Source organism: Streptomyces lycii, assembly GCF_009735685.1.
Lineage (GTDB): Bacteria > Actinomycetota > Actinomycetes > Streptomycetales > Streptomycetaceae > Streptomyces > Streptomyces lycii.
On record NZ_WHPN01000300.1, the window covers coordinates 1 to 55611 of the forward strand.

Consider the following 55611-nt stretch of genomic DNA (forward strand, 5'->3'; position numbering starts at 1 on the left):
CAGCTGCGTCCGGAGGATCTTCTCCGGGACCTCGCCCTTCTCCGGGTCCGCAGAGTTCGCCGAGTGGAACACGGCGAGCACCGGCCCGCTGCGGAAGACGGTGAAGCGGGACGGATACGGCTTCCCTTCCCGGTCCTTCGTCCACAGGGCGTACTCGACGGACCCGTCGCCGCCCTCGGGCGCCGGGAAGGACTCGACGGACTCCCACTTCCGCTTGATCCGCCGGTCCTCGAAGCCGCCGCCGCACGCCTCGACGGCGTCGCGCAGGCCCGTCAGCAGCTTCTTCGCGACCGGCTCGGGGTAGGAGAACAGCCCGACGTTGACGACCAGGCCGCGGTCCTCGGGGGAATCGGTGGTCGTCAGGCTCCGTACCTGGAGGGCGGACGGCTCGGGGACGGTCGAGAACCCGTGCAGGTCGGCGAGGGGTTCGCAGGCCGCCTCGGCCGCCGTCTTCTCCTCGACCCGGGCGCCCGCCCCGAGCGGGGATACCTTGTAGCCGCCGAATCCGTCCAGGTCGAAGGCGGCCGACCGGAGCTGGGTCTCGGTCGGCACCCCGCCCTGCCGGCCGTCCTCGCCGTCCTCCCCCTTCTGCCGGTCCGCGGACGCAGAGGCCGTCGGCTTGTCCGTACTCCCGTCGTCCCCGTCGCCGCAGGCACTCGTCGTCGCCAGCACCGACACGGCCACCGCTGAGGCCACCACCCATCGCGCGCGCTTCATGTCGCCGCTCCGTTCTCCGTAAGCCATCGGGGTCGACGGGAGTATTCACCGGGCTTGGCCGTCCCACAAGAAGATCGAGCGGCCGTCCCGCATGGCGGGCGCCCCCGCCGCCCGGCGCGCGCCGGAGGCGTACCCCGGGCGCCTTCGTTGCGCTGAGTTCTCCCCAACGCACGCCCTGTTGCACTAGCCTGCTGGATCGGCCTGCTATCTGACGGGTGATCATGTCCCGCCCGCCGGAAGCCCATGCCGTGGCGGGGGGACCGTGCTCGACGACTTCGGATTCGACAAGCTGCTCGACGACGACGGCTTGGTCGCGCGCCTGCTCGGAAAGACCCGTTCCGGGCGCAACCGCAAGCTCCTCTACGGCCCCGACCTGCCCGTCCTGCTGCTCGTCGGCGGCCCCGGCACCGGCAAGGGACGGCTGCTGCGCTGCGTACGCGGCGACTTCGGGCGGCATGTCCCGGTGGCCCGGCTCGACTGCGCGCTCACGGGCTTCCGGGAGGAGGCCGGGCAGCACCCGCGGAGCCGGTCGGAGCGGACCGAGGCGCTCCGCGAGATCGCCCTCCAACTGGGCGCCTGGCAGGGCGACGGCGGCGGGATCCCCGTCCCCCGGCTGTACGCGGGACTGGCCGCGGTGGCGGCGGGCGACCGCGGCGGCACGGTCGCCGATGTGGTGGACGAGGTGCGGCGGCACGACGATCTGCTGCCGCCCGGCCACTTCTGGCGCGGTGTCCTGAACCGCGCGGTCCGCGGCTATCTCGGCGCGCTCGCCGGGCTGGTGACGCACGCCATGGCCGTACCGCTGATCAACGGCGTGCTCGACGAACTGCTCGCCAGGACCTCGCGGGAGGGCGAGGCCGCGCTCCAGGAGTGCTACGGCGAATACCCCGGCGCGGGCGGGCACGCGAAGCTCGGACTGCACTCCCTCGCCGCGCACTTCCAGCAGGACCGGGAGGCCCGCGAGACCGCGGAGAACTTCCTCTTCCGGGCGCTCCGGGAGGACGTCGAGGCGGCCTACCGCTCGGTCCGGGGCCGGCTCTCCCGGGTCGGCCGCCCCGCGCTGCTGCTCGACCACGCGGACAACGCCCTGGGCCGCCGGCTGCTGGGACCGGTGCTGGAGGACCGCGAGAACGGCCACCACGACCGGCTGGTGATCTTCGCGACCGCCCGCCGCGACGACGGCGGGCGCTTTCTGTACCGGGCCGGCGACACCGACGACACCGGCCCCGCGGCGGGCCGCAAACCGCTCGACTGGCATCCGGCGGAAGGCGGGCTGCCGTCGTGGACCCGGCCGCCCGGCGGCGGATCCGGCCTCGCCTCGCCCTCGCGCGGCGTCGTACTCGTCCGGATGCCCCTGCTCACCCGGGAGCAGCAGAAGCACGGCACGGCCCGCTTCCAGTCCCCCCGGCCGCAGGCGGGCAACGCCTCCCGGCTCCGGGTCGAACAGGGCGTCCACCGGCTCAGCGGCGGCAGACCGCTGTTCGTGGCCCGGCTCGCGGAGGCCACCGCGGCGGCACGGCTGCCCGAGGACGGCAGCGACTGGGCGCTGCTGGAGTCCCCGCTGCGCACGGGCGACGAGGCGGAGACCCGGCCGGTGGCGGACGTGCTGCTGGAGGAGCTGGTCGGCTGCCAGCTGCCCGAGGAGCTGCCCGCCGAGCACCGGGCGCACTGGCTGGACCTGCTCAGCCATCTGTCGGCCGCGCACGACGCGGAGTGCGCCGAGGCGCTGATGCGGGAGCGGCAGAAGGACCGGGAGGAGCGGCTGTCCGCGTACCGGATCGCCGAACTGCTCCGGGACAGCGGCTGGCCGCACTGCCCGCGGCACTTCATCGGCGATCTGGGGCTGCGGCACCTGCTGATGCGCCGGCTGTACCGCCTCCGGCCCGGCGGCGAGGCGTGGCGGGAGGACCACCGGCTGCTGCGCGACCGGTACGGCGGGGCGGCCGAGGACGCCCCCGACGACCTCTTCGGGACGGCCGGCGCCCACCGGATGCACCACCATCTCGCCTTCGCCGACGCGGACACCGTCACGGACTATCTGGAACGCACCTTCCCGGCCCACGGCGGCCGGGCGGACACCCGCTCCATGCGGGAGTGGTGCGAGGAACTGCTCGCGATAGCGGAGGCCCCGCTGATCGGCGGCCCGGACGACCGGCGCGACCGGGCCCTCGGCGCGGTGGAGCTGCCCGGCGACGCCCGCAGACGCCGCATCGACCGGCTCCTCCACGCCGTACGGCTCTGCGAGGACCGGACGCGGGCGGTGGACGACGCCGTGGGCGGCACCCTGCGGAAGATCCTGGAGCGGATCGGTGACGAGTCGTCGCACGGCGCCGAGGTGCTGACCCGGGTGGCCGGCGACTGGAGCGACCGGGTCGCAGGCAGGCAGCCCCTGCGGCCCTGCGCCTGCACGAGGCACATCGGATGACCCGGGCGGGAGCGGGGCGGGCCGGCGGGGCACGGAGGGCCGGGACGGACAGGACTCGATCAGAAGGTGGCGGCGTGCTGAACTGGCTGTACAACACGTTCTGGGCCAACTGGACCAAGAAGGCCCTCACGACCCTCGTGACGGCGGCCGTGGTCACCGCGGCCGCCGTCCTCGCGGACCGGCTGATCGGCGCGCCCGACCTCTGCGCGAACGGAGTCGAACGGAGCGACGGCGAGTGCATCGGCGTCAACGGCTCCGGCTACGACTTCGGCACCGACGAGATCACCGAGGTCAGCCGGGCGATCGCCGGGGAGAACGCCCGGATATCCGGGAAACCGCACGTCACCGTGGCCGTGATGGTGCCGTTGCAGCCCAGGGGCGAGGCCGGGAAGCGGCAGCTCCGCAGCGATCTGCAAGGGGCGTACCTCGCGCAGTACCGGGCCAACCGGCAGGAGAAGTCCCCGCTGCTGCGCCTGGTGCTGGCCAATCCCGGCGCCGACTACCGGCAGCAGGAACGGGTCGTCGACCGCCTCGCCGCCATGGCCGAGTCCGGCAAGGACAACCTGCGGGCCGTGACGGGCTTCAACCTGAGCCTGGCCAGCACCGAGGAGGCCATCCGGCGCCTCACGAACGACCTGGGCATACCGGTGCTCGCCAGCCGCGTCAGCGCCGACGAACTCGCCAACCCCGAGAGCCGCACCGGCAAGCCGCGCTTCAACGGGCTGGCCCGCGTCATCCCGACCAACCGGCAGCAGGCCGACGCCCTCGCCGACTTCCACGGCGACCTGCGGAACGAGGACACCGTCCTCGTCCGCGACACCCGCCCGGGCGACATCTACGTCGACTCGCTCGCCAAGGCGTTCAGCCGGGAGGAGTCGGGCCCGGCGGGCGCCAAGGACCAGGAGTTCCGGTCGCCCGGGATCAACGAGCCCGGCGACACCGGCAACGACTTCTCGCTCATCGGCCACAACATCTGCCAGTCGGAGGCCGACGTCGTCTACTTCGCCGGCCGCCCCGTCCATCTGCGGCTGTTCGCCCTGAAGCTCGCCGAGGTGCCCTGCCGCGGCAAGCGCTACACGGTCGTCAGCGGATCCGGCGCCGCCACCCTCGACCGGTACATGAGCGAGCAGGACTGGGAGAAGCTGCGCGGCACCGGGGACGGCGAGCCGGTGGTCACCGTGCAGTACACCGCGCCCGCGCACCCCGACGCCTGGGACCACGCGCTCGCCGACTGGGAGAAGGAGCAGCGGGAGAAGACCGGCCGCATCCCCGACGTGAAGGAGCAGCCGGCCTATCTGACCGAGCCGCGCCGGGAACTGGTGAAACTGCGCGACCTGGTCGAGCAGCGGACCGCCGGGGACATCGGCCCCGTCGAGCTGGAGGACTCCCGGACGATGCTCGTCCACGACGGGGTGCGCACCATCGCCGAGGCGGTGTTCCTGGCGAACTCCCAGTCCTCGGGCACGATCCCCCCACTGGACCGGGTCGCCGCGCAGTGGCTGCGTCTGGAGTCCGCCCACCGGGTGACCGGCACGAGCGGCTGGATCTGCCTGACGAACGGCGGCAACCCGTACGACAAGCCGGTCGCGGTCGTGGAACTCGATCCCCGCACCCGGGGCCTGGCCTTCGTCGGCCTGGCCTGGCCGGAGGGCGAGCCGCAGCCCGAGGACTGCGTGGTGCCGAGCGACTGACCCCGCAGGGCCGCGGCACGGCCGGGTGACCGAAGGCGTCCCGTGTCGTCACCCGGGACGAGCGGGCCCGCGGCGTCCGAGCACATCCCGGGCCGGGCCGGGCCGGCCTGCCGCCGACGCCGCGGCCGGGCCCGTCCCACGACGGCGGCCGCCCCGGCACCGGGCACGGAGCGGCCGGTTCCGTCCCGGCACCGGCCCGCCTTCCGGACCCGGCCGGACCGGTCAGTCCGTAACGGCGCCCGCCCCCGGCAGGCTGCGCTTGTTGCGGGCCGCCAGGTTCCGGGCGGCCAGCTGGTCGTCAGCCGGGTAGCCGACCTCCTCCAGGGTGAGGCCGTGCGGCCGAACGACGTTCACCGCCGAGTGCCGGACCCGGCCCGCCAGCACCTCGGCCGGGAACCCCACCGGGCGGTGACCGTCGCCGACCAGCAGCATCGAGCCGACCAGGGCCCGCACCATGTTGTGGCAGAAGGCGTCGGCGCGCACCGTCGCGACCGCCAGCCCGGCGTCCTCCCGCCCCGGCCCGGGACGCTCCCAGTGCAGGTCCAGAAGGGTACGGATGGTCGTCGCGCCCTCCCGCTTCTTGCAGTACGCGGCGAAGTCGTGCTCGCCCAGCAGCTTCGCGGCGGCCTCGTTCATCAGGTCGATGTCGAGCGGCCAGTCGTGCCACAGGACGTGCCCGCGCCGCAGCGGGTCGACGCCGCCCCGGTGGTCGCCGACGCGATAGGCGTAGCGCCGCCAGATCGCCGAGAAACGGGCATTGAAGTGCGGCGGCGCCTCGGCGACCCGCCAGACCCGGACGTCGTGCGGCAGCTTCCCGGCGAGCCGCCGCAGCAGCTTGTCGCCGTGCGCGGCCCACACGTCCTCGGCGAGATCGACGTGCGCCACCTGGCCCCGGGCGTGCACCCCGGCGTCCGTGCGGCCCGCGACGGTCAGCTCGACCGGCTCCGGCAGCCGCAGCACCGTCCGCAGCGCGCTCTCCAGCTCGCCCTGGACCGTGCGCCGCTCCCGCTGCCGGGCCCAGCCGGAGAAGTCCTTCCCGTCGTAGGACAGGTCCAGCCTGATCCGTACGAAGCCGGGCTCCACGTCGTCACTCACCCGTTGATCCTCTCAGACACACCGAACGGGCCCGCCCCGGGAAAACCGGTGCGGGCCCGTCCGTACAGCGATGGCGCGGCTCGCGGAACCGCGAGGAAGCGAAGAAGCCCTGCTCAGGCGTCCTTCTTCTCCTCGCCGGCCTCGGCCTCCGCAGAACCGGCCTCCTCGGCCTGGTCCTTCTTGAGGTCCGCGACGGCCTGGTCACCGGCGGCGTCCTTGGCGGAACGCTTGGTGGCCGCCTCGGCCTCGCCGACAGCGGTCTGCTGCACGGTGAGGGCCTCGACCAGCTCGATCACGGCCATCGGGGCGTTGTCGCCACGACGGTTGCCGATCTTGGTGATCCGGGTGTAGCCACCCGGACGGTTCTCGTAACGCGGGCCGATCTCCGTGAACAGGGTGTGGACGACACCCTTGTCCAGGATCGTCTGCATGACCTGGCGGCGGTTGTGAAGGTCGCCCTTCTTCGCCTTGGTGATCAGACGCTCGGCCACGGGGCGCAGGCGGCGGGCCTTGGCCTCCGTGGTCGTGATCCGGCCGTGCTCGAACAGCGCGGTGGCGAGGTTCGCCAGCAGGTGCCGCTCGTGCGCTGCGCTGCCGCCCAGACGGGCGCCCTTGGCGGGCTTCGGCATGGTGATTCTCCTCAATCTCTGCACCGGCCGTATCAGGTACCGGTGTCAGGTCCCCCGGAACGGGACTGTCCCGGGGAAGTTCCCCTCAGCCGCCGGACGCGCGTCTTCCGGCGCGCCCGGCGTCCGAGGAAAACCACAACCCGGCGGCGGCCGGAACCGTCCGCACCCAGGGGTGCGGAGCGGGCCCCGCCGCTCGCGCCGGGTGGCGGCTCAGTACTGCTCGGTCTCCACGAACCCGGCGTCCGCGTCGTCGTCCGCGCCGAAGGCGTCGGCGGCGGCGGTCGGGTCGAATCCGGGCGGGCTGTCCTTGAGCGCCAGGCCCATGCCGGCCAGCTTCGCCTTGACCTCGTCGATCGACTTCGCACCGAAGTTGCGGATGTCGAGCAGGTCCGCCTCGGAGCGGGCCACCAGCTCGCCCACCGAGTGGATGCCCTCGCGCTTGAGGCAGTTGTACGAGCGGACCGTGAGCTCCAGCTCCTCGATCGGCAGCGCCAGATCGGCGGCCAGGGCAGCGTCCGTCGGGGACGGGCCCATGTCGATGCCCTCGGCGTCGATGTTGAGCTCGCGGGCCAGGCCGAACAGCTCCACCAGGGTCTTTCCGGCCGACGCCATGGCGTCACGCGGCCGCATGGCCTGCTTGGTCTCGACGTCGACGATCAGCTTGTCGAAGTCGGTGCGCTGCTCGACTCGGGTCGCCTCGACCTTGTAGGTGACCTTGAGCACCGGGCTGTAGATGGAGTCGACCGGGATCCGGCCGATCTCCTGGCCCAGCTGCTTGTTCTGGACGGCGGAGACATAGCCGCGGCCGCGCTCGACCGTCAGCTCCATCTCCAGCTTGCCCTTGCCGTTGAGGGTGGCGAGGACGAGGTCCGGGTTGTGCACCTCGACGCCGGCCGGCGGGGCGATGTCCGCCGCCGTGACCAGGCCGGGACCCTGCTTGCGCAGGTACATCACGACCGGCTCGTCGTGCTCCGAGGAGACGACGAGCTGCTTGATGTTGAGGATGAGGTCGGTGACGTCCTCCTTGACGCCCGGCACGGTGGTGAACTCGTGCAGGACCCCGTCGATCCGGATGCTGGTGACGGCGGCACCGGGGATCGAGGAGAGCAGCGTACGGCGGAGGGAGTTGCCGAGGGTGTAGCCGAAGCCCGGCTCCAGCGGCTCGATCACGAACCGGGAGCGGAATTCGTCGACGACCTCTTCGGTCAACGAGGGGCGCTGAGCGATCAGCATGGGGTGTTCTCCTTCAGTCTTCGGCACCCGCTATTTGATGCCGGACTCACCGGACGGCAGCCCGGTGTCGGTACGCCCAAGGATACGGGCGGCCGCCGCGGAACGCTCCCGCCGCGGCCGCCCGCCCCTCGGACGATGCGAGCTGCTACTTCGAGTACAGCTCGACGATCAGCTGCTCCTGCACCTGGGTGTCGATCACCTGGCGCTCGGGCAGGCTGTGCACGAGGATCCGGAGCTGCGACGGAATGGCCTCGAGCCACGCCGGCACGGTCTTCTCGCCGGCTTCCGCACGAGCGACGACGAACGGCGTCATCTCCTGCGAAGCCTTGCGGACCTCGATGATGTCGTTCACGGCGACGCGGGCCGACGGGATGTCGGTCTTGCGGCCGTTCACGGTGATGTGGCCGTGGCGGACCAGCTGACGGGCGTGGTCGCGGGACTTCGCGAAGCCCGCGCGGTAGACCACGTTGTCGAGCCGGGTCTCCAGGATGCGGAGCAGGTTCTCGCCGGTCTTGCCGGACTTCCTGTTCGCCTCGTTGAAGTAACCACGGAACTGCTTCTCAAGGACTCCGTAGATGCGGGCGGCCTTCTGCTTCTCACGCTTCTGCAGCAGGTACTCGCTGTCCTTGGTGCGCCCGCGACCGTGCTCACCCGGGGGGTAAGGACGGATCTCGATCGGGCACTTCGCGCTCTCGCACTTGCTCCCCTTGAGGAAGAGCTTCTGCTTCTCCCGACGGCAACGCTTGCAGTCGGCCCCGGTGTAACGCGCCATTGTTTTCTTGTCTCCTACTTCAGCCGGCTCAGACGCGACGGCGCTTGGGCGGCCGGCATCCGTTGTGCGGGGTCGGGGTGACGTCCTGGATCGAGCCGACCTCGAGGCCGGTGGCCTGGAGCGAGCGGATCGCGGTCTCACGGCCGGAGCCGGGACCCTTGACGAAGACGTCGACCTTGCGCATGCCGTGCTCCTGCGCGCGGCGGGCGGCCGACTCGGCGGCCATCTGCGCGGCGAAGGGGGTCGACTTGCGAGAGCCCTTGAAGCCGACGTGGCCGGCAGAGGCCCAGGAGATCACGTTGCCCGTGGGGTCGGTGATCGAAACGATCGTGTTGTTGAACGTGCTCTTGATGTGAGCGTGCCCGTGGGCGACGTTCTTCTTCTCCTTGCGGCGCACCTTCTTGGCGCCGGCCGTACGGCTCTTCGGAGGCATACTGATGAACTCCCGTGGAGGTGGTCGGTCCTACAGCTCGGACCGCGATTGCGTCCGGTGCGGACTACTTCTTGCCCGGCTTCTTCTTGCCGGCGATCGCGCGACGCGGACCCTTGCGGGTGCGGGCGTTGGTGCTGGTGCGCTGACCGTGGACGGGCAGACCGCGACGGTGCCGCAGACCCTGGTAGCTGCCGATCTCGACCTTGCGGCGGATGTCGGCCTGGATCTCACGACGGAGGTCACCCTCGGTCTTGAGGTTCGCGTCCACGTACTCGCGGATCTTGACCATGTCCTCTTCGGCCAGGTCCCGCACGCGGGTGTCGGGGTTCACACCGGTGTTGGCCAGCGTCTGCTGGGCAAGGGTGCGACCGATACCGAAGACGTAGGTGAGGGCGACCTCGACGCGCTTGTCACGCGGGAGGTCAACGCCAGCGAGGCGTGCCATCTATTGGCTCCTGATTACAGTCGGAGGTCTTCCGCAGCACCTCTCCCGGCTGCCTCGGCTGCCGGGTCCCCGGCCTCCGCCGGGGGTGTCGTCCCCGCGTGGGAGCCGCGGTGACGGGTGACTGCGTATGAACATGTGTTGCGTCGCGCGAAGAACTGCGGAGTGCGGGTCGTGCTTCAGCCCTGGCGCTGCTTGTGGCGCAGGTTGTCGCAGATGACCATGACCCGGCCGTGGCGGCGGATCACCTTGCACTTGTCGCAGATCTTCTTGACGCTCGGCTTGACCTTCATGGGATGTGAGGTTCTCCGGGTCGTGCGGCCGCTCGCGCGCGGGGCGCGGAACGACAGCGAGATCTACTTGTAGCGGTAGACGATCCGGCCGCGCGTCAGGTCGTACGGAGACAGCTCCACCACGACCCGGTCATCGGGCAGGATGCGGATGTAGTGCATGCGCATCTTCCCGCTGATGTGCGCGAGGACCTTGTGACCGTTCTGGAGCTCCACCTTGAACATCGCGTTCGGCAGAGACTCGATCACGGTGCCCTCGATCTCGATGGCACCTTGCTTCTTGGCCACGCTTCGCCTTTCGAATCGGCTACCTTGATCGGTTCACGGCATGCACACAGGCAGGCGTGACCCGACGCGTCAGTCTACGCGACGGCATCCGGAAAGACTAATCAGGGGTAGCTTCCCCGCCGCGGTGATCCTTACGCCTCAGGCGCCGGCGAGCGGATCCGGGGCCGTCGTGACGCCGTACTGCGCCAGCTTCGCCCTTCCGCCGTCCACGGCGGTCAGCACCAGCGGCCCCTCCGCCGTCAGGGCGACGGAGTGCTCCCAGTGGCTGCTCCAGGTGCCGTCGTCGGTCTTGACGGTCCAGTCGTCCGGGAGCACGTGGGTCTTCGCCGTGCCGAGGCTGACCATCGGCTCGATCGCGATGCAGAAGCCGGGCACCAGCTTCGGGCCGCGGCCGCGCCGGCGGTCGACGTAGTTCAGCAGATGCGGGTCCATGTGCATCTGCGAGCCGATGCCGTGGCCGCCGTAGTCCTCGATGATCCCGTACTTGCCGGTGGCGGGCCGCGGCTGGCGGCGGATGTAGCCCTCGATCGCCTTGGAGATGTCGACGAGCCGGTTGCCCTGCCGGACCGCGGCGATCCCGGCCCACATGGACTCCTCCGTCACCCGGCTCAGCTCGTGCAGCTCCGGAGCGTGACCCTCGCCGACGAAGAGCGTGACGGCCGCGTCACCGTGCCAGCCGTCGATGATCGCGCCCGCGTCGACGGAGATGATGTCGCCGTCCTTCAGCACGGTCACGGCGTCCGGGATGCCGTGCACCACGACATCGTTCACCGAGGTGCAGATGGTGGCGGGGAAGCCGCCGTAGCCGAGGAAGTTCGACCTGGCGCCGTGCTCCGCGAGGACCTTGCGGGCGACGTCGTCCAGGTCCTTGGTCGTGGCCCCGGGCACCGCCGCGGCGCGGCACGCCTCGTGGACGCGCGCGACGACCAGCCCGGCCTCGCGCATCTTCGCGATCTGCTCCGGGGTCTTGATCTCCACCATGCGGAATGCCTTCAGCCTTCTGTGTCGGGGTCCGGTGCGGTCCGGCTTTTGTCTCGGGTCCGGTGCGGCCCGGCTTCCGCGCCGGGCTCCGGTGCGGTCCGGGCCGGCGCCCGGACCGCGCTGTACACAACGGTACGGCCGCGGCACCCTGGGGGCGCCGCGGCCGTACGGATACGTCTTCGCTTCAGGCCGCCTGGCGCTGGAGCGCGCTCATGGCGCGCTCCGTCACCTCGCCGACCTTGCCGAGGGCCGAGATCGTGACGACCAGGCCCTGGGAGCGGTAGTAGTCGATGATCGGCTCCGTCTCGCGGTGGTAGACCTCCAGCCGCTTGCGGACCGTCTCCTCGCTGTCGTCCTCGCGCTGGTACAGCTCGCCGCCGCACTCGTCGCACACGCCCTCGGTCTTCGGGCGCTTGTACTCAACGTGGAAGGTGTGCGAGCTGTCACTCCGGCACGTGCGCCGGCCCGCGATCCGCTTGACGACTTCCTCCTCCGGGACCTCCAGGTCCAGCACGCCGTCGAGCGCGATACCGCTCTCGGCGAGGATCTCGTCCAGCGCCTTGGCCTGGCTGAGATTCCGGGGAAAGCCGTCCAGCAGAAAGCCCTCGTCGGCGTCCGGCTTCTCCATCCGGTCCTTCGCCATTCCGACGGTCACCTCGTCCGGCACCAGCTCGCCGGCGTTCATGTACTCCTGCGCCTGCTTGCCGAGGGGCGTGCCCTGGCTGATGTTGGCACGGAAGAGGTCACCCGTGGAGATGTGCGGAATGGAGAGGTTCTTGGCAAGGTACGCGGCCTGCGTACCCTTCCCGGCGCCAGGCGGCCCGACGAGGACGATTCGCATCAGCGGAGGAACCCTTCGTAGTGTCGCTGCTGCAGCTGGCTCTCGATCTGCTTCACGGTCTCCAGGCCGACACCCACGATGATGAGGATGCTCGTCCCGCCGAACGGGAAGTTCTGGTTTGCCCCGAACAGCACCAGTGCCACCGTTGGCACCAGCGCGATCAAGCCCAGGTACAGCGATCCCGGCCACGTGATCCTGTTGAGCACGTAACTCAGGTACTCAGCGGTCGGTCGACCAGCCCGGATGCCCGGGATGAAGCCACCATACTTCTTCATGTTGTCCGCGACTTCCTCGGGGTTGAACGAGATCGCCACGTAGAAGAACGCGAAGAAGACGATCAGGAGGAAGTAGGTGGCGATGTAATACGGGTGGCTGCCGTCCACGAAATGGGCCTGAATCCAGGTGGCCCAGCCCGCGGTCGAGTTGCTGAACTGGACGAGCAGCGCCGGAATGTAGAGCAGCGACGACGCGAAGATGACAGGAATCACACCTGCCTGGTTCACCTTCAACGGGATATAGGTGGACGTTCCCCCGTAGGACCTGCGGCCGATCATGCGCTTGGCGTACTGCACCGGAATTCGGCGCTGCGCCTGCTCGACGAAGACCACCAGGCCGACGATCGCCAGGCCCACCAGGATCACCGCGCCGAATTCCACCCAGCCGTCGGCGATCTTGCCCTGCTGCTTGATCTGCCACAGGGCGCCCGGGAAGCCCGCCGCGATGGCGATGAACATCAGGATCGACATGCCGTTGCCGATGCCGCGGTCGGTGATGAGTTCGCCCAGCCACATCACCGTCGTGGTGCCCGCGGTCATGACGAGGACCATGGTGATGGTGACGAAGATGGACTGGTCGGGGATGATCTCGCTCGCCCGGTCACAGCCGGGGAAGAGCGAGCCACCGCGGGCGGTGGCCACGAGACCGGTGCCCTGCAGGACACCGAGGGCCACGGTCAGGTAGCGGGTGTACTGGGTGATCTTCGCGGTACCGGACTGCCCCTCCTTCTTCAGGGCCTCCAGCCGCGGGATCACGACGACGAGCAGCTGCAGGATGATGCTCGCCGTGATGTAGGGCATGATGCCGAGGGCGAAGATCGTGAGCTGCAGCAGTGCGCCACCGCTGAACATGTTGACGAGACCGAAGAGGTCTCCCCCCTGGCCCTTCGCGGCGTCCATGCAGTAGTTGACATTGACGTAGCTGACCCCGGGGATGGGAATGTGCGCCCCGAGTCGGAAGAGCACGATGATGCCCAACGTGAACAGCAGTTTCTTGCGCAGGTCGGGCGTCTTGAACGCCCGGGCGAACGCGGTGAGCACGGTGCCTCCTGCGCCCCCCGCGCCAGGCGCGAGAGGTGACGGTCTTGAGGATCGACGGATACAAAGCAGTCAAAAGCCGCGGAGGCACAGGCCACGCGGACAGTAACAGTGGCCTACCTTACCGGCGTACGTGCCCCCCATGGAACGACCAACCGGGGATGCCCCTTGAGGACATCCCCGGTTGGTCGGTTCAACGCGCTCAGACGAGCTCGGTGACGGTGCCGCCGGCGGCGGTGATCTTCTCCTTGGCGGAGCCGGAGACGGCGTCGACCGTCACCTGCAGCGCCACGGTCAGCTCACCCTGGCCGAGGACCTTCACGAGCTGGTTCTTGCGCACCGCGCCCTTGGCGACCAGATCGGCCACCGTGACCTCGCCACCCTGCGGGTAGAGCGCGGCCAGCTTGTCCAGGTTCACGACCTGGTACTCGGTGCGGAACGGGTTCTTGAAGCCCCGCAGCTTCGGGAGACGCATGTGGAGGGGCATCTGCCCGCCCTCGAAGCGCTCCGGAACCTGGTAACGGGCCTTCGTGCCCTTGGTGCCACGACCAGCGGTCTTGCCCTTGGACGCCTCACCACGACCCACACGGGTCTTGGCGGTCTTGGCGCCCGGGGCGGGCCGGAGGTTGTGGACCTTCAGCGGGTTGTTCTCCGCCATGTCAGTCGACCTCCTCGACCGTGACGAGGTGCCGCACGGTCTGCGCCATGCCGCGGAACTCGGGACGGTCATCCTTGACGACCACGTCGTTCACTCGCTTCAGGCCGAGCGAACGAAGGGTGTCGCGGTGGTTCTGCTTGCTGCCGATGAGCGACTTCGTCTGCGTGATCTTGAGGCGGGCCATTACGCACCCGCCCCGGCACGCGCCCGCAGCAGAGCGGCGGGAGCGACGTCCTCCAGCGGCAGGCCACGGCGGGCGGCGATCTCCTCGGGACGCTGCAGTCCCCGGAGTGCCGCCACGGTGGCGTGCACGATGTTGATCGGGTTCGACGAGCCGAGCGACTTGCTCAGCACGTCGTGGATGCCGGCGCACTCCAGAACGGCGCGCACCGGGCCACCCGCGATCACACCGGTACCGGGGGAAGCAGGCTTGAGCAGGACGACGCCCGCGGCCTTCTCGCCCTGGATCGGGTGCGGGATGGTGCCCTGGATCCGGGGGACCTTGAAGAAGTGCTTCTTGGCCTCCTCAACACCCTTGGCGATGGCGGCCGGCACCTCCTTGGCCTTGCCGTATCCGACACCCACGGTGCCGTCACCGTCGCCCACCACGACCAGCGCGGTGAAGCTGAAGCGACGACCACCCTTCACGACCTTGGCGACTCGGTTGATGGCGACGACGCGCTCGACGTACGCGGTCTTCTCGGCGGCAGCGCCACCGTCGCGACCCTTCCGGTCCCGTCGCTCGCCACCGGCGCCGCCACCGCGGCGCTGGGGTCCAGCCATTGGAATTACCTCTCTCGTTAACGTCCGCTGTGACGGAACCGGCTCAGAACTTGAGCCCGGCTTCACGGGCGGCGTCCGCCAGAGCGGCGATGCGCCCGGCGTACTGGTTGCCACCGCGGTCGAACACGACCGCCTCGATGCCGGCGGCCTTGGCGCGCTCGGCGACCAGAGCGCCGACCTTCTGCGCCTGTGCGCTCTTGTCGGCCTCGCCGCCACGGATGGATGCGTCCAGGGTCGACGCGGAGGCCAGCGTGTGGCCCGCGATGTCGTCGATCACCTGAGCGACCATGTGACGGTTGGACCGCGTCACGACCAGGCGGGGACGCTCCGGCGTACCGGAAACCCGCTTGCGGACGCGGATGTGGCGCCGCTTGATGGCCGCACGCTTGCGCGCGTCACCCTTAGCGATCTTCACACCGTATGCCATGGCTTACTTACCAGCCTTTCCGACCTTGCGGCGGATGACTTCGCCCGCGTACTTCACGCCCTTGGCCTTGTACGGGTCGGGCTTCCGCAGCTTGCGGATGTTGGCGGCGACCTCGCCGACCTTCTGCTTGTCGATGCCCTCGACGCTGAGCTTGGTCGGGGACTCCACCTTGAAGGTGATGCCCTCGGGGGCCTCGACCAGGATCGGGTGGCTGTAGCCCAGGGAGAACTCCAGGTTGGAGCCCTTGGCCTGGACGCGGTAACCGACACCGCTGATCTCGAGCGCCTTGCTGTATCCCTGGGTCACACCGGTGATCATGTTCGCCACCAGCGTGCGGGACAGGCCGTGCAGGGCCCTGTTCTGACGCTCGTCGTTGGGGCGGGTGACGTTGATGACGCCGTCCTCACCCTTGGCGATCTCGATGGGCTCGGCGACGGTGTGCGAGAGAGAACCCTTGGGGCCCTTCACTGCGACCGTACGGCCATCGATGGTGACGTCCACGCCGGCGGGAACCGAGATGGGGAGCTTGCCGATACGCGACATTGCAGTTCCTCCTTCCCGACTACCAGACGTAGGCGAGGACTTCCCCACCCACGCCCTTCTTCTGCGCCTGCTGGCCGGTGAGCAGCCCGTGGGACGTGGAGATGATCGCCACGCCCAGGCCGCCGAGCACCTTCGGCAGGTTGGTGGACTTTGCGTAGACCCGCAGGCCCGGCTTCGAAATCCGCTTGATGCCGGCGATCGAGCGCTCGCGGTTCGGGCCGAACTTCAGCTCGAGGACGAGGTTCTTGCCGACCTCGGCGTCCTCGGTCTTCCAGCCGGTGATGAAGCCCTCCTGCTGGAGGATCTCCGCGATGTGCGACTTGATCTTGCTGTGCGGCATCACGACGGTGTCGTGGTAAGCCGAGTTAGCGTTTCGCAGACGGGTCAACATGTCTGCGATCGGATCGGTCATGGTCATGATGGCCTTCGGCCTCTCTCGCCGGGGTTTCCCTATCTGCGCCATCCCTCTCCCCGATCCGTACGCTGCTCGAAAGCTGTGCCGCTCCGATCGCTCGGAGCGGCCGCGTACGGCCGGGACGGGTGCGGCGCGGGGGACCTACGGCGTAGTAAGTGTCATAGCGGGCTGGAGCCCGCGGACGGCCATGGGCGGCGGACGCCCAACCCTTCCACTCTACGCGAGACGCGCAGCTGGTACGGGCCGGGCCCCGCCTCCCACGTGCTTACCGAGAGCCCTGGTTGGCCCCTTGGGCCCCGCCGTCCGGTCCTCGCCCGCGAGGGGCGCCTCCCGGACGGCGGGAAGGGGTTACCAGGAGCTCTTGGTCACGCCCGGCAGCTCGCCGCGGTGCGCCATCTCACGAAGGCACACACGGCAGAGGCCGAACTTGCGGTAGACGGAGTGCGGCCGGCCGCAGCGCTGGCAGCGGGTGTACGCGCGCACACCGAACTTCGGCTTGCGGGCGGCCTTAGCGATCAGAGCCTTCTTCGCCACGGTCAGTTCTCCTTGAACGGGAAGCCGAGGTGACGAAGCAGGGCGCGGCCCTCGTCGTCGTTGGTCGCCGTGGTGACCACGGTGATGTCCATGCCCCGGACCCGGTCGATCTTGTCCTGGTCGATCTCGTGGAACATGACCTGCTCCGTGAGACCGAAGGTGTAGTTGCCCCGGCCGTCGAACTGCTTCGGCGACAGCCCGCGGAAGTCGCGGATGCGCGGAAGCGCGAGCGACAGCAGGCGGTCCAGGAACTCCCACATGCGGTCGCCCCGGAGGGTGACGTGGGCGCCGATCGGCTGGCCCTCGCGCAGCTTGAACTGCGCGATGGACTTGCGGGCCTTGGTGACCGACGGCTTCTGGCCGGTGATCGTGGCGAGGTCCTTGATGGCACCCTCGATCAGCTTGGAGTCGCGGGCGGCGTCGCCCACACCCATGTTGACCACGATCTTGGTGAGACCCGGGATCTGCATGACGTTCTCGTAGGAGAACTGCTCACGCATCTTGCCGGTGATCTCGTCGCGGTAGCGCTGCTTGAGCCGCGGCGCGTTACTGGTGGTGGCAGTCATCAGATGTCCTCACCGGTCCGCTTGGCAACGCGGATCTTGTTGCCTTCGTCGTCGAAGCGGTATCCGACACGGGTGACGACCTTGTTGCCGTCCTTCTCCACCACGAGCTGGACGTTGCTCACGTGGATCGGGGCCTCGGTCGTCACGATGCCGCCGGTCTTCGAACCGCGTGCGGTCTGGCCGGCCTTCGTGTGCTTCTTGACCCGGTTGACACCCTCGACCAGGACGCGGTCGTCGCCGGGGTAGGCCTGGATGACCTTGCCCTGCTTGCCCTTGTCCTTACCGGTGATGACCTGGACCAGGTCGCCCTTCTTGATCTTCATCGGTTACAGCACCTCCGGCGCGAGCGAGATGATCTTCATGAACTTCTTCTCGCGCAGCTCCCGGCCCACCGGGCCGAAGATGCGGGTGCCGCGGGGGTCACCGTCGTTCTTGAGGATGACGGCCGCGTTCTCGTCGAAGCGGATGTACGAGCCGTCGGCGCGGCGGCGCTCCTTCACCGTGCGAACGATGACCGCCTTGATGACGTCACCCTTCTTCACGTTACCGCCGGGAATCGCGTCCTTCACGGTGGCGACGATGACGTCGCCGATGCCCGCGTAGCGGCGACCGGAACCACCGAGAACACGGATGCAAAGGATCTCCTTCGCACCAGTGTTGTCGGCGACCCGCAGTCGCGACTCCTGCTGGATCACGTCTATCTCCTGATCGTCTGCCGGTTCCCGGCGGGGTCCGGCCGCTGTGGGCACGGACCCCGCCGAGCCTGGCGGAACCGTCCTGAGGAGAAAACCTCAGGTGTTTACTTGGCCTTCTCGAGGATCTCGACGATGCGCCAGCGCTTGGTGGCGGACAGCGGCCGGGTCTCCATCAGGAGGACGCGGTCGCCGACACCGGCAGCGTTCTGCTCGTCGTGCGCCTTGAGCTTGTTGGTACGGCGAACGACCTTGCCGTACAGCGCGTGCTTGACGCGGTCCTCAACGGCGACGACGACGGTCTTGTCCATCTTGTCGCTGACGACCAGACCCTCACGGGTCTTGCGGAAGCCACGCTCGTTCGTGGTGGATTCAGTAGTCACTGTGTTCTCGCTCATCAGGCGCTCTCCACCGTCTCGATGCCGAGCTCGCGCTCCCGCATCAGGGTGTAGATCCGGGCGATGTCCTTGCGGACGGCCTTCAGCCGGCCGTGGTTCTCGAGCTGTCCGGTCGCCGCCTGGAAGCGGAGGTTGAACAGCTCCTCCTTGGCCTCACGCAGCTTGGCAACGAGGTCCTCGTTGTTCAGCTCACGCAGCTCGGACGCCTTGGTTCCGGCCGCCATCACGACTCACCTGCCTCGCGCCGGACGATCCGGCACTTCATCGGAAGCTTGTGGGCGGCGCGGGTCAGCGCCTCCTTCGCAACCTTTTCGTTCGGGAAGGACAGCTCGAACATCACCCGGCCGGGCTTGACGTTCGCGACCCACCACTCCGGAGAACCCTTACCGGAACCCATGCGGGTCTCGGCCGGCTTCTTCGTCAGCGGGCGGTCCGGGTAGATGTTGATCCAGACCTTGCCGCCACGCTTGATGTGACGGGTCATGGCGATACGGGCCGACTCGATCTGACGGTTCGTCACATAGGCCGGGGTCACCGCCTGGATGCCGTACTCGCCGAACGCAAGCTCCGTGCCACCCTTGGCCATGCCTGTGCGCTTCGGGTGGTGCTGCTTGCGGTGCTTGACCCTACGGGGGATCAGCATGACGGTCAGCTCTCCTTTCCGGCAGCGCTGGGCTCGGCCGCCGCGGCGGCGGGCACCTCGGCCTTGGGGGCCTCGGCAGCCGGAGCCGACTGCTGCGGCTTGCGGCCGCGGCCACCGCGCTCGCCACCACGGCCACCACGGGCCGGGCGGTCGCTGCCACCGCGGGACGGGCGGTTGCCCGCACGGGCGGCGGCGTTCTCGGCGCGGACCTCGGCGATGTTCTTGACGTCGCCCTTGTAGATCCAGACCTTCACACCGATGCGGCCGAAGGTCGTCTTGGCCTCGAAGAAGCCGTAGTCGACGTTCGCACGGAGCGTGTGCAGGGGCACACGGCCCTCGCGGTAGAACTCCGAACGGGACATCTCGGCACCGCCGAGACGGCCACCACACTGGATCTTGATGCCCTTGGCGCCGGCCTTCATCGTCGACTGCATGCTCTTGCGCATGGCGCGACGGAAGGAGACGCGGGAGGACAGCTGCTCGGCGACGGCCTGCGCGACCAGCTGGGCATCCGTCTCGGGGTTCTTGACCTCGAGGATGTTCAGCTGGACCTGCTTGCCGGTGAGCTTCTCCAGCTCGCCGCGGATGCGGTCGGCCTCCGCGCCGCGACGGCCGATGACGATGCCCGGCCGGGCGGTGTGGATGTCGACGCGGACACGCTCGCGGGTGCGCTCGATCTCCACCTTGGAGATGCCGGCACGCTCCATGCCCTTCGTCATCATCCGGCGGATGGCGACGTCTTCCTTGACGTAGTCCTTGTACAGCTTGTCGGCGTACCAGCGGGACTTGAAGTCCGTGGTGATGCCGAGCCGGAACCCGTGCGGGTTAACCTTCTGGCCCATTACCGGGTCCCTTCCTTGCTGCTGACGACCACGGTGATGTGGCTGGTCCGCTTGCGGATCCGGTAGGCCCGGCCCTGGGCCCGCGGACGGAACCGCTTCAGGGTCGGACCCTCGTCGACGTACGCCTCGGAGATGAAGAGGCTGCCGGCGTCGGTGTGGTCGTAGTTGTGCGCGGCGTTGGCAATGGCGCTGTCCAGCACCTTGCCCACCGGCACGCTCGCGGCCTGCGGGGCGAAACGCAGGACCGCCTGAGCCTCCGTGGCATCCATGCCACGGATGAGGTCCACCACGCGGCGGGCCTTCATGGGCGTGACGCGGATGTACCGCGCCTGGGCCCTGGCTTCCATGGTTGTCCCTTCGGTGTCAGTCATAGTCTTCGCACTCCGCCCGTCAACGACGCTTCGACTTGCGGTCGTCCTTGACGTGGCCGCGGAACGTACGGGTCGGCGCAAACTCGCCGAGCTTGTGGCCGACCATCGACTCGGTGACGAACACCGGGACGTGCTTACGGCCGTCGTGCACCGCGATCGTGTGGCCGAGCATGGCCGGAACGATCATGGAGCGCCGGGACCAGGTCTTGATGACGTTCTTGGTACCTGCGTCGTTCTGTGTGTCCACCTTCTTGATCAGGTGGTCGTCGACGAAGGGCCCCTTCTTGAGACTGCGCGGCATCTGAACCCGCTCCTAGCGCTTCTTGTTCGTCTTGCGGCGGCGGACGATGTACTTGTTGCTGGCCTTCTTCGGCGAGCGCGTACGGCCCTCCTTCTGACCCCACGGCGAGACCGGGTGGCGACCACCGGAGGTCTTGCCCTCACCACCACCGTGCGGGTGGTCGACGGGGTTCATCACGACACCGCGGACGGTCGGGCGGACGCCCTTCCAACGCATGCGGCCGGCCTTGCCCCAGTTGATGTTCGACTGCTCGGCGTTGCCGACCTCGCCCACAGTGGCGCGGCAGCGGACGTCGACCAGCCGGATCTCGCCGGACGGCATGCGCAGGTGGGCCATCGAGCCCTCCTTCGCCAGCAGCTGCACGGAGGCACCCGCGGAGCGGGCGAACTTCGCGCCGCCGCCGGGCCGCAGCTCGATGGCGTGCAGCGTCGTACCGACCGGGATGTTGCGCAGCGACAGGTTGTTGCCCGGCTTGATGTCCGCGCCCGGACCGTTCTCGATCCGGTCGCCCTGCTGCATGCCGCGCGGGGCGAGGATGTAGCGCTTCTCGCCGTCCGCGTAGTGCAGCAGCGCGATGCGCGCGGTGCGGTTGGGGTCGTACTCGATGTGCGCGACCTTGGCCGGCACGCCGTCCTTGTCGTGACGACGGAAGTCGATCACGCGGTAGGCGCGCTTGTGGCCACCACCCTGGTGGCGAACGGTCACACGACCGGCGTTGTTACGGCCGCCCTTGCTGTGCAGCGGGCGGACCAGCGACTTCTCCGGCGTGGACCGCGTGACCTCGACGAAGTCGGCGACGCTGGAGCCACGACGGCCCGGGGTCGTCGGCTTGTACTTGCGGATACCCATTGTCTCTCAGTCCTCGGAATGTTCCGAAATCTGGACGCTCCGACCTCCGTCAGGAGGTCGGGCCGCCGAAGATGTCGATACGGTCGCCCTCGGCAAGGGTCACGATGGCGCGCTTGGTGTCCTTGCGCTTGCCGTAACCGGTGCGGGTCCGCTTGCGCTTGCCCTGCCGGTTGATCGTGTTGACCCCGGTGACCTTGACCGAGAAGACCGCCTCGACGGCCTGCTTGATCTGGGTCTTGTTCGCGCGCGGGTCGACGATGAACGTGTACTTGTTCTCGTCCAGCAGCGCGTAGCTCTTCTCCGAGACCACCGGCTTCACCAGGACGTCACGGTGGTCCGTGAACGTCTTGCTGGTGACGGCGGCCGCGGTGGCAGTTGCCTCGCTCATCAGGCGTTGCTCCCTTCGAGCTCAGCCTCGGAGGCGACAGCCTTGCCGGCCGCGGCGGGACCCGCCACGAAACGCTCGAAGGCAGCCTGCGTGAAGACCACGTCGTCGGAGACGAGCACGTCGTACGTGTTCAGCTGGCCCGGCTCCAGGAGGTGTACCTGGGGCAGGTTGCGGGCGGAGAGCCACGCGGCCTCGTCGGCCCGCTCGGCGACCAGGAGCACGTTCTTGCGCTCGCTGACCTTGCCCAGCAGGGTCTTCGCGGCCTTGGTGGAGACCTCGCCCTCGACCACGCCGGAGACGACGTGGATACGGCCGTGACGCGCCCGGTCCGAGAGGGCACCGCGGAGCGCGGCGGCCTTCATCTTCTTGGGCGTCCGCTGCGAGTAGTCGCGCGGCACGGGACCGTGCACGACGCCACCACCGGCGAACTGCGGCGCGCGGGTCGAACCCTGACGGGCTCGGCCGGTGCCCTTCTGGCGGTACGGCTTCTTGCCGCCGCCGCGGACCTCGCCACGGGTCTTGGTCTTGTGCGTGCCCTGGCGGGCAGCGGCCAGCTGGGCGACGACGACCTGGTGGATCAGCGGAATGCTGACCTGCGCGTCGAAGATCTCCGAGGGGAGTTCGACGGTCCCGGCCTTGTCGCCTGCCGGCGAAAGGATGTCAATGGTGCTCATTTACCTCAAGCCCCCTTGGCCGCGGTACGGACCAGGACGAGGCCGCCGTTCGGACCGGGAACCGCGCCCTTGATGAGCAGCAGTCCCTTCTCCGCGTCAACGGCGTGGACGGTCAGGTTCTGGGTGGTGACCCGCTCGTTGCCCATGCGGCCGGCCATGCGCAGGCCCTTGAACACGCGGCCCGGGGTGGCGCAGCCACCGATGGAGCCCGGCGAGCGGTGCTTGCGCTGCGTGCCGTGGCCGGCGCCGAGGCCGGCGAAGCCGTGGCGCTTCATGACACCGGCGGTGCCCTTGCCCTTGCTCTTGCCGGTCACGTCGACCTTGATGCCGGAGTCGAACACCTCGGCGGTGACCTCCTGGCCGAGCGTGTACTCACCGGCGTCGGCGGTACGCAGCTCCACCAGGTGGCGGCGCGGGGTGACGTCGGCCTTGGCGAAGTGGCCCTTGAGGGGCTTGTTCACCTTGCGCGGGTCGATTTCGCCGAAGGCGATCTGGACGGCGTTGTAGCCGTCGGCGTCGTCGGTGCGGACCTGGGTCACGACGCAGGGACCGGCCTTGACGACGGTGACCGGGACGACACGGTTGTTCTCGTCCCACACCTGCGTCATGCCGAGCTTCTCGCCCAGGACGCCCTTGATCTGCTTAGCCATCTCGCGCGTCACCTCAGAGCTTGATCTCGATGTCGACGCCGGCCGGGAGGTCGAGACGCATGAGCGAGTCGACGGTCTTCGGCGTGGGGTCGAGGATGTCGATGAGGCGCTTGTGCGTGCGCATCTCGAAGTGCTCGCGCGAGTCCTTGTACTTGTGCGGCGACTTGATGACGCAGTACACGTTCTTCTCTGTGGGCAGCGGCACCGGGCCCGCGACCGACGCACCAGTGCGCGTCACCGTCTCGACGATCTTCTTCGCCGAAGTGTCGATGACCTCGTGGTCGTAGGCCTTGAGCCGGATGCGGATCTTCTGTCCCGCCATGGCTACTTCGTAGTCCTGTCTCTCGTAACGCTCTGGGACCCGGCGGGTCCTGCACCCTCCTCCGGCCCACGCGGTCGGGCGTGTCGCACTCCCGCCACTATGGATTTCCTTGCGGATTTCCCAGCTCAGGGGGTGCGGTACAGGACCGCGGTCCGGGGGAGAACACCCACCGGGCGCCTGGCTGGTACCCCGCTGACGCTTCCCAGAAGATTCCCGTACTTCCACCCCTGATGAGGGATGACGAATACCTGGGACTCGCTTCCGGTCCTCCCGGCGGGAGGCGCGCAGCATCGGCACTCAACCGAGCAACCTGGACAGTGTGCCACAGACGGCACTCCGGTCGCCAACCGGGAGCTGAGGAGGATACCCCGCTGATCACGCGCCCAATCCCCCGGCGGTCCAACGGCGCGGCGCCGACGCTCCGTCGGCGGCTCCCCGGGCGGACGACGGCCGCGCACGGAGATCACTCGACTACACCATACAGAAGTTGTCCACAGCCGATCGGGTGACAAGCCTCTCCTTGTCCGCCTTCCGTGACACCATGGCGCCCTCGACTCAGGGTGACGCGGCAACGACAGAGGGGTGATGGGTGTGCAGGGGGCTTGGCAGATGCCCGGCTGGGACGGCGGGAACGCCAACGCCGCGTATCTCGACAAGACACTGCGGCACGAGCCGGTGGAGCTGGCGCTCGGCGAGGGGGTCAGCGGCCGGGCCGTGTTCTTCCTCTGGCTGCGTGCCGCAGCGGTCGCCTCGGTCGTCTGGTGGGGCGCGATGATCTTCGCGCTGCTCTCCTACGCGGCCTCGGAGGACGACAGCGACCCCTACGGCTCCTCCGGCTTCGGCCAGTCCTCCTCCGGTTCGGACTTCGCCGACGTCTTCGCCGGCGGCTGGGCGGTCTTCGGTTTCCTCGCCTCGGCGGCCGTGTTCTGGCTCATCCTGCTGGCCACCCGGTGCACGGAGCCGATCGCGGAGTGGCGGGTGCTGCTCACCGACCGCATGGACAGCGCCCCAGCGGTCTACAGCCAGATCGCCGGCACCCTCGCCGGCCGGAAGAGCCCGCTGCGCGTCGACACCCACCGCATCCGGATGAACGACGTCGGCACGGTCAGCAGCCGGCTCCGGCTCACCGAGGGCCCCTACGCGGTGTATGTCTCCGTCTTCCCGTACGGCACCAGCCTCTATCTGGGCTGGACCATGTGGCGGTCCCGGCGCGGCGCCAAGCTCATCGGCCAGTACATCGCCGACCTCTTCCGCGGCATGGCCGGGCAGCACAGCGCCGAGCTGGAGGTCATGCGGTCCGAGCGGCCCCGGGCCATGCGCGAAGCCGTGCACCTCGCCTGCCGCGAGGGCCTGTTCGTCGCGGTGGAGAACCGCGCCGTGCCCGACGACTACGGCTTCCCGCAGGGCCTGCCGCCCATCGTCGACGCCTCGGAGCTGTCCGGCTCGCAGGGCCCGGCGGAGCACCCCGCCGCCGCGCCGTCCTACGACACCGCCGCCTGGCAGGTGCCGCCGCAGCCCCCGCACCTGCCGCCGCAGCAGACGGGGCCCGGCGTCCATCCCCCGCAGCAGACGGGGCCCGGGGCCTTCCCGCCGCCGTCGCCGGACCACCGGCCGCCCGGCCATGACGGGCGCTGAGCCCGGCGGCGCGGTGCTGACCGAGCAGGGCCCGGCGGGGAGCAGTGCCCGGGTCGGACTGCGCCTGGAGCCGGACCCGCTCGCGCACCGCAGCGGGGCGCACGGCGGCGTGCCCGAGGACCAGCGCCGTACGGAGACCGCCGCGCGCGAGGGGGCGTGGATCGCCGAGCAGTGGGCGCCCGGCCACCGCGTCGAAGTGCGCTGCACCCTGCACGAGCCCGGACCGCACGCCCTGCTGACGTGCACGCTGCTCGGCTCGGTCGTGCGACGGGACCCGGACACGGCGCGGGCCGACGCCCGGTCGCTGCTGTCCCGGCTGGGTGACACCCCCCGGCACGTCCGGGCGGAGCCGCTGACCGATCCGGAGGCGATCCGCCGGGAGCTGCGGCCGTTCGAGCCGCGCCGGCTGCCCGACGGCGGCCCCGGAGTGGTGGAGGTGCGCAAGGCGCTGCACTGGTCGCCGTGGATGCGCACGGACGCCCGCTTCCCGCTCGGCTTCGCGGTCGCCCCGCTGCGCGACGCGCCCGGGGCGTCCTCCGCTCCGGGTGCGGCGCTCGCGGCCGGAGCGGCCTTCGCCTCCGGAGCGGCCTTCGCACCGGGGGTTCCGGCCGGGCCGGGGGGCGGGGCGGTGTCCTGGGAGCCCGTCTGGGACGAGCTGCGGCGGCTGCCGGGCCCCGCGCTGCTGTCCGTCTGCCTCGAACCGTTCGCGGTGACCGAGGGATTCCGGGCGCGCATGGCGCTGCTCGCCCAGGAGTACACGCGGCTGGCGGCCCCGGGCACCCCGAGTCCCGTGTACCAGGTCCCGCTGCACCCCGACCCGTTCGCGGCGCGCACCGCTCCGCTGCACCACGACGCGCTGCGCCGCTATCAGGACCGGGCGTACCGGCTGCGGATCACCCTGGCCGCGCGGGACGCGGTGCCGGTCCGGGCGGCGGAGCTGCTGGCCGCCGCGCTGGGCGGGGTCGTGCGGCGCCCGCCGCCGTACGAGGCGGACGCGGCCTGGCGCGCCGTCACCGCCGTGGAGCGCCCGTTCCTGCCGGAGACCCACGGGCAGGGCGCGTCGCCGCAGGGCCTCGGCCAGATGGGGGTGCTGCTGTCCGACCTCGTGGACCGGGCGGAGGCCACCGCCGCCTTCCGGTTCCCGTACGAGGTGCCGGGGCGCCCGGCGCTCTTCCGCACCGCGGGCCGGACGGACGCACACGCCGGTCCGGTGCCGGGGCCGCGCCCGGGGACCGGCGCGGGCTCCCCCGGCGACCCCTCGCTCGACGAGTTCTCGGCCCCGGGGTTCCCGCCGCCCGGGCCCCCGCCCACCGGAATGCCCACCGGAGAAGGAGTGTGATCGCGCGTGCCGGCGCTGTACGTGGAGTTCGACGGCCCGCCCGCCGAGGCGTCCGACCTGGTCCGGGACCTCACCGGCTGGCTCGGTGAGGACGAGGAGCTGGAGGTCGTCGCCCGGGCCCGCACCGTTCCCCCGCTGCCGGGCGAGCAGGGCGGGCTGGCCGACGCCGCGGAGCTGCTGACGGCCGCGGGCGCCGTGATCGGACCGCTCGCGGGCGCGTACGTGATGTGGCTGGCCGAGCGGACGAAGAGCCGCCGGATCAGCTTCCGGCTCACCCGCCCGGACGGCGCCCGGCTGGAGCTCTCCGCTGCCAGCCCGGACGAGGCCCGGGCCCTCCAGCCGGACCTGGAACGGTTCGTGAACGGCCTGCCCGCACCCGGCACCCCCGGGGATGGCGGTCCTGCGGCAGGCGGTCCTGCGGCAGGCGGTCCTGCGGAGGGTGGTCCTACGGCCGGAAGCGCGGCCCCCGGGGTGACCGGGGCTTGACCGGCGACACCTGGGCCCTGCGGGTGCCGGAGCGGGCACGGTCCCGCGCGGTCGTCGTGGGGACCGCGAGCCACGAGCATCCGAGCGACCTGCCGCCCATGGACCAGGCCATGGCGAGCGCGGAGGCCTTCCGGGACGCGCTGGTCGGCCCGTACGGACTGTTCGACCCGGCCCTGGTGCACCGCGGCTGGGAGCCCGCGAGCCAGGAGGACGTCCTGCGGCTGATCCCCGCGGCGCCCGAGGCCCCCGGCGAGCCCCGCCTCGACCTGCTGCTCTTCTACTACGCCGGGCACGGCCTGGACGAGCAGGGCAGGCTCTGCCTGGCGCTCAGGGGATCCCGGGACCGCGACGGGCTGCGGGAGCGCACGGCCCTGCCCGCCGAGGACGTCTTCGCCGCCATGTCCCGGTCCCGGGCCCGGCACAAGGTCGCGATCCTCGACTGCTGCTTCGCCGACCGCGCGTTCAACGCCCCCTCGGCCGCCGGCGTGCATCTGCTGACCGCGACGACCAGCCGCCAGAAGGCCCGCTTCACTCCCGGCGGCCGGCTCACCGGCTTCACCGCGGAGCTGCTGGCGCTGCTGGCGGAGGGCGTGCCCGAGGGGCCGGACCACCTCGACCTGGCCACCGTCCACCGCCGCCTGTCGGTGCTGCTGCCGACCGCCGGCGACCCGCGCCCGCTCCCCGACCAGCGGACGGTGGGCTCCAGCGGTGACCTGGCGCTGGCCCGCAATCCGGCGTTCGGCACGGCAGGGACGGTGGAGGGGCTGGCGGTGCGTTCCCGCTTCGTCCTGCGGCTGCGCCGCCTCGCGCGGCTGCGGCGGACCGACGCGGGGACGCACCGGGAGCAGGCGGTGCGGCTGGCGGCGGGGCTGGCCGCCGACGCGGAACGCGAGTTCTCCCGTACGGACCCGGTCACCCTCGCCTACCGGCATCTGCACGGCTCGCTGACCGGCGAGGCGGGCGACGCGGACACGGCGTTCAAGCTGCTGGACGAGGTCGTGGCCGACTGGCGGGCCCACGCGCCGGACACACCCGGCCTGGCGGGCGCGGAGCGGGCCCGCGCCGAGTGGGCGGGGCGCGCCGGTTCCGGCCGGTCCGCCGACACGCCCGCAGCCCGCCCCGCCCCGAAGCCGCGCCCGGACCTCAGCGGCCGGTCCTGACACCCGTGGCACGCCTGCCGTCCGGCCGGCCCCGGGCCGACGCTGAGGCAGACCTTCCGGAGCACGACCCTCACGGACACCTTCCGGAGGCCGGCGCGGGTGCCCTGCCGCAACCTCCGGCCGTGGGACACGGAGCCGGCCCGCGGGCGGACGGCACCGGGCCCGGGAGCGCCCCGACGGCCGGCCCGAGGGCCCCGGTGGACCGCGCCCGCCGGACGTGCCGGAACGGTCCCTAGTCTGAGCGCATGGAATCCGAGAACGTCACCATCCAGACCCAGGACGGCCCCTGCGACGCCTTCGCGGCGTACCCGGAAACGGACGGCACGTATCCCGCCGTGCTGCTGTTCATGGACGCGTTCGGCGTGCGCCCCGTGCTGCGGGACATGGCCCGCAGGCTCGCCGCCGAGGGCTACTACGTGCTGGTGCCGAACCTCTTCCACCGCAACGGCCCGGCGCCGGTCGTCGAGCTGCCGGACCTCGGCGTGCCGGAGGCCCGGGAGGCGTTCTTCCGGGAGGCCGGCCCGCTCATGCGGGCGCTGACCCCGGAGCTGGCGATGCGCGACGCCGACCGGTACCTCGCCTTTCTCGCCTCCAGGCCGCAGGTGGCCCCGGGCCCCGCGGGCACGGTCGGCTACTGCATGGGCGGGGCGCTCGCGGTGCGCACGGCTGCCCGCCACCCCGAGCGGATCGCGGCCGCCGCGAGCTTCCACGGCGGGCACCTCGTCACGGAGGAGGCGGACAGCCCGCACCGGCTGCTCGGCCAGGTGGACGCGGAGCTGTACTTCGGCCACGCCGACCAGGACCACGCGATGGACGCCCGGCACATCGCCCGGCTGGAGGAGGCGCTCGACGCGGACGGCGTGACGTACCACTCCGAGGTGTACGACGGCGCGGCGCACGGCTTCACCATGGCGGACACCCCGGTGTTCGACGCGGCGGCGCTGGACCGGCACTGGGAGCGGCTGCTGGACCTGTTCGCCCGGACGCTGCGGGGCTGAGCGGTCCCGGGCCCGCGGCCCCGGTGTTGCGGGGGCTGGGCGGTCCCGGGCCCGCCCGCAGCGCACCGTCGCGGGGCTTGAGCGGACCCGGACCCGCGGCCGGGACGTCGTGGGGGGGCGAACTAACCCGGGTCCGGGTCGCAGCCGGGACGTCGCTGGGGCCGGGCGAACCCCTGTCGCAGCCGGGACGGTCCCCGGCTGAGGCTGGACGAGCCCGGGCGCAGCCGGGACGGTCCACCGCTGAGCGGCCCGGGTGCCGCCGACCCCCGGCCCCGGAAGCCCCGCGCCGAGGCGCTCAGCCGGCCCGGGTCCCCGCCACGGCCTGTGGGCTCCGCCGTGTTTCGCCGCCCGGCACCGGCTCCGAGGCGTCGGAACCGAGCGCCACGATCCGGTTCGCACCGTCGACATGCACCACACGAGGCTCGAACGTCCGCGCCTCGGCGTCCTCCATCTGCCCGTAACTGATGAGGATGACCAGATCACCGGGGTGCACCAGATGCGCGGCGGCGCCGTTGATACCGATCACGCCGGAGCCCCGCTCGCCCTCGATGACGTACGTCTCCAGCCGGGCACCGTTGGTGATGTCGACGATGTGGACCAGCTCACCGGGCAGCAGGTCGGCGGCGTCCAGCAGCTCGGCGTCGATGGTGACGGAGCCGACGTAGTGCAGGTCGGCCTGGGTCACGGTGGCCCGGTGGATCTTGGACTTGAACATGGTACGAAGCATGGAGAAACTCCCGGATTGTCTGCTCCCTGCCCGCGTTCCGCAGGTCAAGGGCGGTCTTCGGAGCGTACAACGACCGGCGTGTCCGGTCAGCTTCCCGAGGTGAGCTGTCCGTCTCCTCGACCTCCCGAGTGTCCGTCTCCTCGGCCCTCTCGGGCGCCCGCTCCTCGGCCTCCCCGGGCGTCCGCCTCCTCGGCTTCCTCGGATATCCGTCTCCTCGGCTTCCCCGGGTGTCCATCTCCTCGGCTTCCCCGGGCGTCCGTCCTCGACGAACGACACGACTACGCCGCCGGAGCGGCGAGGGCGGCCTCGGAGGTGGCCCAGAGTCGCGCCGCGTTGTCCGCGTTGAAGAGGCGGGGGTCCGGCCGGATGGGGCTGTCCGGGCCGTAGAGGGCACCGTTGGCCAGCTCGTCGGCCGGTGCCGTGGCGAGCCTCACCATGCGGCGCGCCGACTTCTCCGGGCTGATCAGGAACGGCGCGTAGCGGAAGACGAAGCGCAGCGCCGTGTCGCGGCCGATGTCGGTCCGGACCACGCCGGGGTGCAGGCTGAGGCTCAGGATGTCGGGCCAGCGCTGCGCCGCCTCCATCGCGAAGAGCACGTTGGCCGCCTTGGATGCCTGGTAGGCGGCGATGCCCTGGTAACGCTGCTCGTCGCGGTCCAACCGATCCGGATCGAGCCGCGCATTGCGGGCGGGGCGCACCGAGGTGTTCACGATCCGGCCCCCGCGCAGCCTTTCCCGCAGCAGCTTGCTGAGGAGGAAGGGGCCGAGGTGGTTGGCCTGGATGGTGGCTTCGTGGCCGTCCACGGTGCGCCGGTGGGACATGGCGACCATGCCGGCGTTGTTCGCCAGCACGTCGATCGCCGGGTACGTGGACAGCAGGTGGTTCGCGAGTGCCCGTATGTCGGCCAGCCGTTCGAAGTCGGCCTGGAAGTGGCCCGGTTCGGTCTCGTGACCGGCTGCCCGGACCCGGTCGACGGCGACCGCCAGACGGCGCTCGTCCCGGCCCACGAGGACGACCCGGTCACCCCGGGCGGCGAACTGTTCCGCGGCGGCGAGCCCGATACCCGAGCTCGCACCGGTGATCACGATCGTGCGTGGTTCCGTCATGCCGGATGTCCTCCCAGATTCCGGGCCCTTATTGCGACACGACGTGAAGCGGGCGCCGCCGGTTCATCCGGATCGGGAACCCGGACGCGGCCCCCGCGAACCCTTCCGGCCCGCGAGCGCTCCCACCCGTGGGACTCGCCGCAAGCGGGGCCCGCGGACATGCCCGCTCGGGCCACCGGTCCGTCGGGTTCATGCAGCTCGCTCGGGTCCATTCGGCCCGCTCCGGCCACCCGACCCGCTCGGGACCACCCGACCCGCTCGGGACCACCCGACCTGCTCGGGTCACCCGGCCCGCTCCGGCCACCCGCCCCGATCCGGCCACCCGACCCACTCGGGACCACCCGACCCGGTCCGGCCACCCGACCCACTCGGGACCACCCGGCCCGTCGGGGCGACCGCATCGAACCACGGCCCTGCACGGAGGCCCTGGTGGCAATCGGGCCGTGGTTCCCGGACGCCGGGAGAGCCGGGGCCCGCCCAGGGGACGGTCGGCCGAGTCGGACCCTCCGCCCCGCACCCTGTCGTGCGGGATGCTCCCGCACCCGCTGTCGTGCGGGACTCCTCCCGCACTCTGTCCTGGGGACTCCTCCCGCCCCCTGTCGTACGGGGCTGCTCCCCCCGTCGTGCGGGACTGCGATCGCGGCCGGTAAGGAGACGAGAAGGGAGGAAGGGACGCGGGGTTCAGCGGCGCCGGCGTCGCACCAGGCGGCGGAACGCCTTCGCTCCGCCGGCCGGAGCGGGCAGCGCGCCCGCGACCGCGTCGGCGAGCAGCGTGCCGACCGTCTCGGCCGCGCACGTGCGGTTCGCTCCGATGCCGCCGGAGGGGCCGCGCTTGATCCAGCCCACGACGTACGTCCCGGGGCTGCCGGACACCCGGCCGTGCTCGTGCGGGACGGTCCCGGTCTCCTCGTCGAACGGCAGCCCCGCCGGGGGCACCCCGCGGTGGCCGACCGCCCGCAGCGCCAGACCGGCCGGGATCTCCTGCTCACCGGCGGCGCCGGTGGCCCGCACCGCGCGCACGGTCTCGTCTCCGCGGACCTCGACGGGCGAGGAGTGGAAGCGGAACACGATGCGCCGCCGTCCCTCCGCCCCGGGGTCGAGCGACCAGTCGACCGCCTCGCGCGCCACGCCGCGCAGCAGTTCCGCCTTGTCGCCGGGCCCGGCGGCGTCGATCGCGGCCCCGGTGCGCGGATCGTGGTCGTCCACCATCAGGTCCACGCCGGGGAGGTGCTTCAGGGCGAGCAGTTCGGACCGGGTGTACGCCGCGTGTTCCGCACCCCGGCGCCCGAGCAGCACCACCTCGCGCACCTTGCTCCGGCGCAGCTCTTCGAGGGCGTGGCCGGCGATCTCCGTACCGGCCAGCGCCTCCGGGTCGGAGACCAGGATCCGGGCGACGTCGAGGGCGACATTGCCGTTCCCGACCACGACCACACGCCCGGCCGAGAGGTCGACGGCGTCCGGGGCGACCTCGGGGTGCCCGTTGTACCAGGCGACGAAGAGAGTCGCGGAGAGGCTGCCCGCCAGGTCCTCCCCCGGTATCCCGAGCCGCCGGTCCGCGGCGGCGCCCACGGCGTAGATCACCGCGTCGTGGTGGGCGGCCAGTTCCTCCGCCGTGACGTCCTTGCCCACGTCGAGACCGAGGTGCATGCGCACACGGGGGTGGGTGTGGAAGCGCGCGAACGTGTCGCCGATCCCCTTGGTCGCCGGATGATCCGGCGCCACGCCGTACCGGATGAGCCCGCCGGCGACCGGGAGCCGGTCGACGAGGGTCACCTCGGACCGGGTGTGGAGCAGCAGGTCCTCGGCGGCGTACATGCCGGCCGGCCCGGTGCCGACGACCGCGACCCGGATCGGCCGGAAGTCCGACGGCAGGACACGGTCGAAGGTCGGTCCGCTCCAGGGGTGGAGGTTCGGGCGGGGGTCCGGGTCGGCTGTTCGCGACACCGCCGTCGTCCCCGCCGACCCCGCCGGAGTGTCCACCGCGGTCTCCGCCGGGGCTCCGACCGGGGTCTCCGCCGGGGTCTCCGCCGGGGAGCCCGCCGTGACTCCCGCCGGGGACCCCTTCAAGGCCCCCGCCGGGCCGCCCTCCGTCCGGATTCCCGCCGGGTCGCCCGCCCCGGGCGCGGGCCCGTCCCCGGGCGCCGTCACGGCGTGCCCGAAGTGGGCCGCGTTGATGTCGGCGTACTCCCGTCGGCCGCCGGTCAGGCTGTCGACCGGGAAGATCGCGTCCACCGGGCAGGCGTCGGCGCAGGCACCGCAGTCGATGCACGTCTTCGGGTCGATGTACAGCATCTCCGTGCTGCCGAAGGCCCGCTCCTCGGGCGTCGGGTGGATGCAGTTGACCGGGCAGACGGCCACGCAGGTGGCGTCCGTACAGCAGGTCTGGGTGATCGCGTAGGCCATGTCGTCCGCTCGCCAGGAGGTCGTCAGATCAGGTGGGCGCGCTTGTAGAAGAACAGCGCGGGCCTGGTGAGCAGCCCCACCGAGGCCAGGAAGTCCATCAGCCCGGAGCAGCTCGACCGCATCATCGACTTGTGGTGCTCGTTGGCCTTGGCCTCGCGGACGGCGCGCTCCTCGTCCAGGCCCGCGTTCGCGTAGACCTTCTTGTTCACCATGCTGGTGACGATGACGTAGGCCGCCACGGCGATCAGGAGGGAGTGGATCTGGCGACGCACGCGTCCGGCGCGCGCGAGGTGTTTGCGCGTCTCGTCGCGGGCGAACTTCATGTGCCGGGATTCCTCGACGACGTGGATGTTGTTGATGGTGCGGACGAAGGGCACCACCCGTTCGTCGCGCATCCAGTCCCGCTGCATGACGTCGAGGACCTCCTCGGCGACCAGGATCGCCGCGTAGGCCGCTTCGCCGAACGCCGTGGTCTTGAAGAGCCGGCCCAACTCGACCGCGACCCGGTGGGGCCGGTAGGCGGGCGCCCCGAGCTTCTTGGCTCCGCGCGCGAACATGATCGAGTGACGGCACTCGTCGGCGATCTCGGTAAGCGCCCACTGGAAGGTGTCGTCCGTCGGGTCCTTGGCGTAGATGTCCCGCAGCACCATCTGCTGCAGGATCATCTCGAACCAGATCCCGGTGCTGGCCACCGAGGCGGCCTCCTGCCGCGTCAGCGCCTTGCGCTGCGCGTCGGTCAGCTCGTTCCAGTACGCCGTGCCGTAGAGGGTGCTCCACTCGGGGCTGGCGCCGTGGAAGTTCTCGTCGAGCGGGGTCTCCCAGTCGACCTCGGTGAGGGGGTCGTACGAGAGCTGCGCGGAGGATTCGAGCAGCCGCCGGGCGACGTCGTCCTCGGGGGTGCTGGTCCTGCTCTGCGGTCGGGAGATGCCGATGGCCATTGCTGGGACTCCTCGAGTCGGGTCCGGGAAGCGCCTCACCTCGACGGCTATTACTTGCGGTAACAGCGCCTTGTTGACGAAGCTTATAGCAAGAGCCGTCGTCTGCCCACCCTTCCCAGGACCACCCCTTTCCGGGCGTCGGCCGGCGCGGGGACGGTCAGCGGGGCCGCGCGCCCCCACCGGTGGCCTCCGGAGGCCCGCGCTTACGGATGCGCGCACGGCGGGGTGCGTGCGGGCAGGCGTGATCCCCCGGCGTACCGGCCAGGTGCGGCCGGTCCGCCGGGTTCGTCAGGTCCGCAGGATCCGTCGGCTTCACCGACGTCGCCGGGCCCGCCAGGGCCGTCGGCCTACAGGTGATCGATCTCCGCAAGATCGAGATCGATCGTGAAGGGCACGGTGAGCTTCAGCCGCTCGTGGTGGATGCCGGTGAGCGCGTACTCCTTGGTCACCGGGTCCAGCTCATAGGTGTGCACGGCCGGATGGTCCCGCTCCCCCGCCATCTCCACCAGCCAGAAGTGCGGGATGCCTGCCGCCGCGTACTTCCGGGGCTTGGTCTCGCGGTCCCTGGACTCGGAGTCCGGGGAGACGACCTCGACGGCGAGGAGCACGTCGGCGGCCTCGTAACGCGTCTGCCGACGCCCCTGCACGGCTTCCGCCCGCACGACCACGAGGTCCGGCTCCGGGGCGTTCCGCGGCCCCAGGACGACGGTCATTTCCCGGCGGACCCGAAGATGCACCGGTGCGGCCCGGCGCAGGCCCTGCGCCAGGAGATCTGTCACCAACGAGTGAAAATCCCGCTGCGGACTCACGAAGACCAGGCTCCCGTCGATCAACTCGGTGTGCGGCGGGAGATCGGGCAGAGCGAACAGGTCGTCCACGGTGTAGCCGTCCGGCGGCGGCACCGGCCAGGTGTGCTGCGGTTCGGCGGTCATGATTCCTCCCATGGACGAGATCCTCGACCGTGCACCCACGGTAGCGCCCCGTTCCCCCCGAACACCGCCCGAAAGAGATGGGAACGGATGCACGACGTTGACCGCCACCCCGCCCACCTGCACGGACAGCCGGGCGGGCCGGCCGCCCCGGAAACGCGGAGAGGGCCCGCACGACCGAAGTCGTACGGGCCCTTCCTCAGCCGAAGCTGGTTGCGCCTAGGCGCACCGGGTCACTTGTTGATCTTGGTGACCTGGCCGGCGCCCACGGTCCGGCCACCCTCACGGATGGCGAACTTCAGGCCCTCCTCCATGGCGACCGGCTGGATCAGCTGGACCGACATCTCGGTGTTGTCGCCCGGCATGACCATCTCGGTGCCCTCGGGGAGGGTCACCACGCCGGTCACGTCCGTGGTACGGAAGTAGAACTGCGGGCGGTAGTTGTTGAAGAACGGGGTGTGGCGGCCGCCCTCGTCCTTCGACAGGATGTACGCCTGCGCCTCGAACTCCGTGTGCGGGGTGACCGAGCCCGGCTTGATGATGACCTGGCCGCGCTCGACGTCCTCGCGCTTGATGCCACGAAGCAGCAGACCGACGTTCTCACCGGCCTGGCCCTCGTCGAGCAGCTTGCGGAACATCTCGATACCGGTGACCGTGGTGCTGGTCTTCTCGTTCTTGATGCCGATGATGTCGACGTTCTCGTTGACCTTGAGGACACCACGCTCGATGCGGCCGGTGACGACCGTACCGCGACCGGTGATGGTGAAGACGTCCTCGATGGGCATCAGGAACGGCTTGTCGACGTCACGCTCGGGCTGCGGGATGGCCTCGTCGACGGCGTTCATGAGCTTGAGGACGGACTCGCCCCACTCCTTGTCGCCCTCGAGCGCCTTCAGCGCCGAGACCTTGACGACCGGCACGTCGTCGCCCGGGAACTCGTACTCGGAGAGCAGCTCACGGACCTCGAGCTCGACGAGCTCCAGGATCTCCTCGTCGTCCACCATGTCGGCCTTGTTCAGCGCGACGACGATGTACGGAACGCCGACCTGGCGGGCCAGGAGCACGTGCTCCTTGGTCTGCGGCATCGGGCCGTCGGTGGCGGCGACCACGAGGATGGCGCCGTCCATCTGCGCCGCACCGGTGATCATGTTCTTGATGTAGTCCGCGTGACCCGGGCAGTCAACGTGGGCGTAGTGACGCGACTCGGTCTGGTACTCGACGTGCGCGATGGAGATGGTGATACCACGCTGGCGCTCTTCCGGCGCCTTGTCGATCATGTCGAAGGCCGAGGCCTCGTTCAGGTCCGGGTACGCGTCGTGCAGCACCTTGGTAATCGCCGCGGTGAGCGTCGTCTTACCGTGGTCGATGTGACCGATGGTGCCGATGTTGACGTGCGGCTTAGTCCGCTCGAACTTCGCCTTCGCCACTGGGGTCCTCCTGTGGACTGGTGCTGTACTCCATCCACACCTTGCGGATGGGTTCAGGTGGTCTTACCGAACCGACCAGGACCCCGAGGGGATGCCCTTGGCCGTATTCGCTTGGGGGCCGGCTGCGGGGTCCCGCCGCGAACCGTGACGGTCCGCGACGGAGAACCCGAAGCCTTTGCTCCAGCCTAATGGCTGAGCAGCATGGTGCTACTCGCCCTTGGCCTTCGCGATGATCTCCTCGGCGACGTTCCGCGGAACCTCACCGTAGGAGTCGAACTGCATGGAGTAGGCCGCACGACCAGAGGTCTTGCTGCGCAGGTCACCGACGTAGCCGAACATCTCCGACAGCGGCACCAGGGCCTTGACGACGCGGGCGCCGGAGCGCTCCTCCATCGCCTGGACCTGGCCACGACGCGAGTTCAGGTCGCCGATGACATCACCCATGTAGTCCTCGGGCGTGGTGACCTCGACGGCCATCAGCGGCTCGAGAAGCACGGGGCCGGCCTTGCGGGCGGCCTCCTTGAACGCCTGCGATCCGGCGATCTTGAACGCGAGCTCCGAGGAGTCCACGTCGTGGTACTGGCCGTCGAGAAGGGTGACGCGAACGCCGGTCATCTCGTAGCCGGCCAGAATGCCGAACTGCATGGCCTCCTGCGCGCCCGCGTCGACCGAAGGGATGTACTCCTTCGGCACGCGGCCACCGGTGACCTTGTTGACGAACTCATAGGTGGCGCCGCCCTCGGCGTCGACCAGGGGCTCGATCGCGATCTGCACCTTGGCGAACTGGCCGGTACCGCCAGTCTGCTTCTTGTGCGTGTACTCGACCTTCTCGACCGACTTGCGGATGGTCTCGCGGTACGCGACCTGCGGCTTGCCGACGTTGGCCGCGACCTTGAATTCCCGCTTCATGCGGTCGACCAGCACCTCGAGGTGAAGCTCGCCCATGCCGCCGATGACGGTCTGGCCGGTCTCCTCGTTGGTGTGCACCTGGAAGGAGGGGTCCTCCTCCGCGAGCCGCTGGATGGCGACACCCAGCTTCTCCTGGTCGCCCTTGGAGTTGGGCTCGATCGCGACCTCGATGACCGGGGCCGGGAAGTCCATGGACTCCAGGATGACCGGCGACTTCTCGTCGCACAGCGTCTCACCGGTCGTGGTCTGCTTCAGGCCCATGACGGCGACGATGTCGCCGGCACCCACACCCGAGATCTCCTCACGCTTGTTCGCGTGCATGCGGTAGATCTTGCCGATGCGCTCCTTCTTGCCCTTCACGGAGTTCAGCACCGAGGTGCCGGTCTCCATGCGGCCGGAGTACACGCGGACGTAGGTGAGCTTGCCCAGGTGGGGGTCGCTCATGATCTTGAAGGCGAGACCGGCGAACGGCTCGTCCTCGCTCGGCTTGCGCTGGATGACCTTTTCCTGGTCCTTGACGTCGGTGCCCTCGATGGCCTCGACGTCCAGGGGGGAGGGCAGGTACCGCACGACCGCGTCGAGCAGGGGCTGCACGCCCTTGTTCTTGAACGCGGTGCCGCAGAACACCGGGGTGAAGGTCGGCTGACCCTCGTTCTCGGTGTGCGTCGAGGCGATGGTGGCGCGACGGATCGCGGCCATGAGCTGCTCCTGGGTGGGCTCCTGGCCCTCCAGGTACATCTCCATCATCTCTTCGTCGTGCTCGGCGACGGTCTCGAGCAGCTTGCCGCGCCACTCCTCGGCGGCCTCGGCGTGCGTGTCCGGGATGTCGACGACGTCGTACATCTCGCCCTTGGACGCCTCGGCGGACCAGACCAGAGCCTTCATCTGGACGAGGTCGACCACGCCCTTGAAGTCGGCTTCGGCACCGATCGGCAGCTGCATGACCAGCGGCACCGCACCGAGGCGGTCGACGATCATGTCGACGCAGCGGTGGAACTCGGCACCGGTACGGTCCAGCTTGTTGACGAAGCAGATGCGCGGCACGCCGTAGCGGTCCGCCTGACGCCACACGGTCTCGGACTGCGGCTCCACACCGGCGACGCCGTCGAACACCGTCACGGCACCGTCGAGCACGCGGAGCGAACGCTCCACCTCGACGGTGAAGTCGACGTGCCCGGGGGTGTCGATGATGTTGATGGTGTGGTCGACGTCGTCCAGCGGCCAGTGGCAGGTCGTCGCGGCGGACGTGATGGTGATGCCGCGCTCCTGCTCCTGCTCCATCCAGTCCATCGTGGCAGCGCCCTCGTGGACCTCACCGATCTTGTAGCTCACACCGGTGTAGAACAGGATCCGCTCGGTGGTGGTCGTCTTGCCCGCGTCGATGTGGGCCATGATCCCGATGTTGCGGACCTTGGCCAGGTCAAGTGAAGTGGTGGCCATATGGCTCAGTCTTCTCTCGGTCTCGATGTGGGTAGCGACTACCAGCGGTAGTGCGCGAAGGCCTTGTTGGACTCGGCCATCTTGTGGGTGTCCTCGCGACGCTTGACGGAGGCGCCCAGACCGTTGCTGGCGTCCAGCAGCTCGTTCATCAGGCGCTCGGTCATGGTCTTCTCGCGGCGGGCGCGGGAGTAACCCACGAGCCAGCGCAGCGCGAGGGTGGAGGCACGGCCGGGCTTGACCTCGACCGGGACCTGGTAGGTGGCGCCACCGACACGGCGGCTCTTGACCTCCAGGGACGGCTTGATGTTCTCCAGCGCGCGCTTCAGCGTGATGACCGGGTCGTTGCCGGTCTTCTCGCGGAGGCCCTCCATGGCGCCGTAGACGATGCGCTCGGCGGTGGAACGCTTGCCGTTCAGCAGCACCTTGTTGATGAGCGACGTGACAAGAGGAGAACCGTAGACCGGGTCGATGATGACCGGGCGCTTCGGGGCGGGGCCCTTACGAGGCATTCTTACTTCTCCTTCTTGGCGCCGTAGCGGCTGCGGGCCTGCTTGCGGTTCTTGACACCCTGGGTGTCGAGCGAACCGCGGATGATCTTGTAGCGAACACCCGGCAGGTCCTTCACACGGCCGCCACGCACGAGCACGATGGAGTGCTCCTGCAGGTTGTGTCCCTCACCCGGGATGTAAGCGGTGACCTCGATGCCGCTGGTCAGGCGCACACGTGCGACCTTCCGCAGCGCCGAGTTCGGCTTCTTCGGGGTGGTGGTGAACACACGCGTGCAGACGCCGCGACGCTGAGGGGAACCCTCGAGTGCCGGCGTCTTGTTCTTCTCGACCTTGTCCTGCCGGCCCTTCCGGACCAGCTGCTGGATCGTAGGCACCGTTTCTCCGGTTTCTGTGTGCCGTCTCGGTAAAGCTAACCTGGGATTTTTCGTACAGATCCGGACCACGGCCCGACCCACGCGGTCGGGTGTGTCGAAGGCTGCAGACTCCCCGCGAGGCGGGGAAGGCACAGAATTCGGTGTCGCGGACCGTAACGGTCTCCGGCGCCCGAGCGGCTCTTCTTCTTCCCGGCCGGAAAACCGGGGAAGATTGGCGCGCGGGAGCCCAGGGACACCCCAGGCACAAGGTCAGAGCGTACCTACCGCATGGGCTCCGGTCAAAACAAATGCACACGCGTAGGACACGCCGTGCCACTCCGGGCCCCGCGTCCGCCCGGGCCGTCCGCCGCGGCGGCCGCCCGGCCCTTTCCCGGTGGTCCGCCCGCCCGCTCCCCGCTCTCCCGGGGAGCGCTTCCTCAGCTGCTTCCCGCGGCCGCGGCGGCCGTCACGATCAGGACGATCGCCACGCCGAAGGCGATGCTCAGCCAGCCGATGATCAGCCCCGCGAGCGCCAGCCCCTCGCCGCTCTCCCCGGTCCTGCGGATCTCGGCGCGGGCCTTGTGGCCCAGGATCACCGCCGGGACGGCCGTCAGGCCCCAGGTCATCGGGGACAGGATGCCGCACACCAGGGCGCCGGTGGCGGAGCCGTTGGTCGGCGGCGGGAGCGGCGCGGGCATGAAGGTCTGCGGCACCGGCAGCACGGCCTGCGCCTGCGGGACCGGCTGCGGCACCGGCCCCTGCGGCAGATCGGCGACGATCGCCTGCAACTGGCCGTGCGTCTGCGCCTGATACGCCCGTCCGAGCCGCTGCTCGTACTCCCCCTGGGACAACCGTCCCTCGGCGAATCCCGCCTTGAGGACGTCCACCGCGCGCTCCCGGTCGGCGTTCGAGGCGCGCATCATCGACATCTGAGGGTGCTGCACGGGCTGTCCGCCCCTGTCGCCCTGCCAGGCCTGGAATGACACCTGCACGACCTCCCCGCCGTCGTTCCCCACCCATCATGTCCGACGTTCGGCGTGCCCGGAGAGTTCCGGGACCAATTTGGTACAGGAATGCCGCTTCGCGCCCCGCCGGGACGGCCCGGACCGCCGCCCGGGGCACTCCGCCACCACCGCCCGGGGCGGACCGCGCCACCGCCCCGGCCGGCCCGCGCACCGCCGCGCCGGGCCGCTCACACCGGCCGCCGTGGGCGCTCCGCGCCGCCGTCACGGACCGGCCCGCCGCCCCGGACCGTTGTCGTGCTGCCGCCGCCCCGTTCTGCCGCCGCGCGGCACGCCACGTACGCCATGTACGCCGCGTACGCCGTGTACGCCGCAGGGGCGCGTACGCCGCAGGGCCGTGTACGCCGCAGGGCCGTGTACGCCGCAGGGCGGCCACCCCCGGAGGGATGGCCGCCCTGTGAGCGGCTGCCGGGCCCGGACGGGCCCCGCGGCGCCTTACTGGTTGTACGGACCGTAGTCGTAGTCCTCCAGCGGGACCGCCTGGCCGGAGCCGGTGCCGAAGGGCGAGTAGTCGATGTCGTCGTAACCGACGGCCGAGTACATCGCGGCCTTCGCCTCCTCGGTGGGCTCCACCCGGATGTTGCGGTAGCGGGACAGGCCCGTACCGGCCGGGATGAGCTTGCCGATGATGACGTTCTCCTTGAGGCCGATCAGGGAGTCCGACTTGGCGTTGATCGCCGCGTCGGTGAGCACCCGGGTCGTCTCCTGGAAGGACGCCGCCGACAGCCACGACTCGGTGGCGAGCGAAGCCTTGGTGATACCCATCAGCTGCGGCCGGCCGGAGGCCGGGTGGCCGCCTTCCTGCACCACGCGACGGTTCTCGCCCTCGAACTTCGTACGCTCCACCAGCTCGCCCGGCAGCAGCTCCGCGTCGCCGGACTCGATGATCGTCACCCGGCGCAGCATCTGCCGGATGATGATCTCGATGTGCTTGTCGTGGATCGACACGCCCTGGCTGTTGTAGACCTTCTGCACCTCGCCGACCAGGTGCACCTGGACGGCGCGCTGGCCGAGGATCCGCAGCACGTCGTGCGGGTTGGTGGCACCCACGGTCAGCGGCTGGCCGACCGCGACGTGGTCGCCCTCGCCCACCAGCAGACGGGCCCGCTTCGAGATCGCGTACGCGGTCTCGTCGGAGCCGTCGTCGGGGGTGACGACGATCTTCTTCGTCTTCTCGGTCTCCTCGATGCGGACCCGGCCGGCCGACTCGCTGATCGGGGCCACACCCTTGGGGGTACGGGCCTCGAAGAGTTCGACGACACGCGGCAGACCCTGCGTGATGTCGTCACCCGCCACACCACCGGTGTGGAAGGTACGCATCGTCAGCTGGGTGCCGGGCTCACCGATGGACTGCGCCGCGATGATGCCGACGGCCTCGCCGATGTCCACCAGCTTGCCGGTGGCCAGGGAGCGGCCGTAGCAGTAGGCGCAGGTGCCGACCGCGGACTCACAGGTGAGGACGGAACGGGTCTTGACCGTCTCCACACCGTGCGCGACGAGCTGGTCGATGAGCACATCGCCCAGGTCGACGTTGGCCGGCGCGATGACCTTGCCGTCCACGACGACGTCCTCGGCGAGCATCCGCGCGTACACGCTCGTCTCGACGTCCTCCGCCTTGCGGAGCACACCGTCCGCGCCCTTGGACGCGATGACCAGCTTGAGGCCGCGCTCGGTGCCGCAGTCCTCCTCGCGGATGATCACGTCCTGCGAGACGTCCACCAGACGACGGGTGAGGTAACCCGAGTCGGCGGTCCGCAGGGCGGTGTCCGCGAGACCCTTACGGGCACCGTGCGTGGAGATGAAGTACTCCAGCACGGAGAGACCCTCGCGGAACGACGCCTTGATCGGCCGCGGGATGGTCTCGTTCTTCGCGTTGGACACCAGACCACGCATGCCGGCGATCTGACGCATCTGCATCATGTTTCCGCGAGCGCCCGAGTTGACCATCATGAAGATGGGGTTGGTCTTCGGGAAGTTCACGTTCATCGCCTCGGCGACCTCGTTGGTCGCCTTGGTCCAGATCGCGATGAGCTCCTGCGTGCGCTCGTCCTTGGTGATCAGACCGCGCTCGTACTGCTTCTGGACCTTCTCGTCCTGCGACTCGTAGCCCTCGATGATGGCCTTCTTGGCCTCGGGGACGACGATGTCGGAGACGGCCACGGTGACACCCGAACGGGTGGCCCAGTGGAAGCCGGCGGCCTTCAGGTTGTCGAGCGTCGCCGCCACGGTCACCTTGGGGTAGCGCTCGGCCAGGTCGTTGACGATCTCGGAGAGCTGCTTCTTGCCCACCGAGTAGTCGACGAACGGGTAGTCCTCGGGCAGCAGCTCGTTGAAGAGCGCCCGGCCCAGGGTCGTACGGAGCCGGAAGCCGTCACCCAGCTGCCAGTCACTCCCCCCGGCCGTCGCGCCGTCTCCGGCCTCGCCCTCACCGGCCGGCGGGGTCCAGCCCCGCGGCGGAACGGTGCCCACCGGGAAGCGGATGTCGACCTTCGCCTGGAGCGACAGCTCCCGGGCGTCGAACGCCATGATCGCCTCGGCGGTGGAGCCGAACGAACGGCCCTCTCCGACGACCTCGCGCTCCGCCTCGTCGGTGGTGAGGAAGAACAGGCCCAGCACCATGTCCTGCGTCGGCATGGTGACCGGACGGCCGTCGGCCGGCTTGAGGATGTTGTTCGAGGACAGCATCAGGATGCGGGCCTCGGCCTGCGCCTCCGCGGACAGCGGCAGGTGCACGGCCATCTGGTCACCGTCGAAGTCCGCGTTGAACGCAGTGCAGACGAGCGGGTGGATCTGAATGGCCTTGCCCTCGACCAGCTGCGGCTCGAAGGCCTGGATGCCGAGGCGGTGCAGGGTCGGCGCACGGTTCAGCAGCACCGGGTGCTCGGCGATGACCTCTTCCAGCACGTCGTACACGACCGTGCGGCCGCGCTCGACCATGCGCTTCGCCGACTTGATGTTCTGCGCGTGGTTGAGGTCCACCAGGCGCTTCATCACGAACGGCTTGAACAGCTCCAGCGCCATGGCCTTCGGCAGACCGCACTGGTGCAGCTTGAGCTGCGGGCCGACGACGATCACGGAACGGGCCGAGTAGTCGACGCGCTTGCCGAGCAGGTTCTGCCGGAAGCGGCCCTGCTTGCCCTTGAGCATGTCGGACAGCGACTTCAGCGGACGGTTGCCGGGGCCCGTCACCGGGCGGCCGCGGCGGCCGTTGTCGAAGAGCGCGTCGACGGCCTCCTGGAGCATGCGCTTCTCGTTGTTCACGATGATCTCGGGCGCGCCGAGGTCGAGAAGCCGCTTCAGGCGGTTGTTCCGGTTGATGACACGGCGGTACAGGTCGTTCAGGTCGGAGGTCGCGAAGCGGCCACCGTCCAGCTGCACCATCGGACGCAGGTCCGGCGGGATCACCGGGACGCAGTCCAGCACCATGCCCTTGGGGCTGTTGCGGGTCTGCAGGAAGGCGGAGACGACCTTGAGGCGCTTGAGCGCACGGGTCTTCTTCTGGCCCTTGCCGGTCCGGATGATCTCGCGGAGGCGCTCGGCCTCCTCGTCGAGGTCGAAGGTCTCCAGGCGCTTCTGCAGCGCCGCGGCACCCATCGAGCCGTCGAAGTAGGTGCCGAAGCGGTCCCGCAGCTCGCGGTAGAGCAGCTCGTCGCCCTCCAGGTCCTGGACCTTGAGGTTCTTGAACCGGTTCCACACCTCGTCGAGGCGGTCGATCTCGCGCTGCGCGCGGTCGCGCAGCTGCTTCATCTCACGCTCGGCGCCCTCGCGCACCTTGCGGCGCACGTCGGCCTTGGCACCCTCGGCCTCCAGCTCGGCCAGGTCGGTCTCGAGCTTCTTGGCCCGGGCCTCCAGGTCGGCGTCGCGGCGCTGCTCGATCTGCTGGCGCTCGACGGAGACGTGCGTCTCCAGCGAGGGCAGGTCGCGGGTGCGGCGCTCCTCGTCCACGTACGTGATCATGTACGCGGCGAAGTAGATGACCTTCTCGAGGTCCTTCGGGGCGAGGTCCAGCAGGTAGCCCAGCCGGGACGGGACGCCCTTGAAGTACCAGATGTGGGTGACGGGGGCGGCCAGCTCGATGTGGCCCATCCGCTCACGGCGCACCTTGGCGCGGGTCACCTCGACGCCGCAGCGCTCACAGATGATGCCCTTGAAGCGGACGCGCTTGTACTTTCCGCAGTAGCACTCCCAGTCCCGGGTCGGACCGAAGATCTTCTCGCAGAAGAGTCCGTCCTTCTCGGGCTTGAGGGTGCGGTAGTTGATGGTCTCCGGCTTCTTGACCTCACCGTGCGACCACTGACGGATGTCGTCAGCGGTAGCCAGGCCGATCCGCAGCTCGTCGAAGAAGTTGACGTCGAGCACTTGTCGTCAATCCCTCTTTCGGGGTTTGTCGCCGCTGCCGAGGGGGGCGTCCCGGCGGCGGCTGTGTCTTCATCGTGGTCTGTACGGTCCGGGCTGACCGGGGCCGCGTCTCGTGGTGACGACGGGGCCCCGGCCGAACCGTCAGACCTCTTCGACGCTGCTCGGCTCGCGCCGGGACAGGTCGATACCGAGCTCCTCCGCGGCGCGGAAGACGTCCTCGTCGGTGTCACGCATCTCGATGGACATGCCGTCCGAGGACAGCACCTCCACGTTGAGGCAGAGGGACTGCATTTCCTTGATGAGCACCTTGAAGGACTCCGGAATGCCGGGCTCGGGGATGTTCTCGCCCTTGACGATGGCCTCGTAGACCTTCACGCGGCCGGTGACGTCGTCGGACTTGATGGTCAGCAGCTCCTGGAGGGCGTAAGCGGCGCCGTACGCCTCCAGCGCCCACACCTCCATCTCACCGAAGCGCTGGCCACCGAACTGGGCCTTACCACCCAGCGGCTGCTGGGTGATCATCGAGTACGGACCGGTCGACCGGGCGTGCAGCTTGTCGTCGACCAGGTGGTGGAGCTTGAGGATGTACATGTAGCCGACCGAGATCGGCTCGGGGAACGGCTCGCCGGAGCGGCCGTCGAACAGGTTCGCCTTGCCGGACGGCTGCACCATGCGGTCGCCGTCGCGGTTCGGGATCGTGGACTCGAAGAGACCGGCGATCTCGTCCTCGCGGGCACCGTCGAACACCGGGGTGGCGACGTTGGTGCCCGGCTCGACGTGGTCGGCGCCGATGGTCTTCAGGCGGTTCATCCAGTCCTCTTCGCCCTCGACCCTCCAGCCCTGGCTGGCGAGCCAGCCGAGGTGGATCTCGAGGACCTGTCCCGGGTTCATCCGGGACGGGACGCCGAGCGGGTTGAGGATGATGTCGACCGGGGTGCCGTCCTCCAGGAACGGCATGTCCTCGACCGGCAGGATCTTGGAGATGACGCCCTTGTTGCCGTGCCGGCCGGCGAGCTTGTCACCGTCGGTGATCTTCCGCTTCTGGGCCACGTAGACGCGGACCAGCTGGTTGACGCCGGGGGGAAGCTCGTCGCCCTCCTCGCGGTCGAAGACGCGGACGCCGATGACCTTGCCGGTCTCGCCGTGCGGCACCTTCAGCGAGGTGTCACGGACCTCGCGCGCCTTCTCGCCGAAGATCGCGCGGAGCAGCCGCTCCTCCGGGGTCAGCTCGGTCTCACCCTTCGGGGTGACCTTGCCGACCAGGATGTCACCGGCGACGACCTCGGCACCGATGCGGATGATGCCGCGCTCGTCGAGGTCGGCGAGGACCTCCTCGGAGACGTTCGGGATGTCCCGGGTGATCTCCTCGGGGCCGAGCTTGGTGTCACGGGCGTCGACCTCGTGCTCCTCGATGTGGATCGAGGAGAGGACGTCGTCCTGCACCAGCCGCTGGCTGAGGATGATCGCGTCTTCGTAGTTGTGGCCCTCCCACGGCATGAACGCCACGAGGAGGTTCTTGCCGAGGGCCATCTCGCCCTCTTCGGTGGACGGCCCGTCGGCGAGGACCTGGCCCTCGACGACCCGCGCGCCCTCGTCGACGACGACCTTCTGGTTGAAGGACGTGCCCTGGTTCGAGCGGGAGAACTTCGCCACCCGGTAGGTGGTGTAGGTGCCGTCGTCGTTGGCGACGGTGACGTAGTCCGCGGAGACCTCCTGGACCACGCCCTCCTTCTCGGCCTTGATGACGTCACCGGCGTCGACCGCGCAGCGGTACTCCATGCCGGTGCCGACCAGCGGGGCCTCCGCCTTCAGCAGCGGCACCGCCTGGCGCATCATGTTGGAGCCCATGAGCGCGCGGTTGGCGTCGTCGTGCTCCAGGAAGGGGATCATGGCGGTCGCGACCGACACCATCTGGCGCGGCGAGACGTCCATGTAGTCCACGTCGTCGCCGGGGATCAGGTCGACCTCGCCGCCGCGGCGGCGGATCAGCACCCGCTCCTCGGCGAACCGCATGTCCTCGGTCAGCGGCGCGTTGGCCTGCGCGATGACGAAGCGGTCCTCCTCGTCGGCGGTCAGGTAGTCGACCTCGTCGGTGACGACACCGTTCGTGACGCGGCGGTACGGGGTCTCGACGAAACCGAAGGGGTTCACCCGGCCGTACGAGGCGAGCGAGCCGATCAGACCGATGTTCGGTCCTTCCGGCGTCTCGATCGGGCACATCCGGCCGTAGTGCGAGGGGTGCACGTCACGGACCTCGAAGCCGGCCCGCTCACGGCTCAGACCACCCGGGCCCAGCGCGTTGAGGCGGCGCTTGTGGGTGAGCCCGGAGAGCGGGTTCGTCTGGTCCATGAACTGGGACAGCTGGCTGGTGCCGAAGAACTCCTTGATGGAGGCGACGACCGGCCGGATGTTGATCAGCGTCTGTGGCGTGATCGCCTCGACGTCCTGCGTCGTCATCCGCTCACGGACGACCCGCTCCATGCGCGCCAGGCCGGTGCGGACCTGGTTCTGGATCAGCTCGCCGACGTTGCGCAGGCGGCGGTTGCCGAAGTGGTCGATGTCGTCGGTCTCGATGACGATCGTCTGGCCTTCGCCGCTGACCGTCTCCGTCTCGCCGGCGTGCAGCTTGACCAGGTACTTGATGGTCGCGATGACGTCCTCGGTGGTGAGCACACCGGCGTCGAGCGGCGCGTCCCCGCCGAGCTTCTTGTTCACCTTGTAGCGGCCGACCTTGGCGAGGTCGTAGCGCTTCGGGTTGAAGTAGAGGTTCTCGAGCAGGGTCTGCGCGGCCTCGCGCGTCGGGGGCTCGCCCGGACGGAGCTTGCGGTAGATGTCCAGCAGCGCGTCGTCCTGGCCCTGGGTGTGGTCCTTCTCCAGGGTGGCGCGCATGGACTCGTACTCGCCGAACTCCTCGAGGATCTGCTCGGTGGTCCAGCCGAGCGCCTTGAGCAGCACGGTGACGGACTGCTTGCGCTTGCGGTCGATGCGGACACCGACCATGTCGCGCTTGTCGATCTCCATCTCCAGCCAGGCACCCCGGGACGGGATGACCTTGGCGGAGTAGATGTCCTTGTCGGACGTCTTGTCGATGGAGCTGTCGAAGTAGACGCCCGGCGAGCGGACGAGCTGCGTGACGACGACACGCTCGGTGCCGTTGATGCAGAAGGTGCCCTTGTCGGTCATGAGCGGGAAGTCGCCCATGAAGACCGTCTGGGACTTGATCTCGCCGGTCTCGTTGTTGGTGAACTCGGCGGTGACGAAGAGCGGGGCCGCGTACGTGAAGTCGCGCTCCTTGCACTCGTCGAGGGAGTTCTTCGGCGGCTCGAAGCGGTGGTCGCGGAAGGTCAGCGACATCGACCCGGAGAAGTCCTCGATCGGGGAGATCTCTTCGAAGATCTCCTCCAGACCGGACTTGGTGGGGACGTCCTGTCCACTGTCCAGGGCCGACTCGACACGAGCCTTCCAGGCGGCGTTGCCGAGCAGCCAGTCGAAGCTCTCGGTTTGCAGCGCCAGGAGGTTCGGAACCTCGAGGGGCTCCTTGATCTTTGCAAAGGAGATGCGCAGCGGGGCAGTGCTGGCGCCGTTGTTCGTATTGGCGGTCGAGGCGTTGCGCGAGGCGGCCAAGAGGGGGTCCTTCCGAGGGCTCGGACTCACTACGCGCGTACCGGCCCCGTCTCACACGCGAGAGGCTGAAGGAAAATCCCTGGTCAGAGACATCTTCAGCAGTGCACGGAAACGGGTCATGCCCCTGGTGACGGGCAGAGGGCAGCTAACAGGCAGCGCAAAGGGTCAGTGTAGCCACTTGGCACACTGATGTCCAGAAGGGGATTCCGGAGACCGGCGCAGTACCACTCTCTCCCTCCGGGAGGCTGCGGCCGCCGCCTCGGAGAGGGGCCGCGCCTCGTTGTTCTTCACTGCCTTCTTCGAGCCCGCGAACGGGTCGCGCGCTGCCACGCGCATACCGATCCTCACGCCGCCGGGCGCTCATCGATCCACGCGCCGCCGAGCGCATATCGATACTGCCCGCTTCGCCCGCGAACCATGCATCCCCATGCACCGAACCTTGGAACGATGTTGACGACGCGTCCTTAAGATTGCGCGCTGCGTGCCGTTCGTCAAGGCCCCCCAAGCTCATGGAGATCGCCTGCGATCACTTGCGATCGCCGACGGCAGCCGCCGGACCAGCGGTGATCACCCTACCCGCCGGGACCGACAAGACAAGGACACCCGCTCCGGAAACGCCCGAGGGCGACCACCCATGCGGGTGATCGCCCTCGGTGGGAGCTGCTGGGCCGCACGCGCCGCGAGGGCGCGGGACGGGCCCGGTCAGTTCACCGGTGTCACTTGACCTCGACGGAGGCGCCGGCGGCCTTGAGGGACTCGGCAGCCTTGTCCGCGGCCTCCTTGGCGACCTTCTCGAGGACCGGCTTCGGGGTGCCGTCGACGAGGTCCTTGGCCTCCTTCAGACCCAGCGAGGTCAGCTCACGCACGACCTTGATGACCTGGATCTTCTTGTCACCGGCGCCGGTCAGGACGACGTCGAACTCGTCCTGCTCGGCGGCGGCCTCGGCCGGAGCACCACCCTGGGCGCCCGGGGCGACGGCGACGGCGGCCGGAGCGGCGGCCTCGACGTCGAACTTCTCCTCGAAGGCCTTCACGAACTCGGAGAGCTCGATGAGGGTCATCTCGCTGAACTGCTCGAGCAGCTCGTCCTGGGACAGCTTCGCCATGATGGCGTCCTTCCACTAATTCGGCAGGTGCCGGATGTACATGTCGGCGGGCGTACTCGGGCCCGCTGGACCGGGTCGCGCCCGATTACTCGGCGGACTCGGCCTCGGCGGGAGCCGGCGTACCGGCACCGCCCTGCTCGCGCTGGTCGCGAAGCGCGTCCGCGGTACGGACGAACTTCGTGAGCGGCGCCTGGAAGGTCGCCGCGGCCTTGGCCATGGACGCCTTCATGCCGCCGGCCAGCTTGGCGAGCAGCACCTCGCGGGACTCGAGGTCCGCAAGCTTCTTCAGTTCGTCGGCGTCGTACTTGGCGCCGTCGACGATGCCGCCCTTGATGACAAGAGCGGGGTTCTCCTTGGCGAAGTCACGCAGACCCTTGGCCGCCTCGACCGGGTCTCCGGTCACGAAGGCCACGGCCGACGACCCGGTGAACAGGTCGTCCAGCTCGCTGATCCCGGCGTCATTGGCCGCGATCTTGGTCAGCGTGTTCTTCACCACACGGTACTGAGCGTTCTCACCGAGCGAACGGCGCAGCTCCTTGAGCTGTGCCACGGTGAGACCGGTGTACGCGGTCACAACGGCCGCGTTGGAGTTCTGGAACTTGTCCTTGATCTCCTCGACGGCGGCAACCTTGTCGGCACTCGCCATGAGCCTCGGCCTCCTTCCGGGTGATGGTCCTCGACCGGTCTCGCGACCGGTCGCACACGTCGCCGGACCGCCCGCATCGGGCACACGAAGAAGGGGGCTCAACAAAAACGAAACGCCCCTGCGCAGGCGCACGGGGCGTGACTCGACCGGCCGGACCCGGGGGTCCGTCACGGGAGTTCATCCACATTCACCTGCACGGGCCGTCCGCGGAAGCGGATCCTTCGGCCACTGCGCACCCGGGGGCGCACAGCAACGACCAGCGGTCTTTGGCTACCGGCACAGCTTACGCGAACGTGTCACCGCAATCCAAATCGGCCGGTCCCACGAGACCTGCCCGGTCCCACCACACCTGCCCGGTCCCGCCGGACACGCCCCGGTGCCTGCCGGACGTGCCCGGGCCCGCCGCCCCCGCTGCTGCCGTTCCCGCCGCCCCGACGCGCCCTGTCCCGTCCCGCCCGTACCCGCTGTCCCGGCAGCCGGCCGTGCCGCCCCGCCCGGCCACCGCCGTGCCCCGACGCGCATGCCGTACGGCTGCACCTGCCGGTCCTGCGCCTCCCACCGATCCTGCCGCCTCCTGCCGCCTCCTGCCGCCTCCCGTCCGTCCATGACGCGAGCCGGGCCCGCACCCCCCCGACGGGGATGCGGGCCCGGCTCGTGCGGCTCCTGCGGCTGCTGCCCGAAGGTCAGACGGCGGCCGGGTCCTCCTCGGCGAGGAGGTTGCGGGTGCGGTTGGCGTCCAGCTGGATGCCGGGGCCCATCGTCGTGGTCAGGGTCGCCTTCTTGATGTAGCGGCCCTTCGCGGCGGACGGCTTGAGGCGGTTGATCTCCTCGAGCGCGGCGCCGTAGTTCTCCACCAGCTGCTTCTCGTCGAACGAGACCTTGCCGATGATGAAGTGCAGGTTCGCGTGCTTGTCGACACGGAACTCGATCTTGCCACCCTTGATCTCGGTCACGGCCTTGGCCACGTCCGGGGTGACGGTGCCGGTCTTCGGGTTCGGCATCAGACCACGCGGACCGAGCACGCGGCCGAGGCGGCCGACCTTGCCCATCAGGTCCGGGGTGGCGACGACGGCGTCGAAGTCCAGACGGCCCTTGGAGACCTCGTCGATCAGTTCGTCGGAGCCGACGATGTCGGCGCCCGCGGCCTCCGCGGCCGCAGCACGGTCACCGGTCGCGAAGACCAGGACCCGGGCGGTCTTACCGGTGCCGTGCGGGAGGTTCACGGTGCCGCGGACCATCTGGTCGGCCTTGCGCGGGTCGACACCCAGGCGCATGGCGACCTCGACGGTCGCGTCGAACTTGGTCGTGGTGGTCTCCTTGGCGAGACGGACGGCCTCGAGCGGTGCGTACGCCTTGGTGGCGTCGACCTTGGCGTCCGCAGCGCGGAGAGTCTTGCTGCGCTTCACTGCTGCTCCTTGAGTTCTGTGGAGTCGTGGTGCGGGCCGCGCCGGCCCTCCCACGGTGGCTGTGGCAGCCACGGTGACGGTGCGAGGTGGCCCTCGACCGGAGGCGGGGCTCAGCCCTCGACCGTGACACCCATCGAGCGGGCGGTGCCGGCGATGATCTTCTCGGCGGCGTCCAGGTCGTTGGCGTTCAGGTCGGGCATTTTGGTGGTGGCGATGTCCCGGACCTGGTCGCGGGTGATCTTCGCGACCTTCTTGACGTGCGGCTCGCCGGAGCCCTTGTCCACGCCCGCGGCCTTGAGGATCAGCTTCGCGGCCGGCGGAGTCTTGGTCACGAAGGTGAAGGAGCGGTCCTCGTAGACCGTGATCTCCACCGGCACGACCATGCCGCGCTGCGACTCGGTCGCGGCGTTGTAGGCCTTGCAGAACTCCATGATGTTGACGCCGTGCTGGCCCAGCGCGGGGCCGACCGGCGGGGCCGGGTTCGCGGCACCGGCCTGGATCTGGAGCTTGATCAGCCCCGTGACCTTCTTCTTCTTGGGAGGCATTGCTCTCTCCGGGTCCTAGTGAGAGGTTTCCGCCTCCGGTCCGGATCATCCGGATGGAGGCATACCGCACCACGATAACGGGTATGGCGGTGCGGCCAAAAACCGGGCAGGTCGGAACGGCTTTCNGCCGTTCCGACCTGCCCGGAGGTCCTGGCGGCGGCGCCGGTGTCCGGCCCGCCGCAAGCGCTAGTTCTTCTGGATCTGGTCGAAGCTCAGCTCGACCGGGGTCTCGCGGCCGAAGATCTCGACCAGGCCCTTGACCTTCTTCGAGTCGGCGTTGATCTCGTTGATCGTCGCCTGGAGGGTGGCGAACGGCCCGTCGGTGACGGTGACCGAGTCGCCGACCTCGAAGTCCAGCACCTGGACCTCGACCTTGCGGCTCGGCGCCGGGACGCCCGCCTCGTCGGCGGCGGCCTTGGCGGCCTTCTCCTCGGCCTCCGGGGCGAGCATCTTGACGATCTCGTCCAGGGTCAGCGGGTACGGGTCGTAGGCGTTGCCCACGAAGCCGGTGACGCCCGGGGTGTTCCGGACGACGCCCCAGGACTCGTTCGTCAGGTCCATGCGCACCAGCACGTAGCCGGGCAGCTTGTTCTGCCGGACGTTCTTCCGCTCGCCGTTCTTGATCTGGACGATCTCTTCCTCGGGCACCTCGGCCTGGTAGATGAAGTCCTCGACGTTGAGCGATACGGCGCGCTGCTCCAGGTTCGCCTTCACGCGCTTCTCGTAGCCCGCGTAGGTGTGGATGACATACCACTCGCCGGGCAGGAGGCGCAGCTCACGGCGGAGCTCCTCGACCGGGTCGGACTCGGGCGCCTGCTCCTCGGCTGCCGCCCCGGCGCCCTCACCGGCCTCGCCGGACTCCTCGGCACCGGCGTCACCGGACTCCTCGTCGGCGGCCTCCGCGGCCCCCGCCTCGTCCGTCCCGGTGTCGTCGCCGGTCTCGTCCGCCCCCTCGGCGGTGCTCTCCGCGGTGCTGTCGCCGACCGTCTCCGGTGCAGCTCCGGCCGGCTCGGCCGTCGCAGCAGCCTCTTCACCCTGCTCGGGCTCGATGGCGTCGTTCAGGTTCGGGTCAGACACTGTGGCTGCTTCTTCCTGGCTTTAAGGGGTCGAACATGCGTCGGACGGTCGTCTGGTGCGGCGTCCGACGCGGGCATCAGCCGAAAACGTACTTGACGACTTCGCCGAATCCATAGTCCATCACGGTCACGAGACCGATCATGATGACAACGAAGATGATCACCACAGTGGTGTACGTCGTGAGCTGATTGCGCGACGGCCAGACGACTTTCCGGAGCTCCGCCACGATCTGGCGGTAGAACAGCGCGAGACGGCCCAGAGGGCCCTTCTTGCCGCGCTTGCCGCCTCCGCCGCGCCGAGTCTTCTTCTTCGGCGGATCTTCGCCGTCGCCGTCGGACCGACCGCTCTCAGGCGTGTCGATGGAGCCCAGGGCGTCCGTCACTCGTCCTCACCTGATCCCGGGTCGTGGCCGTGCCGCGCCCGGTGGAGCCGCACGGCGGTGCATTGCAGTACGTACATGCGCACACATCCTGGCGAAGATGCGTGTAGCAGGGCCGGAGGGACTTGAACCCCCAACCGCTGGTTTTGGAGACCAGTGCTCTTCCAATTGAGCTACGACCCTTGGTGGTGCCCTCCAACCTACCGCATCCGGCCTGCTGCATGGAGTGCACAGGTGGAGACGGCCGTCGGAGGCCAACGACGAGTGAGTGTACGTGTTCCGCGGCCGGGCGTCGAACAGGATGCGTCCGCGGAGGCCCGCACCGGCCCGCCGGAGGGCGCCGGGCGTCCCGGCCGGCCGCGTGCCGGAACACACGTGCCGCGGAGGCGGGCCGTCTGGGACGATGCCCCCATGACCGCTGCAACCCCTTCCGCACAGTCCGCCGCCGACCGCAGGGTCTCCGCCCGCGTCGGCGCGATCTCCGAGTCGGCGACGCTCGCCGTCGACGCCAAGGCGAAGGCCCTCAAGGCGGCCGGCCGCCCGGTGATCGGCTTCGGCGCGGGTGAGCCCGACTTCCCGACGCCCGACTACATCGTCGAGGCGGCGGTCGAGGCCTGCCGCAACCCGAAGTTCCACCGCTACACCCCGGCGGGCGGCCTGCCCGAGCTCAAGGCCGCCATCGTCGAGAAGACCCGCCGTGACTCCGGTTACGAGGTCGAGGCGTCCCAGATCCTGGTGACCAACGGCGGCAAGCAGGCGATCTACGAGGCGTTCGCCGCGATCCTCGACCCGGGCGACGAGGTCATCGTCCCGGCCCCGTACTGGACGACCTACCCGGAGTCGATCCGGCTGGCCGGCGGTGTCCCGGTGGACGTCGTCGCCGACGAGACCACCGGTTACCGGGTCTCCGTCGAGCAGCTGGAGGCCGCGCGGACCGAGAACACCAAGGTCCTGGTGTTCGTCTCGCCGTCCAACCCGACGGGTGCCGTCTACAGCCGCGCACAGGTCGAGGAGATCGGCCGCTGGGCCGCCGAGCACGGCCTGTGGGTGCTGACCGACGAGATCTACGAGCACCTGGTCTACGGCGACGCGGAGTTCTCCTCGCTGCCGGCCGCCGTGCCGGAGCTGCGCGAGAAGTGCGTCGTCGTCAACGGCGTGGCCAAGACGTACGCCATGACCGGCTGGCGCGTCGGCTGGATCATCGGCCCGAAGGACGTCGTCAAGGCCGCGACGAACCTCCAGTCGCACGCCACCTCGAACGTCTCCAACGTCGCCCAGGCCGCCGCGCTCGCGGCCGTCTCCGGTGACCTGGAGGCCGTCGCGAAGATGCGCGAGGCTTTCGACCGGCGGCGCCGCACGATCGTGCGGATGCTCAACGAGATCGACGGTGTGGACTGCCCGGAGCCCGAGGGCGCCTTCTACGCGTACCCGTCGGTCAAGGGCCTGCTCGGCAAGGAGATCCGGGGCAGGCGGCCGCGGAGCAGCGTCGAGCTGGCCGAGGTGATCCTGGAGGAGGCCGAGGTCGCGGTCGTGCCGGGCGAGGCCTTCGGCACCCCGGGCTATCTGCGGCTCTCGTACGCGCTGGGTGACGAGGACCTCGCCGAGGGCGTGTCCCGGCTGCAGAAGCTGCTGGGCGAGGCGCGCGCGTAACGACGCCCGGCACGCGGGCGCGCCGTGTCACCGGGCGCGCCGTGTTCACCGTCGGCGCCATGTCTACCGTCGGCGCCGTGTTCACCGGGCGCACTCCGGGACGCCTGCGGGCGCCCCCGGGGTGCGCCCGCGGCGCGTCCGGGCTCCGGCCGGAGCGAAAGCCTCCGGAAAGACATTCGGGCCGCCCCTCCTTCCGGGAACCCACTACCGGGCCGGTCCGCTCATGCGGCAG

Annotated in this window: 59 protein-coding genes and 1 tRNA gene; 8 read left to right on the forward strand and 52 right to left on the reverse strand. The window is 69.8% G+C overall.

Translation table 11 applies throughout. The features are described 5' to 3' along the window. Positions 1-717, reverse strand: a 717-nt coding sequence (locus tag GCU69_RS17260; protein WP_156206568.1) for a hypothetical protein, incomplete at its 3' end; no start/stop codon positions are given. A 262-nt stretch (positions 718-979) separates the two neighbouring features. Between GCU69_RS17260 and GCU69_RS17265 the strand changes: the two genes are divergently transcribed. Together GCU69_RS17265 and GCU69_RS17270 are read left to right on the forward strand one after the other, a co-directional pair. Next, a complete protein-coding gene (locus tag GCU69_RS17265) occupies positions 980-3142 on the forward strand; it encodes a DEAD/DEAH box helicase family protein (RefSeq protein WP_156206569.1) in 2163 nt (720 codons plus the stop codon). Between the two features lie 74 nt (positions 3143-3216). Then, positions 3217-4833: an ABC transporter substrate-binding protein gene (locus tag GCU69_RS17270; protein ID WP_156206570.1), complete on the forward strand. Its 1617-nt coding sequence runs from the start codon at positions 3217-3219 to the stop codon at positions 4831-4833. A 222-nt stretch (positions 4834-5055) separates the two neighbouring features. Here the strand turns inward: GCU69_RS17270 and truA are convergent, their stop codons facing one another. From truA to rpsJ, 32 genes are all read right to left on the reverse strand, one after another. After that, positions 5056-5928, reverse strand: a complete 873-nt coding sequence (gene truA, locus GCU69_RS17275) for a tRNA pseudouridine(38-40) synthase TruA (RefSeq protein ID WP_098753527.1) — start codon at positions 5926-5928, stop codon at positions 5056-5058. A gap of 113 nt (positions 5929-6041) precedes the next feature. Next, positions 6042-6557: a 50S ribosomal protein L17 gene (gene rplQ, locus GCU69_RS17280; protein ID WP_098753526.1), complete on the reverse strand. Its 516-nt coding sequence runs from the start codon at positions 6555-6557 to the stop codon at positions 6042-6044. A gap of 210 nt (positions 6558-6767) precedes the next feature. After that, a complete protein-coding gene (locus GCU69_RS17285) occupies positions 6768-7790 on the reverse strand; it encodes a DNA-directed RNA polymerase subunit alpha (RefSeq protein WP_069171149.1) in 1023 nt (340 codons plus the stop codon). A 145-nt stretch (positions 7791-7935) separates the two neighbouring features. Next, positions 7936-8562: a 30S ribosomal protein S4 gene (gene rpsD / locus GCU69_RS17290; protein WP_098753525.1), complete on the reverse strand. Its 627-nt coding sequence runs from the start codon at positions 8560-8562 to the stop codon at positions 7936-7938. A gap of 28 nt (positions 8563-8590) precedes the next feature. Further along, on the reverse strand, positions 8591-8995 hold the full coding sequence (rpsK, locus tag GCU69_RS17295) for a 30S ribosomal protein S11 (RefSeq protein WP_009715860.1): 405 nt from the start codon (positions 8993-8995) through the stop codon (positions 8591-8593). Positions 8996-9059: 64 nt separating this feature from the next. Then, positions 9060-9440, reverse strand: coding sequence for a 30S ribosomal protein S13 (gene rpsM, locus GCU69_RS17300; protein WP_098753524.1), 381 nt, complete (start codon positions 9438-9440; stop codon positions 9060-9062). A 176-nt stretch (positions 9441-9616) separates the two neighbouring features. Next, positions 9617-9730 carry a 50S ribosomal protein L36 gene (rpmJ, locus tag GCU69_RS17305; protein ID WP_003956441.1) on the reverse strand — a complete coding sequence of 38 codons (114 nt, stop codon included), beginning with the start codon at positions 9728-9730 and terminating at the stop codon, positions 9617-9619. A gap of 63 nt (positions 9731-9793) precedes the next feature. Then, entirely contained in the window at positions 9794-10015 is a 222-nt protein-coding gene (infA, locus tag GCU69_RS17310) for a translation initiation factor IF-1 (protein ID WP_003956442.1), read from the reverse strand. 138 nt (positions 10016-10153) lie between these two features. Next, positions 10154-10996, reverse strand: a complete 843-nt coding sequence (gene map, locus GCU69_RS17315) for a type I methionyl aminopeptidase (protein WP_156206571.1) — start codon at positions 10994-10996, stop codon at positions 10154-10156. A 184-nt stretch (positions 10997-11180) separates the two neighbouring features. After that, entirely contained in the window at positions 11181-11837 is a 657-nt protein-coding gene (locus GCU69_RS17320) for an adenylate kinase (RefSeq protein WP_098753522.1), read from the reverse strand. Beyond that, positions 11837-13153 (reverse strand): preprotein translocase subunit SecY, encoded by a 1317-nt coding sequence (secY, locus tag GCU69_RS17325; RefSeq protein WP_098753521.1) that lies wholly within the window; start codon positions 13151-13153, stop codon positions 11837-11839. Before secY ends, GCU69_RS17320 begins: the two co-directional genes overlap by 1 nt. A 199-nt stretch (positions 13154-13352) precedes the next feature. Then, complete coding sequence (gene rplO / locus GCU69_RS17330; protein WP_098753520.1) at positions 13353-13808, reverse strand: 50S ribosomal protein L15; 456 nt, start codon at positions 13806-13808, stop codon at positions 13353-13355. Position 13809: 1 nt separating this feature from the next. Continuing rightward, positions 13810-13992 (reverse strand): 50S ribosomal protein L30, encoded by a 183-nt coding sequence (rpmD, locus tag GCU69_RS17335; protein ID WP_098753519.1) that lies wholly within the window; start codon positions 13990-13992, stop codon positions 13810-13812. Beyond that, positions 13992-14591: a 30S ribosomal protein S5 gene (gene rpsE / locus GCU69_RS17340; protein ID WP_098753518.1), complete on the reverse strand. Its 600-nt coding sequence runs from the start codon at positions 14589-14591 to the stop codon at positions 13992-13994. The genes rpmD and rpsE overlap by 1 nt, the downstream gene beginning before the upstream one ends. Before the next feature lie 43 nt (positions 14592-14634). After that, positions 14635-15018: a 50S ribosomal protein L18 gene (rplR, locus tag GCU69_RS17345; RefSeq protein ID WP_098753517.1), complete on the reverse strand. Its 384-nt coding sequence runs from the start codon at positions 15016-15018 to the stop codon at positions 14635-14637. A 3-nt stretch (positions 15019-15021) separates the two neighbouring features. Beyond that, the gene (gene rplF, locus GCU69_RS17350) at positions 15022-15561 is read right to left on the reverse strand and encodes a 50S ribosomal protein L6 (RefSeq protein ID WP_098753516.1); all 540 of its coding nucleotides are present in this window, start codon (positions 15559-15561) and stop codon (positions 15022-15024) included. Positions 15562-15580: 19 nt separating this feature from the next. Further along, positions 15581-15979, reverse strand: coding sequence for a 30S ribosomal protein S8 (gene rpsH, locus GCU69_RS17355; protein WP_019707834.1), 399 nt, complete (start codon positions 15977-15979; stop codon positions 15581-15583). Positions 15980-16324: 345 nt separating this feature from the next. Next, a complete protein-coding gene (locus GCU69_RS17360) occupies positions 16325-16510 on the reverse strand; it encodes a type Z 30S ribosomal protein S14 (RefSeq protein ID WP_003956452.1) in 186 nt (61 codons plus the stop codon). Positions 16511-16512: 2 nt separating this feature from the next. Further along, positions 16513-17076, reverse strand: a complete 564-nt coding sequence (gene rplE / locus GCU69_RS17365; protein ID WP_098753515.1) for a 50S ribosomal protein L5 — start codon at positions 17074-17076, stop codon at positions 16513-16515. Beyond that, a complete protein-coding gene (gene rplX / locus GCU69_RS17370; protein ID WP_098753514.1) occupies positions 17076-17399 on the reverse strand; it encodes a 50S ribosomal protein L24 in 324 nt (107 codons plus the stop codon). Before rplX ends, rplE begins: the two co-directional genes overlap by 1 nt. Positions 17400-17402: 3 nt before the next feature. Next, positions 17403-17771, reverse strand: a complete 369-nt coding sequence (gene rplN, locus GCU69_RS17375; RefSeq protein ID WP_019707831.1) for a 50S ribosomal protein L14 — start codon at positions 17769-17771, stop codon at positions 17403-17405. Between the two features lie 104 nt (positions 17772-17875). Then, complete coding sequence (gene rpsQ / locus GCU69_RS17380) at positions 17876-18166, reverse strand: 30S ribosomal protein S17 (protein WP_098753513.1); 291 nt, start codon at positions 18164-18166, stop codon at positions 17876-17878. Continuing rightward, the gene (gene rpmC, locus GCU69_RS17385; RefSeq protein ID WP_065963002.1) at positions 18166-18390 is read right to left on the reverse strand and encodes a 50S ribosomal protein L29; all 225 of its coding nucleotides are present in this window, start codon (positions 18388-18390) and stop codon (positions 18166-18168) included. Before rpmC ends, rpsQ begins: the two co-directional genes overlap by 1 nt. Beyond that, on the reverse strand, positions 18390-18809 hold the full coding sequence (gene rplP, locus GCU69_RS17390) for a 50S ribosomal protein L16 (protein WP_098753512.1): 420 nt from the start codon (positions 18807-18809) through the stop codon (positions 18390-18392). Before rplP ends, rpmC begins: the two co-directional genes overlap by 1 nt. 5 nt (positions 18810-18814) lie before the next feature. Continuing rightward, on the reverse strand, positions 18815-19651 hold the full coding sequence (gene rpsC / locus GCU69_RS17395) for a 30S ribosomal protein S3 (protein ID WP_098753511.1): 837 nt from the start codon (positions 19649-19651) through the stop codon (positions 18815-18817). Further along, positions 19651-19998, reverse strand: a complete 348-nt coding sequence (gene rplV, locus GCU69_RS17400) for a 50S ribosomal protein L22 (protein WP_032926743.1) — start codon at positions 19996-19998, stop codon at positions 19651-19653. The genes rpsC and rplV overlap by 1 nt, the downstream gene beginning before the upstream one ends. Positions 19999-20041: 43 nt before the next feature. Further along, complete coding sequence (gene rpsS / locus GCU69_RS17405; RefSeq protein WP_098753510.1) at positions 20042-20323, reverse strand: 30S ribosomal protein S19; 282 nt, start codon at positions 20321-20323, stop codon at positions 20042-20044. Positions 20324-20335: 12 nt separating this feature from the next. After that, positions 20336-21172 (reverse strand): 50S ribosomal protein L2, encoded by an 837-nt coding sequence (gene rplB, locus GCU69_RS17410; RefSeq protein WP_098753509.1) that lies wholly within the window; start codon positions 21170-21172, stop codon positions 20336-20338. Positions 21173-21221: 49 nt separating this feature from the next. Beyond that, complete coding sequence (rplW, locus tag GCU69_RS17415; protein ID WP_098753508.1) at positions 21222-21560, reverse strand: 50S ribosomal protein L23; 339 nt, start codon at positions 21558-21560, stop codon at positions 21222-21224. Beyond that, positions 21560-22234: a 50S ribosomal protein L4 gene (gene rplD, locus GCU69_RS17420; RefSeq protein WP_098753507.1), complete on the reverse strand. Its 675-nt coding sequence runs from the start codon at positions 22232-22234 to the stop codon at positions 21560-21562. The genes rplW and rplD overlap by 1 nt, the downstream gene beginning before the upstream one ends. A gap of 5 nt (positions 22235-22239) precedes the next feature. Beyond that, entirely contained in the window at positions 22240-22884 is a 645-nt protein-coding gene (gene rplC / locus GCU69_RS17425) for a 50S ribosomal protein L3 (RefSeq protein WP_098753506.1), read from the reverse strand. Positions 22885-22897: 13 nt separating this feature from the next. After that, positions 22898-23206, reverse strand: coding sequence for a 30S ribosomal protein S10 (gene rpsJ, locus GCU69_RS17430; RefSeq protein ID WP_004571821.1), 309 nt, complete (start codon positions 23204-23206; stop codon positions 22898-22900). A 585-nt stretch (positions 23207-23791) separates the two neighbouring features. Here rpsJ and GCU69_RS17435 point away from each other — a divergent pair. The 5 genes from GCU69_RS17435 to GCU69_RS17455 all read left to right on the forward strand — a co-directional run bounded on the left by GCU69_RS17435 (position 23792) and on the right by GCU69_RS17455 (position 28824). After that, positions 23792-24841 carry an adhesin gene (locus tag GCU69_RS17435; protein WP_143671190.1) on the forward strand — a complete coding sequence of 350 codons (1050 nt, stop codon included), beginning with the start codon at positions 23792-23794 and terminating at the stop codon, positions 24839-24841. Then, on the forward strand, positions 24828-26180 hold the full coding sequence (locus tag GCU69_RS17440) for a hypothetical protein (RefSeq protein ID WP_156206572.1): 1353 nt from the start codon (positions 24828-24830) through the stop codon (positions 26178-26180). Before GCU69_RS17435 ends, GCU69_RS17440 begins: the two co-directional genes overlap by 14 nt. Before the next feature lie 6 nt (positions 26181-26186). Continuing rightward, complete coding sequence (locus tag GCU69_RS17445) at positions 26187-26666, forward strand: effector-associated constant component EACC1 (protein WP_156206573.1); 480 nt, start codon at positions 26187-26189, stop codon at positions 26664-26666. Next, positions 26663-27826: a caspase family protein gene (locus GCU69_RS17450; RefSeq protein ID WP_156206574.1), complete on the forward strand. Its 1164-nt coding sequence runs from the start codon at positions 26663-26665 to the stop codon at positions 27824-27826. The genes GCU69_RS17445 and GCU69_RS17450 overlap by 4 nt, the downstream gene beginning before the upstream one ends. 245 nt (positions 27827-28071) lie before the next feature. After that, on the forward strand, positions 28072-28824 hold the full coding sequence (locus tag GCU69_RS17455) for a dienelactone hydrolase family protein (protein WP_156206575.1): 753 nt from the start codon (positions 28072-28074) through the stop codon (positions 28822-28824). A 295-nt stretch (positions 28825-29119) separates the two neighbouring features. Here GCU69_RS17455 and panD read toward each other — a convergent pair whose 3' ends face one another. From panD to GCU69_RS17550, 19 genes are all read right to left on the reverse strand, one after another. Beyond that, positions 29120-29551: an aspartate 1-decarboxylase gene (gene panD / locus GCU69_RS17460; RefSeq protein WP_098753500.1), complete on the reverse strand. Its 432-nt coding sequence runs from the start codon at positions 29549-29551 to the stop codon at positions 29120-29122. 278 nt (positions 29552-29829) lie between these two features. After that, positions 29830-30657 (reverse strand): SDR family NAD(P)-dependent oxidoreductase, encoded by an 828-nt coding sequence (locus GCU69_RS17465; protein ID WP_156206576.1) that lies wholly within the window; start codon positions 30655-30657, stop codon positions 29830-29832. A 681-nt stretch (positions 30658-31338) separates the two neighbouring features. Then, on the reverse strand, positions 31339-33060 hold the full coding sequence (locus GCU69_RS17470) for an FAD-dependent oxidoreductase (protein WP_156206577.1): 1722 nt from the start codon (positions 33058-33060) through the stop codon (positions 31339-31341). Positions 33061-33083: 23 nt separating this feature from the next. Next, entirely contained in the window at positions 33084-33998 is a 915-nt protein-coding gene (locus GCU69_RS17475; protein WP_156206578.1) for an AurF N-oxygenase family protein, read from the reverse strand. A 347-nt stretch (positions 33999-34345) separates the two neighbouring features. Next, a complete protein-coding gene (locus GCU69_RS17480; protein ID WP_235978534.1) occupies positions 34346-34942 on the reverse strand; it encodes a Uma2 family endonuclease in 597 nt (198 codons plus the stop codon). Positions 34943-35160: 218 nt separating this feature from the next. Continuing rightward, positions 35161-36354, reverse strand: a complete 1194-nt coding sequence (gene tuf, locus GCU69_RS17485) for an elongation factor Tu (protein WP_098753494.1) — start codon at positions 36352-36354, stop codon at positions 35161-35163. Positions 36355-36561: 207 nt separating this feature from the next. Further along, on the reverse strand, positions 36562-38703 hold the full coding sequence (gene fusA / locus GCU69_RS17490; protein WP_098753493.1) for an elongation factor G: 2142 nt from the start codon (positions 38701-38703) through the stop codon (positions 36562-36564). Between the two features lie 38 nt (positions 38704-38741). After that, on the reverse strand, positions 38742-39212 hold the full coding sequence (gene rpsG / locus GCU69_RS17495) for a 30S ribosomal protein S7 (protein ID WP_098753492.1): 471 nt from the start codon (positions 39210-39212) through the stop codon (positions 38742-38744). A 2-nt stretch (positions 39213-39214) separates the two neighbouring features. After that, positions 39215-39586, reverse strand: coding sequence for a 30S ribosomal protein S12 (gene rpsL / locus GCU69_RS17500; RefSeq protein WP_003948652.1), 372 nt, complete (start codon positions 39584-39586; stop codon positions 39215-39217). A 416-nt stretch (positions 39587-40002) separates the two neighbouring features. Next, complete coding sequence (locus GCU69_RS17505; protein ID WP_098753532.1) at positions 40003-40485, reverse strand: DUF1707 and DUF4190 domain-containing protein; 483 nt, start codon at positions 40483-40485, stop codon at positions 40003-40005. 537 nt (positions 40486-41022) lie between these two features. After that, complete coding sequence (locus GCU69_RS17510) at positions 41023-44946, reverse strand: DNA-directed RNA polymerase subunit beta' (RefSeq protein ID WP_098753491.1); 3924 nt, start codon at positions 44944-44946, stop codon at positions 41023-41025. A 141-nt stretch (positions 44947-45087) separates the two neighbouring features. Continuing rightward, positions 45088-48570 carry a DNA-directed RNA polymerase subunit beta gene (gene rpoB, locus GCU69_RS17515; protein WP_098753490.1) on the reverse strand — a complete coding sequence of 1161 codons (3483 nt, stop codon included), beginning with the start codon at positions 48568-48570 and terminating at the stop codon, positions 45088-45090. A 716-nt stretch (positions 48571-49286) separates the two neighbouring features. Further along, complete coding sequence (gene rplL / locus GCU69_RS17520) at positions 49287-49676, reverse strand: 50S ribosomal protein L7/L12 (protein ID WP_098753489.1); 390 nt, start codon at positions 49674-49676, stop codon at positions 49287-49289. Between the two features lie 85 nt (positions 49677-49761). Further along, positions 49762-50322 (reverse strand): 50S ribosomal protein L10, encoded by a 561-nt coding sequence (gene rplJ, locus GCU69_RS17525; protein WP_098753488.1) that lies wholly within the window; start codon positions 50320-50322, stop codon positions 49762-49764. A 683-nt stretch (positions 50323-51005) separates the two neighbouring features. Then, the gene (rplA, locus tag GCU69_RS17530; protein WP_098753480.1) at positions 51006-51728 is read right to left on the reverse strand and encodes a 50S ribosomal protein L1; all 723 of its coding nucleotides are present in this window, start codon (positions 51726-51728) and stop codon (positions 51006-51008) included. 110 nt (positions 51729-51838) lie between these two features. Further along, positions 51839-52273: a 50S ribosomal protein L11 gene (rplK, locus tag GCU69_RS17535; protein WP_098753479.1), complete on the reverse strand. Its 435-nt coding sequence runs from the start codon at positions 52271-52273 to the stop codon at positions 51839-51841. Positions 52274-52459: 186 nt separating this feature from the next. Further along, a complete protein-coding gene (gene nusG / locus GCU69_RS17540) occupies positions 52460-53350 on the reverse strand; it encodes a transcription termination/antitermination protein NusG (RefSeq protein ID WP_098753478.1) in 891 nt (296 codons plus the stop codon). Positions 53351-53426: 76 nt separating this feature from the next. Further along, on the reverse strand, positions 53427-53732 hold the full coding sequence (gene secE, locus GCU69_RS17545) for a preprotein translocase subunit SecE (protein ID WP_098753477.1): 306 nt from the start codon (positions 53730-53732) through the stop codon (positions 53427-53429). 107 nt (positions 53733-53839) lie between these two features. Further along, positions 53840-53912 (reverse strand) — tRNA-Trp (locus GCU69_RS17550). Between the two features lie 228 nt (positions 53913-54140). Between GCU69_RS17550 and GCU69_RS17555 the strand changes: the two genes are divergently transcribed. Beyond that, a complete protein-coding gene (locus GCU69_RS17555; RefSeq protein WP_156206579.1) occupies positions 54141-55379 on the forward strand; it encodes a pyridoxal phosphate-dependent aminotransferase in 1239 nt (412 codons plus the stop codon). Positions 55380-55611: the final 232 nt, after the last annotated feature.

What these genes read in the sequence shown, in the direction of transcription:
- rplQ (WP_098753526.1), bottom strand. Translation starts at nt 6,557, where the DNA reads ATGCCGAAGCCCGCCAAGGGCGCCCGTCTGGGCGGCAGCGCAGCGCAC.
- GCU69_RS17285 (WP_069171149.1), bottom strand. Translation starts at nt 7,790, where the DNA reads ATGCTGATCGCTCAGCGCCCCTCGTTGACCGAAGAGGTCGTCGACGAA.
- rpsD (WP_098753525.1), bottom strand. Translation starts at nt 8,562, where the DNA reads ATGGCGCGTTACACCGGGGCCGACTGCAAGCGTTGCCGTCGGGAGAAG.
- rpsK (WP_009715860.1), bottom strand. Translation starts at nt 8,995, where the DNA reads ATGCCTCCGAAGAGCCGTACGGCCGGCGCCAAGAAGGTGCGCCGCAAG.
- rpsM (WP_098753524.1), bottom strand. Translation starts at nt 9,440, where the DNA reads ATGGCACGCCTCGCTGGCGTTGACCTCCCGCGTGACAAGCGCGTCGAG.
- rpmJ (WP_003956441.1), bottom strand. Translation starts at nt 9,730, where the DNA reads ATGAAGGTCAAGCCGAGCGTCAAGAAGATCTGCGACAAGTGCAAGGTG.
- map (WP_156206571.1), bottom strand. Translation starts at nt 10,996, where the DNA reads ATGGTGGAGATCAAGACCCCGGAGCAGATCGCGAAGATGCGCGAGGCC.
- GCU69_RS17320 (WP_098753522.1), bottom strand. Translation starts at nt 11,837, where the DNA reads ATGCGAATCGTCCTCGTCGGGCCGCCTGGCGCCGGGAAGGGTACGCAG.
- rplO (WP_098753520.1), bottom strand. Translation starts at nt 13,808, where the DNA reads ATGGCGGAGAACAACCCGCTGAAGGTCCACAACCTCCGGCCCGCCCCG.
- rpmD (WP_098753519.1), bottom strand. Translation starts at nt 13,992, where the DNA reads ATGGCCCGCCTCAAGATCACGCAGACGAAGTCGCTCATCGGCAGCAAG.
- rpsE (WP_098753518.1), bottom strand. Translation starts at nt 14,591, where the DNA reads ATGGCTGGACCCCAGCGCCGCGGTGGCGGCGCCGGTGGCGAGCGACGG.
- rplR (WP_098753517.1), bottom strand. Translation starts at nt 15,018, where the DNA reads ATGGCATACGGTGTGAAGATCGCTAAGGGTGACGCGCGCAAGCGTGCG.
- rplF (WP_098753516.1), bottom strand. Translation starts at nt 15,561, where the DNA reads ATGTCGCGTATCGGCAAGCTCCCCATCTCGGTTCCCGCCGGCGTGGAC.
- rpsH (WP_019707834.1), bottom strand. Translation starts at nt 15,979, where the DNA reads ATGACCATGACCGATCCGATCGCAGACATGTTGACCCGTCTGCGAAAC.
- rplE (WP_098753515.1), bottom strand. Translation starts at nt 17,076, where the DNA reads ATGACTGCCACCACCAGTAACGCGCCGCGGCTCAAGCAGCGCTACCGC.
- rplX (WP_098753514.1), bottom strand. Translation starts at nt 17,399, where the DNA reads ATGAAGATCAAGAAGGGCGACCTGGTCCAGGTCATCACCGGTAAGGAC.
- rpsQ (WP_098753513.1), bottom strand. Translation starts at nt 18,166, where the DNA reads ATGAGCGAGAACACAGTGACTACTGAATCCACCACGAACGAGCGTGGC.
- rpmC (WP_065963002.1), bottom strand. Translation starts at nt 18,390, where the DNA reads ATGGCGGCCGGAACCAAGGCGTCCGAGCTGCGTGAGCTGAACAACGAG.
- rplP (WP_098753512.1), bottom strand. Translation starts at nt 18,809, where the DNA reads ATGCTGATCCCCCGTAGGGTCAAGCACCGCAAGCAGCACCACCCGAAG.
- rpsC (WP_098753511.1), bottom strand. Translation starts at nt 19,651, where the DNA reads ATGGGCCAGAAGGTTAACCCGCACGGGTTCCGGCTCGGCATCACCACG.
- rplV (WP_032926743.1), bottom strand. Translation starts at nt 19,998, where the DNA reads ATGGAAGCCAGGGCCCAGGCGCGGTACATCCGCGTCACGCCCATGAAG.
- rpsS (WP_098753510.1), bottom strand. Translation starts at nt 20,323, where the DNA reads ATGCCGCGCAGTCTCAAGAAGGGGCCCTTCGTCGACGACCACCTGATC.
- rplB (WP_098753509.1), bottom strand. Translation starts at nt 21,172, where the DNA reads ATGGGTATCCGCAAGTACAAGCCGACGACCCCGGGCCGTCGTGGCTCC.
- rplW (WP_098753508.1), bottom strand. Translation starts at nt 21,560, where the DNA reads ATGAGCGAGGCAACTGCCACCGCGGCCGCCGTCACCAGCAAGACGTTC.
- rplD (WP_098753507.1), bottom strand. Translation starts at nt 22,234, where the DNA reads ATGAGCACCATTGACATCCTTTCGCCGGCAGGCGACAAGGCCGGGACC.
- rplC (WP_098753506.1), bottom strand. Translation starts at nt 22,884, where the DNA reads ATGGCTAAGCAGATCAAGGGCGTCCTGGGCGAGAAGCTCGGCATGACG.
- rpsJ (WP_004571821.1), bottom strand. Translation starts at nt 23,206, where the DNA reads ATGGCGGGACAGAAGATCCGCATCCGGCTCAAGGCCTACGACCACGAG.
- GCU69_RS17435 (WP_143671190.1), top strand. Translation starts at nt 23,792, where the DNA reads ATGGGTGTGCAGGGGGCTTGGCAGATGCCCGGCTGGGACGGCGGGAAC.
- GCU69_RS17440 (WP_156206572.1), top strand. Translation starts at nt 24,828, where the DNA reads ATGACGGGCGCTGAGCCCGGCGGCGCGGTGCTGACCGAGCAGGGCCCG.
- GCU69_RS17455 (WP_156206575.1), top strand. Translation starts at nt 28,072, where the DNA reads ATGGAATCCGAGAACGTCACCATCCAGACCCAGGACGGCCCCTGCGAC.
- panD (WP_098753500.1), bottom strand. Translation starts at nt 29,551, where the DNA reads ATGCTTCGTACCATGTTCAAGTCCAAGATCCACCGGGCCACCGTGACC.
- GCU69_RS17465 (WP_156206576.1), bottom strand. Translation starts at nt 30,657, where the DNA reads ATGACGGAACCACGCACGATCGTGATCACCGGTGCGAGCTCGGGTATC.
- GCU69_RS17470 (WP_156206577.1), bottom strand. Translation starts at nt 33,060, where the DNA reads ATGGCCTACGCGATCACCCAGACCTGCTGTACGGACGCCACCTGCGTG.
- GCU69_RS17475 (WP_156206578.1), bottom strand. Translation starts at nt 33,998, where the DNA reads ATGGCCATCGGCATCTCCCGACCGCAGAGCAGGACCAGCACCCCCGAG.
- GCU69_RS17480 (WP_235978534.1), bottom strand. Translation starts at nt 34,942, where the DNA reads ATGGGAGGAATCATGACCGCCGAACCGCAGCACACCTGGCCGGTGCCG.
- fusA (WP_098753493.1), bottom strand. Translation starts at nt 38,703, where the DNA reads ATGGCCACCACTTCACTTGACCTGGCCAAGGTCCGCAACATCGGGATC.
- rpsG (WP_098753492.1), bottom strand. Translation starts at nt 39,212, where the DNA reads ATGCCTCGTAAGGGCCCCGCCCCGAAGCGCCCGGTCATCATCGACCCG.
- GCU69_RS17505 (WP_098753532.1), bottom strand. Translation starts at nt 40,485, where the DNA reads ATGCGCGCCTCGAACGCCGACCGGGAGCGCGCGGTGGACGTCCTCAAG.
- rplL (WP_098753489.1), bottom strand. Translation starts at nt 49,676, where the DNA reads ATGGCGAAGCTGTCCCAGGACGAGCTGCTCGAGCAGTTCAGCGAGATG.
- rplJ (WP_098753488.1), bottom strand. Translation starts at nt 50,322, where the DNA reads ATGGCGAGTGCCGACAAGGTTGCCGCCGTCGAGGAGATCAAGGACAAG.
- rplK (WP_098753479.1), bottom strand. Translation starts at nt 52,273, where the DNA reads ATGCCTCCCAAGAAGAAGAAGGTCACGGGGCTGATCAAGCTCCAGATC.
- GCU69_RS17555 (WP_156206579.1), top strand. Translation starts at nt 54,141, where the DNA reads ATGACCGCTGCAACCCCTTCCGCACAGTCCGCCGCCGACCGCAGGGTC.